46 protein-coding genes (2 of these 46 running past the window's edge) are annotated in these 57,671 nt (G+C 59.5%); 18 read left to right on the plus strand and 28 right to left on the minus strand.

Going from position 1 to position 57,671, the window contains the following annotated elements:
• Nucleotides 1-1,438: the 5' portion of an MDR family MFS transporter gene (locus FHT84_RS22385; RefSeq protein WP_183764025.1), read on the minus strand. The gene continues 62 nt to the left of window position 1, outside the view; 1,438 of the gene's 1,500 nt are visible here — the first part of the coding sequence; it begins with the start codon at nt 1,436-1,438; its stop codon lies off the left edge, out of view.
• A gap of 365 nt (nt 1,439-1,803) precedes the next feature.
• Here FHT84_RS22385 and FHT84_RS22390 point away from each other — a divergent pair, with 365 nt between their 5' ends.
• The 4 genes from FHT84_RS22390 to FHT84_RS22405 all read left to right on the plus strand — a co-directional run bounded on the left by FHT84_RS22390 (nt 1,804) and on the right by FHT84_RS22405 (nt 7,847).
• Nucleotides 1,804-2,937, plus strand: a complete 1,134-nt coding sequence (locus FHT84_RS22390) for an ROK family transcriptional regulator (RefSeq protein ID WP_112342335.1) — start codon at nt 1,804-1,806, stop codon at nt 2,935-2,937.
• Nucleotides 2,938-2,945: 8 nt separating this feature from the next.
• Nucleotides 2,946-4,388, plus strand: a complete 1,443-nt coding sequence (locus tag FHT84_RS22395; protein ID WP_112342336.1) for a M81 family metallopeptidase — start codon at nt 2,946-2,948, stop codon at nt 4,386-4,388.
• A 250-nt stretch (nt 4,389-4,638) separates the two neighbouring features.
• Complete coding sequence (locus FHT84_RS22400) at nt 4,639-5,871, plus strand: HlyD family efflux transporter periplasmic adaptor subunit (protein ID WP_183764149.1); 1,233 nt, start codon at nt 4,639-4,641, stop codon at nt 5,869-5,871.
• The gene (locus FHT84_RS22405) at nt 5,853-7,847 is read left to right on the plus strand and encodes a glycosyltransferase (protein WP_183764022.1); all 1,995 of its coding nucleotides are present in this window, start codon (nt 5,853-5,855) and stop codon (nt 7,845-7,847) included. Before FHT84_RS22400 ends, FHT84_RS22405 begins: the two co-directional genes overlap by 19 nt.
• 137 nt (nt 7,848-7,984) lie before the next feature.
• On the opposite strand, the gene FHT84_RS22410 is transcribed toward FHT84_RS22405, so the two are convergent.
• From FHT84_RS22410 to FHT84_RS22440, 7 genes are all read right to left on the minus strand, one after another.
• A complete protein-coding gene (locus FHT84_RS22410) occupies nt 7,985-8,323 on the minus strand; it encodes a hypothetical protein (protein WP_112342337.1) in 339 nt (112 codons plus the stop codon).
• A gap of 24 nt (nt 8,324-8,347) precedes the next feature.
• On the minus strand, nt 8,348-8,896 hold the full coding sequence (locus FHT84_RS22415; RefSeq protein ID WP_113249715.1) for an ATP-binding protein: 549 nt from the start codon (nt 8,894-8,896) through the stop codon (nt 8,348-8,350).
• 4 nt (nt 8,897-8,900) lie between these two features.
• A complete protein-coding gene (locus tag FHT84_RS22420; RefSeq protein WP_113249716.1) occupies nt 8,901-11,261 on the minus strand; it encodes a SpoIIE family protein phosphatase in 2,361 nt (786 codons plus the stop codon).
• Complete coding sequence (locus FHT84_RS22425; RefSeq protein ID WP_113249717.1) at nt 11,258-12,433, minus strand: class I SAM-dependent methyltransferase; 1,176 nt, start codon at nt 12,431-12,433, stop codon at nt 11,258-11,260. Before FHT84_RS22425 ends, FHT84_RS22420 begins: the two co-directional genes overlap by 4 nt.
• On the minus strand, nt 12,430-12,936 hold the full coding sequence (locus tag FHT84_RS22430; protein ID WP_113249718.1) for a ubiquinone biosynthesis methyltransferase UbiE: 507 nt from the start codon (nt 12,934-12,936) through the stop codon (nt 12,430-12,432). The genes FHT84_RS22425 and FHT84_RS22430 overlap by 4 nt, the downstream gene beginning before the upstream one ends.
• A 42-nt stretch (nt 12,937-12,978) precedes the next feature.
• Nucleotides 12,979-14,682 carry a bifunctional diguanylate cyclase/phosphodiesterase gene (locus FHT84_RS22435; protein ID WP_183764019.1) on the minus strand — a complete coding sequence of 568 codons (1,704 nt, stop codon included), beginning with the start codon at nt 14,680-14,682 and terminating at the stop codon, nt 12,979-12,981.
• A 487-nt stretch (nt 14,683-15,169) separates the two neighbouring features.
• Entirely contained in the window at nt 15,170-16,015 is an 846-nt protein-coding gene (locus tag FHT84_RS22440) for an HD-GYP domain-containing protein (RefSeq protein ID WP_162736955.1), read from the minus strand.
• A 652-nt stretch (nt 16,016-16,667) separates the two neighbouring features.
• Between FHT84_RS22440 and serA the strand changes: the two genes are divergently transcribed.
• From serA to FHT84_RS22455, 3 genes are all read left to right on the plus strand, one after another.
• On the plus strand, nt 16,668-17,906 hold the full coding sequence (gene serA, locus FHT84_RS22445; RefSeq protein WP_112342344.1) for a phosphoglycerate dehydrogenase: 1,239 nt from the start codon (nt 16,668-16,670) through the stop codon (nt 17,904-17,906).
• A 183-nt stretch (nt 17,907-18,089) separates the two neighbouring features.
• The gene (locus FHT84_RS22450) at nt 18,090-18,641 is read left to right on the plus strand and encodes a glutathione peroxidase (RefSeq protein WP_112342345.1); all 552 of its coding nucleotides are present in this window, start codon (nt 18,090-18,092) and stop codon (nt 18,639-18,641) included.
• A 181-nt stretch (nt 18,642-18,822) separates the two neighbouring features.
• Nucleotides 18,823-19,884 (plus strand): class I SAM-dependent methyltransferase, encoded by a 1,062-nt coding sequence (locus tag FHT84_RS22455; protein WP_112342346.1) that lies wholly within the window; start codon nt 18,823-18,825, stop codon nt 19,882-19,884.
• Between the two features lie 41 nt (nt 19,885-19,925).
• Here FHT84_RS22455 and FHT84_RS22460 read toward each other — a convergent pair whose 3' ends face one another.
• The 8 genes from FHT84_RS22460 to FHT84_RS22495 all read right to left on the minus strand — a co-directional run bounded on the left by FHT84_RS22460 (nt 19,926) and on the right by FHT84_RS22495 (nt 29,169).
• Entirely contained in the window at nt 19,926-21,011 is a 1,086-nt protein-coding gene (locus FHT84_RS22460; protein WP_183764016.1) for an ATP-binding cassette domain-containing protein, read from the minus strand.
• Between the two features lie 3 nt (nt 21,012-21,014).
• Nucleotides 21,015-21,923: a carbohydrate ABC transporter permease gene (locus FHT84_RS22465; RefSeq protein WP_183764013.1), complete on the minus strand. Its 909-nt coding sequence runs from the start codon at nt 21,921-21,923 to the stop codon at nt 21,015-21,017.
• On the minus strand, nt 21,923-22,861 hold the full coding sequence (locus tag FHT84_RS22470) for a sugar ABC transporter permease (protein ID WP_183764010.1): 939 nt from the start codon (nt 22,859-22,861) through the stop codon (nt 21,923-21,925). The genes FHT84_RS22465 and FHT84_RS22470 overlap by 1 nt, the downstream gene beginning before the upstream one ends.
• Nucleotides 22,862-22,935: 74 nt before the next feature.
• Nucleotides 22,936-24,183: an ABC transporter substrate-binding protein gene (locus tag FHT84_RS22475; RefSeq protein WP_246698596.1), complete on the minus strand. Its 1,248-nt coding sequence runs from the start codon at nt 24,181-24,183 to the stop codon at nt 22,936-22,938.
• 210 nt (nt 24,184-24,393) lie between these two features.
• A complete protein-coding gene (locus FHT84_RS22480; RefSeq protein ID WP_183764007.1) occupies nt 24,394-25,515 on the minus strand; it encodes a Gfo/Idh/MocA family oxidoreductase in 1,122 nt (373 codons plus the stop codon).
• A 13-nt stretch (nt 25,516-25,528) separates the two neighbouring features.
• The gene (locus FHT84_RS22485) at nt 25,529-26,458 is read right to left on the minus strand and encodes a sugar phosphate isomerase/epimerase (protein ID WP_183764004.1); all 930 of its coding nucleotides are present in this window, start codon (nt 26,456-26,458) and stop codon (nt 25,529-25,531) included.
• Between the two features lie 234 nt (nt 26,459-26,692).
• Nucleotides 26,693-27,739 carry a LacI family transcriptional regulator gene (locus FHT84_RS22490; RefSeq protein WP_183764001.1) on the minus strand — a complete coding sequence of 349 codons (1,047 nt, stop codon included), beginning with the start codon at nt 27,737-27,739 and terminating at the stop codon, nt 26,693-26,695.
• A gap of 635 nt (nt 27,740-28,374) precedes the next feature.
• Nucleotides 28,375-29,169, minus strand: coding sequence for an aldolase/citrate lyase family protein (locus FHT84_RS22495; protein WP_112342353.1), 795 nt, complete (start codon nt 29,167-29,169; stop codon nt 28,375-28,377).
• Between the two features lie 379 nt (nt 29,170-29,548).
• Here FHT84_RS22495 and ggt point away from each other — a divergent pair, with 379 nt between their 5' ends.
• Nucleotides 29,549-31,156: a gamma-glutamyltransferase gene (ggt, locus tag FHT84_RS22500; RefSeq protein ID WP_246713301.1), complete on the plus strand. Its 1,608-nt coding sequence runs from the start codon at nt 29,549-29,551 to the stop codon at nt 31,154-31,156.
• Between the two features lie 58 nt (nt 31,157-31,214).
• On the opposite strand, the gene rhaI is transcribed toward ggt, so the two are convergent.
• Together rhaI and FHT84_RS22510 are read right to left on the minus strand one after the other, a co-directional pair.
• A complete protein-coding gene (gene rhaI, locus FHT84_RS22505; RefSeq protein ID WP_183763998.1) occupies nt 31,215-32,507 on the minus strand; it encodes an L-rhamnose catabolism isomerase in 1,293 nt (430 codons plus the stop codon).
• Nucleotides 32,508-32,730: 223 nt separating this feature from the next.
• Nucleotides 32,731-34,827 carry a bifunctional rhamnulose-1-phosphate aldolase/short-chain dehydrogenase gene (locus tag FHT84_RS22510; protein WP_183763995.1) on the minus strand — a complete coding sequence of 699 codons (2,097 nt, stop codon included), beginning with the start codon at nt 34,825-34,827 and terminating at the stop codon, nt 32,731-32,733.
• Between the two features lie 207 nt (nt 34,828-35,034).
• Between FHT84_RS22510 and FHT84_RS22515 the strand changes: the two genes are divergently transcribed.
• From FHT84_RS22515 to FHT84_RS22550, 8 genes are all read left to right on the plus strand, one after another.
• Nucleotides 35,035-35,847, plus strand: coding sequence for a DeoR/GlpR family DNA-binding transcription regulator (locus tag FHT84_RS22515; protein WP_112342356.1), 813 nt, complete (start codon nt 35,035-35,037; stop codon nt 35,845-35,847).
• Between the two features lie 51 nt (nt 35,848-35,898).
• Nucleotides 35,899-36,894, plus strand: coding sequence for a rhamnose ABC transporter substrate-binding protein (rhaS, locus tag FHT84_RS22520; RefSeq protein ID WP_112342357.1), 996 nt, complete (start codon nt 35,899-35,901; stop codon nt 36,892-36,894).
• 73 nt (nt 36,895-36,967) lie between these two features.
• Nucleotides 36,968-38,503: a sugar ABC transporter ATP-binding protein gene (locus FHT84_RS22525; RefSeq protein WP_183763992.1), complete on the plus strand. Its 1,536-nt coding sequence runs from the start codon at nt 36,968-36,970 to the stop codon at nt 38,501-38,503.
• Nucleotides 38,504-38,512: 9 nt separating this feature from the next.
• Nucleotides 38,513-39,517, plus strand: coding sequence for an ABC transporter permease (locus FHT84_RS22530; protein WP_183763989.1), 1,005 nt, complete (start codon nt 38,513-38,515; stop codon nt 39,515-39,517).
• The gene (locus tag FHT84_RS22535; protein WP_183763986.1) at nt 39,514-40,530 is read left to right on the plus strand and encodes an ABC transporter permease; all 1,017 of its coding nucleotides are present in this window, start codon (nt 39,514-39,516) and stop codon (nt 40,528-40,530) included. Before FHT84_RS22530 ends, FHT84_RS22535 begins: the two co-directional genes overlap by 4 nt.
• Nucleotides 40,527-40,853: an L-rhamnose mutarotase gene (gene rhaM, locus FHT84_RS22540; protein WP_183763983.1), complete on the plus strand. Its 327-nt coding sequence runs from the start codon at nt 40,527-40,529 to the stop codon at nt 40,851-40,853. Before FHT84_RS22535 ends, rhaM begins: the two co-directional genes overlap by 4 nt.
• On the plus strand, nt 40,850-42,232 hold the full coding sequence (locus tag FHT84_RS22545; RefSeq protein WP_183763980.1) for an FGGY-family carbohydrate kinase: 1,383 nt from the start codon (nt 40,850-40,852) through the stop codon (nt 42,230-42,232). Before rhaM ends, FHT84_RS22545 begins: the two co-directional genes overlap by 4 nt.
• A 328-nt stretch (nt 42,233-42,560) precedes the next feature.
• Nucleotides 42,561-43,667: a branched-chain amino acid ABC transporter substrate-binding protein gene (locus FHT84_RS22550; RefSeq protein ID WP_183763977.1), complete on the plus strand. Its 1,107-nt coding sequence runs from the start codon at nt 42,561-42,563 to the stop codon at nt 43,665-43,667.
• Nucleotides 43,668-43,751: 84 nt separating this feature from the next.
• On the opposite strand, the gene FHT84_RS22555 is transcribed toward FHT84_RS22550, so the two are convergent.
• The 4 genes from FHT84_RS22555 to FHT84_RS22570 all read right to left on the minus strand — a co-directional run bounded on the left by FHT84_RS22555 (nt 43,752) and on the right by FHT84_RS22570 (nt 47,899).
• Nucleotides 43,752-44,576, minus strand: coding sequence for a sugar phosphate isomerase/epimerase family protein (locus tag FHT84_RS22555; RefSeq protein WP_113249736.1), 825 nt, complete (start codon nt 44,574-44,576; stop codon nt 43,752-43,754).
• Between the two features lie 28 nt (nt 44,577-44,604).
• Complete coding sequence (locus FHT84_RS22560) at nt 44,605-45,780, minus strand: dihydrodipicolinate synthase family protein (RefSeq protein WP_113249737.1); 1,176 nt, start codon at nt 45,778-45,780, stop codon at nt 44,605-44,607.
• A gap of 12 nt (nt 45,781-45,792) precedes the next feature.
• Nucleotides 45,793-46,950, minus strand: a complete 1,158-nt coding sequence (locus tag FHT84_RS22565) for a Gfo/Idh/MocA family oxidoreductase (RefSeq protein WP_113249738.1) — start codon at nt 46,948-46,950, stop codon at nt 45,793-45,795.
• A 241-nt stretch (nt 46,951-47,191) separates the two neighbouring features.
• The gene (locus FHT84_RS22570) at nt 47,192-47,899 is read right to left on the minus strand and encodes a TetR/AcrR family transcriptional regulator (protein ID WP_113249764.1); all 708 of its coding nucleotides are present in this window, start codon (nt 47,897-47,899) and stop codon (nt 47,192-47,194) included.
• Between the two features lie 268 nt (nt 47,900-48,167).
• On the opposite strand from FHT84_RS22570, the gene FHT84_RS22575 reads away from it, so the two are divergent.
• On the plus strand, nt 48,168-49,379 hold the full coding sequence (locus FHT84_RS22575; RefSeq protein ID WP_183763974.1) for a TIGR03862 family flavoprotein: 1,212 nt from the start codon (nt 48,168-48,170) through the stop codon (nt 49,377-49,379).
• Nucleotides 49,380-49,401: 22 nt separating this feature from the next.
• On the opposite strand, the gene FHT84_RS22580 is transcribed toward FHT84_RS22575, so the two are convergent.
• The 6 genes from FHT84_RS22580 to FHT84_RS22605 all read right to left on the minus strand — a co-directional run bounded on the left by FHT84_RS22580 (nt 49,402) and on the right by FHT84_RS22605 (nt 56,973).
• A complete protein-coding gene (locus tag FHT84_RS22580) occupies nt 49,402-50,355 on the minus strand; it encodes an NAD(P)-dependent oxidoreductase (RefSeq protein WP_113249740.1) in 954 nt (317 codons plus the stop codon).
• 180 nt (nt 50,356-50,535) lie between these two features.
• A complete protein-coding gene (locus FHT84_RS22585; protein ID WP_183763971.1) occupies nt 50,536-52,677 on the minus strand; it encodes a beta-galactosidase in 2,142 nt (713 codons plus the stop codon).
• A gap of 20 nt (nt 52,678-52,697) precedes the next feature.
• Nucleotides 52,698-53,843, minus strand: a complete 1,146-nt coding sequence (locus FHT84_RS22590) for an ABC transporter ATP-binding protein (RefSeq protein ID WP_112342369.1) — start codon at nt 53,841-53,843, stop codon at nt 52,698-52,700.
• Between the two features lie 58 nt (nt 53,844-53,901).
• On the minus strand, nt 53,902-54,753 hold the full coding sequence (locus tag FHT84_RS22595; RefSeq protein ID WP_112342370.1) for a carbohydrate ABC transporter permease: 852 nt from the start codon (nt 54,751-54,753) through the stop codon (nt 53,902-53,904).
• Complete coding sequence (locus tag FHT84_RS22600) at nt 54,753-55,637, minus strand: sugar ABC transporter permease (protein WP_112342371.1); 885 nt, start codon at nt 55,635-55,637, stop codon at nt 54,753-54,755. The genes FHT84_RS22595 and FHT84_RS22600 overlap by 1 nt, the downstream gene beginning before the upstream one ends.
• 64 nt (nt 55,638-55,701) lie before the next feature.
• On the minus strand, nt 55,702-56,973 hold the full coding sequence (locus FHT84_RS22605) for an ABC transporter substrate-binding protein (RefSeq protein ID WP_112342372.1): 1,272 nt from the start codon (nt 56,971-56,973) through the stop codon (nt 55,702-55,704).
• 276 nt (nt 56,974-57,249) lie between these two features.
• On the opposite strand from FHT84_RS22605, the gene FHT84_RS22610 reads away from it, so the two are divergent.
• Nucleotides 57,250-57,671: the beginning of an ROK family transcriptional regulator gene (locus FHT84_RS22610; protein WP_183763968.1), read on the plus strand. 784 nt of this gene lie beyond the right edge of the window; only the first 422 of its 1,206 coding nucleotides appear in the window; its start codon is at nt 57,250-57,252; its stop codon lies off the right edge, out of view.

Raw genomic sequence — 57,671 nt, forward strand, 5'->3', positions numbered from 1 at the left:
GCGTGACCGGGATAAGCCAAATGGTCGCGCAGGTCGTCAAGGCGACGATGACGACGCCCCAGAAACTCCAGTGCAATGCGGCATTGAAGACGCCCCGAATTGCGGGATCGCCGACAAGATCGGAAAGGCCGGTCGGCTGGTTGAGGATATCGTGGAGCTTCGCTGCCAGCTCACCGCTGCCGTAATGCGCGATACCGATATTCATAATCGCACCGAGCGCGGTTGCGCCAAGCGTGTTGCCGAGACTGCGTGAGAAGATGATCGATGCGGTGGCACTGCCGCGCATCGACCATTCGACGCTTTCCTGCACTAACACCACGCTGGTGAGGCTGATAAGGCCCATGCCGAAACCCATCAGGAACGAGCCGATGCCGGCAATCAGCGGACTGCTTTCCGGCATCAGCAACAGCAGGAAGAGCGAGCCGAAGGGAAACATCAGACTGCCGGCGCGCAAGGTCGTGCGGATACCGAAGGTGCGGAAGAAGCGGCTTGCAAGCATGACGGCGAGTGGCCAGCCGACGATCAGCATGGTGAGCGTAAAACCTGCCTCGAGCGGCGAACGGCCGAGCACGCCCTGAACGTAGATCGGCAGGACCGTGGTCAGACCGATGAGCGCCATGCCGGCAAGCAGGGTGGCAGCATTGCTGGTGGCAATCAGCCGCCGGCTCCAGAGAGCGATCGAGATGATCGGCTCAGGCGCGCGCCGCTCCTGCCGCAGGAACAGGACGCCGGAGACGACGAAGGCGATCGCAAGGGGACAAAGAATGGCAAAGCCCGCATCGGTCTCCGTCAGGATCACGAGCAGCGACACGATGGATATCGAAAACAGGATCGTGCCGAGATAGTCGATCTTTGCTTCGCGCGGCGTGACGGACTCATGCAGAAAGATCATGAAACCGGCAATGGCGAGTACGCCAAGCGGCAGGTTGATCCAGAAAATCCAGGCCCAGGAGAGGTTGTCGACAATGATGCCGCCGGCAAGCGGGCCGATGACAGCGGAGATCGCCCAGACGCTGGCAAGCGCACCCTGCACCTTCGCACGCTCTTCCAGCTTGTAGAGATCGCCCACGACCGTCATGGTTACGGGCTGAATGGCACCCGCACCAAGCCCCTGCAGCAGCCTGAAGACGATGAGCGAGGCCATCGACCAGGCAAAGCCTGCAAGCGTCGATCCCAGCAGAAAGATGAGGATGCCGCAGACGAGCATGGGCTTACGGCCGAAAATGTCGGAGAGCTTACCATAGATGACCGTCGTGGTGGACTGCGCCAGGAGAAAGGCGGAAAAGACCCAGCTGTAATAGGTGAAGCCGCCGAGCTGGCCGACGATACGCGGCATGGCAGTCGCGACGATTGTCGCCTCCACAGCGACCATGAAGGTCGCGAGCATGATCGAGACAATGACCAACGGGCGTCTCGAGCGATCGACCGTGCTGGACATGGCATTCCTTTCTGACTGCTGCACCCGATGTCGAAGACGCACAGGCCGCGATTAAGGCCATGATCGAGCGCTTAGCTGTTGGGATCGAAGTCTAGGGACAAGGACGATTGGAGGACGGGGCCCGCGGAATCGTTATAATAAGCTTTGCATATTGATGCCGGTCGATGTCAACTGGCTAAACGCCGGCGCGTTCGCTTCTTGACTGGCGCAGCTGCCTGAAGTCTCGGAACATCGGATCCAACTGCACTACTGCAGCCATTGACGATATCACATAATTGCGCCTTAATGAATTAACTTCTGCAGCTTTGTTCATTTTTTGAACTTATCTGCGGCAGTGCCAACCGAAATTCCAACGGAGCGCGGAATTGCTCACCTCTTCCCAGCAGCAGCTCTTGCGGGTCATCGGCCAGTCAGGTCCTTTGAGCCGCACGGTTTTGGCGGCATCCATGGGCTTGAGCAAAGCCGCCATGAGCGGAATCGCGCGCGATCTGATTTCCCTTGGCGTCCTGCGGGAGACGGAAACCATCTACGGTCAGGGCCGCCCGTCGATCCTTTTGGATCTGCATCCGGAGGGCGCCTTCTTCGTCGGGATTTCGCTGCTGGAAGATCCGGCACCCCTGGTGCTCAGCGATTTCAACGGCAATATCATCGCGCGTCAGACCATGCCATTGTCCCGCGACCCCGATGCCATCGCCGAGATGATCGCCGATACGCTGCCGAAACTGCTCGCAGAACGAGAAGACGCCGACCGCAAGCTTTCCGGTCTCGGCGTGGCACTCTCCGGCTTCGTCGACGAGAAGCAGGCAAATTGCGTCAAATCCACGCTGCTCGGATGGCAGGACGTGCCGCTTGCCGGCATCATCAGGCAGAAGACCGGCATCGACACCTTCATCGAGAACGACGCCAAGGCGGTCGCCGTCAGCGAGAAGCTGTTCGGCAGCGCCCGCGACGTGCAGAATTTCAGCGTCGTTTCCTTCGACGACGGCATTGGCTGCGCCCATTTCGTCGGCGGAAAACTCTATCGCGGCAATCATGGCGGCGCCGGCGAGATTGCCCATTGCACCATAGAACCCAACGGTTCGCCCTGCCGTTGCGGCAAGCGCGGCTGCCTGGACACCGTGGCCTCTCTGAAGGCGATCAAGGAAATGGCGAAGGCGGAGGGTCTTGCCTGCCATTCTCTCAATGATCTCGAGACGGAAGCGTCCATCGGCAATGCTGCGGCGATCCGCATCCTGCATCGGGCCGGCAGCGCGCTTGGACTGGCGATTGCCCATCTGATCCAGTTCAACGACCCCGGCCTTATCTTGATCACCCACGTCGAGGGGCGGTTCGATGGCCTGCTCGGCACCGTCATGCGGCAGGCAGCCGAAGCCAATGTCCTGCCGCGCTATGCCGGCCAGACGCCGATCCGCACGCATCGCGTCGATGGCGATGTCTGGGCGCGGGGTGCTGCCAGCATCGCCGCCCATAATTTCCTGATTGGTCCCACTCCCTATTGAGGTTCCCCATGCGCATCGCCGTCGGAGGCATTCATATCGAATGCAGCACCTACAATCCGGTCCTGAACGAAGAGAAGGACTTTCGCGTCCTGCGCGGCGCGGAGCTGACGGCAGCGCCCTACTTCGCCTTTCTTAGGGATTACGACGGCGAATTCCTGCCGACCATCCATGCCAGAGCCATTGCCGGCGGCCCGGTCGCGCGCCACACCTACGAGGCCTTCAAGGGGGAATTCCTGGAAAGGCTGAAAGCGTTGCTGCCGCTTGATGGGCTCTATCTCGCCATGCACGGCGCCATGTATGTCGAGGGCATGGAAGATGCCGAAGGCGACTGGATCAATGCCGCCCGCGCCGTCGTCGGCGACGATTGCATGGTCTCGGCGAGCTACGACCTGCACGGCAATGTCACCCAGCGCATCATCGACGCGCTCGACATGTATTCCACCTATCGCACGGCGCCGCATATCGATGTCGAGGAAACCATGCGCCGCGCCGTCAAGATGCTGACGGAAAGCCTGAGGACCGGCGTCAAGCCGATCCTGTTGTGGGCACCGATCCCCGTCGTGCTGCCGGGCGAGCGCACCAGCACCGTCGATGAACCTGCCAAGGGCCTTTACGACATGCTGCCCGGTATCGATGCCATCGACGGCGTCTGGGATGCGTCTTTGATGGTCGGCTATGTCTGGGCAGACGAGCCACGCGCGACGGCCGCCGCCATCATGACCGGCACGGATCGCGCCGTTCTCGAGCGCGAGGCAAAGCGCCTAGCGCAGGCCTATTGGGATGTGCGCAAAGATTTCGTTTTCGGCTCGGAGACCGGCTCGATCGAGGAATGTGTCGCAAGAGCGATTGCGAGCACGACCGCGCCCGTGGTTCTGGCGGAATCCGGCGACAATCCGACGGGCGGCGGGGTCGGCGACCGCGCCGACGTGCTGGCGGAGCTGATTGCCAAGGGAGCGCAAGGCGTCATCTTCGCCGGCATTGCCGACAAGGCGGCGACAGAAACCTGCTACGCCGCCGGCCTCGGCGCCACGCTCGATCTTTCTGTCGGCGCATCGCTCGACACGAAGGGCAGCAAGCCGGTGAAAGGCCGCTTCACCGTTAAGTATCTGCTGGAGACGACCGAAGCGAGCGACATGCAAGCCGTGGTTTCCATCGGCGGCATAGACCTCGTCCTGTCGGCCAAGCGCCGTCCCTATCACAATATTGCCGACTTCACCCGTCTTGAGCTCGATCCGTACAAGGCGAAGATCATCGTCGTCAAATCCGGCTACCTCTCGCCGGAACTGGCGCCGATCGCCAATCCGAATCTGATGGCGCTGTCGCCCGGTGTCGTCGACCAGTTCGTCGAGCGCCTGCCGCGCCTGCGCAAGCAGAAGCCGACCTACCCCTTCGACAAGGATTTCGACTTCACACCCGAAACGGCTCTTTCGGCGCGCGCCCTTCGTCGTTGAAAAGCCTAGGGAAGCGCCACGGATCACTCGGAAGACCGGCGCCAAACGGCGGAAGCGGACATCAGCCACAAACCTTCCAACCGGCCCGAAGATCGAGATCGACGGCCATTGCGCCTTTTCGTTAACGCAAGTCGAAGGTTACCTCTTGCCTGCTAAATTTCGCCGCGCTAAATTACGCAAGATTTAGTTGTATTTTGCCGACATCAGCTCGGTGGCCGCTTCCGTTAACCCGATCCTCTTGTATGCTGACATGATTTGGAATCATCGCATAACCCGTGTTGTCGTCGGCCTGCTGCTGTTGGCGCTTGCAATTGTCGTCTCCCTGCCGGCAATCACCGGCTATACAAGTCGTGACGGCACCGTCAATGCTCGGCTGGCTCTCGTCAATGCGCCCATAGATGGCGTGATCTCAGGTGAGCCCGTCAAAGTCGGCACACCCGTCAAAGCCGGTCAAAACCTCGTGGAAATCAGCAACCCGCGCGTGAACCGCGCGGTTCTGGCTTCACTTGAAGCAGAGCGCAACACCGCCCACGACCGTGTGATTGCCCTGAAGAAGGAGCGCGACGACCTCTCGCAGCTTCGCGAACAACTGAGCAATCGCTTGGCGATCTTCAAGCAGGCCACGATTTCGAACCTCGAACGTGAAGTTGAGATCCTCAGAAAGAGAGTGGAGGTTTCACAGGCACAGGATTTCGCGGCACAGGTGGATCTCGACCGCCGCAAAGATCTCGCTTCAAAGGGCATTCTTACCGAAAGGATGGTCGATGCGGCCCGTGCCGCGGGCGCGGCAACCATCGGTGAGGTCGAAGTGAGCAATCTGACCGTCGATCAATTGCAACAACGGCTGAACGCGGTTCGACAGGGAATCTTTGTGTTCGGAGATGGTCAAAATGACGTCCCGTACTCCCAGCAGCGCCAGGACGAGGTCATCGTCCACATCAGCGATTTGAACTCGCGCATAGCCGAAAATGAAACACGAGCCGCAGAGGTCGAAAAGCAGCTGACCGAGGAGGGCATCCGCGTCAGCAGCCTTGAGTCCGAGACGGCGACGGCACCGTTCGACGGTGTCGTTTGGAGCAGAAGCGTCGTCAACGGCTCCAATGTCGTCCTCAACAATGAGCTCATGCGAATACTGGATTGTCGGGAACTATTTGTCGACATTCTCGTGCCCGAAGTGGATTATGACGAGATCTATCCCGGGCTGACCGCACAGGTTCGCCTACTTGGACGCAGCGATGTTTTCAAGGGCACGGTCACTTCCGTGAAAGGCAGTTCGGCAGCTATGGAAACCGACTCGTTTGCAGCCAGCCTGCCGATTTCATCACAACGCAATGCTCGTATTCGAGTTCGCCTAGAACCATCCGTCATGAACGCCGATTTCGAGAATTTCTGCCAAGTAGGACGAACAGTCCAGGTCCGGTTTCCCAAGCGCGGGATCGGTCTTTCGAACTGGGTCAAGAACCTGTGGTTCAGTATCTTCTAGCTCTCGCTCCGACCTTTATCGTAATGGCTTTCTTTCTCCTGGGGCCATTCAATTGGTCACGCCATCATAGTTGGACCAGGACGATCACCTGCGGCTTCGTCGCAGTTGTCGCACTGCGCTACATGCTTTGGCGCTTAACCCAAACCGTCCTTCCCTATCCCAATGACGGGATCAATTTCTTTTGGGTCTGGCTCGTTTTCATCGTTGAGATGTTGGCCTTCACCGACGTTGTGCTCTTCCTTCTGCTCATGAGCCGCTACGTCAACCGAAGCGTCGAGGCGGACGGGCTAGGCGCTATCTTTTTTGCCCGTGAGAAACGCGAACTGCCGACCGTTGACGTTTTCATTCCCACCTACAATGAGCCGCTCGACGTTCTGGAGAGAACAATCGTAGGCGCTTTGTCGCTCGATTACCCCGCTGACAAACTCAAGGTCTATGTCCTCGACGACCAGCGCCGCGATTGGCTGAAAACCTTTTGCGAACAGAAAAACGCCATTCACGTTACGCGCAGCAACAACGCGCATGCCAAAGCCGGCAACATGAACAATGGCCTGCAAGTCAGTTCGGGTGAATTCATTGCCGTGTTCGATGCCGACTTCGTGCCCTACCGGCACTTTCTTCGTCGCACATTGCCCTTCTTTTCCGATGAAACCATTGGGATCGTCCAGACACCTCAGCATTTTTTCAATGCGGACCCGGTGCAGACGAATCTGGGGCTTGAGAACATCTGGCCGGATGAACAGCGCCTGTTCTTCGACGAAATGGCGCCCAGCCGGGATGGGTGGGACGTCAGCTTCTGCTGTGGCTCATGTTCGATCGCACGACGCAGCGCAATCGACGCGATCGGCGGCTTTCCGACGGAGTCCATCACAGAGGATCTGCTGACCACGCTTTCCATGCTCAACAAGGGTTACAAGACGCGCTATTTGAACGAACGTCTGTCCATGGGACTCGCAGCGGAAAATCTGACGGGCTATTTCGTTCAGCGCGAGCGCTGGTGCCAGGGGGGCATTCAGACGCTTTTCCTGCACAATGGCCCTCTGCGCGGCCCGGGACTATCACTCTTCCAACGTATCATGTTCCTGCCGGCTTCTTGGTTGGTGCAGTATCTGGTGCGCTTGATGATTCTGGTCATCCCGATTGCTTATCTATGGTTCGGACTGCTGCCGCTTTATTTCACGGATGTGGCCGACTATGTCTCCTATCAAGTTCCGCTGCTGACTGCCTATTTCCTTCTCATGCTTTGGATAACGCCAACGCGATATTTGCCGATAATCTCAAGCGCCGTCGGGACCTTTGCGACGTTTCGAATGCTGCCGACCGTCGTGTCGAGCCTGATACGGCCATTCGGCAAGCCGTTCAGGGTGACGCCCAAGGGCAGCGGCAACCAGGCAAACCAATTTGATCGGTATACGTTTTCCTGGATTGCAGCCTTGATCACGATCACCGCCCTCGGACTACTGATCGATCTCGTCCCTGAGACCACGCAAACCCAGGCTGAATTTTCGCCGATCGCGGCCTTTTGGGCAGGCATCAATATCGTCGTTTTGCTCATCGCCTCTCTCATTTGCTTCGAGAAGCCCCAGCGACTGTTCCATGCCTTTAAATTGGACGAGCCGGCCGCAGTAGACGACATTTCCGGCCGGCTGGTCAGCCTGGCGCTGGACAAGGCGGTCGTCGCAGTGCCGGAGGACTCGCAATTCGAGTCGAAATCGGTCTTCTTGCACCTTGAAGGCTTTGCGCCTTTCAGGGCGGAGTTGAGGCAGGTCACGCAGCGACGCAGGAGCATGAGCCGTGGCGGCGACAGGCAAGCATACTATCTCCACCTTCACTTTGATCTTCATGGCCCTATTCGAGACAAAATGATCGTGAAGCTCTACACGGGCGACTATTCGCAGGACATTCCCGACATCGACAAGGTCGCCGTGTCGATCAATCTTCTGCTGCGCTCCTTCGGCCGGGTACGCACATCTTAAAGCAGCGTTGCATCCACGAGCTGATTTGAGCGGTGATACGGACCAATATTTTACCCGTCTACATGAATACTCAAAGAATGAGCGAGCTTGCGGTCTTTCGCCATCTCGAGGCGGTCGTGCCGAAATGAGCGGCATTGTTACGTCAAACGCAAATCCACATGAGGGTGGAGCTTCTTGAGATTTGGCAGGGATTTCATCTGCCAGGGGATTTGCGACGAGCCGCATATGGTGAGGTGAATATCCGGATTCTTGCGTGCTTCGATCGTCAGTTTAGCCAGCAGATTGATACCCGATGAATTCAAAAACTGTAGACCAGTCAGATCGAAAGTCGCTTTGCCACTGCCTCCATAAAGAATCTCCCTGGCCAGATCATAGACAGGCGCGTAGGCGTCAGGACCCGCCATGCGCATGGTCCCGTCGAAATACAAGGTACTGCCTTCGGACCAGACGCGGAATGCTTCTTCTTTGATTTCCATAAAGGGCCTCTCGCGGGTTCACGTCTATGAAATCGCCATCGCGGCATAGGTTTGCAGCTTGATCTGCCTGTGCGGACCATGCTCATCAAAATGCCAGGCCAATTGAGCCTGGTAGTCGCTCATCAGTGTCAACAGTCCTAACCCGGACGCATCGCTTCCTGCAAGAACGCTTGCTTCGATCTGTTCTATAAGGAGATCACCGGGATCACCGGCCGTTACCTTCTGCAACAGTTGTTGGAAGCGGGCAGTCGCTTCACGGTCGATCAGGTTCACGATCCGCATCTTGAAATGATGGGTATCCAGCAAGGCCTCGATAAGGATTTCGCCGGAAGCGCGGAACTTGATGGAATTTTCGATGAGCTCGTTGGTCAGGTAACCGATGTCGTGTCGCACCGTCTTGTACTGGCGCTCGGAAGCGCGGAAACCAAGCGCCATCGTCTCCGCGATAAAATCGGACGTGATGGCCGAATGGCGCCACGCCAAATGCAGCGGACCGTCGAACAGACGGATGCGTAGAGCATTGGCGGCGTCGAACGAAAACAGATCTACCCTGCCGAAAGTTGCCGTTGCCATCTCCTCACCTGTGCCGCATCACCACGAGGGTAATATCGTCATGGATCTTGTGGGTCCCGATGTAGGCCATCAAATCGTCGAGTATGCCCTCGACGACTTCTTCCGCAGTCCCGCCATGCAGCCGGCGCGCATCCTCCAAAAGCCTATCGAAGCCGAACAGCTCGCCCTTTGAATTCTCCGCTTCGGTGACGCCGTCGGTATGCAGGATAACCATGTCGCCTTTCTCGAAAGGCACTTGTCTCGTGTCGATAAAGGGAGCTATGTCGAGCTCAAGGCCGACAGGAAGACCGAGATCGCCCGTGTCTATCCGCTCCACCTTGCCGTCTCGGCGAATAATGATCATGTCTTCGTGCTGACCGGATATCGTCAGTTTCTCGCCGTCATAGTCGAGGAACGACAAGGTTAGATGCTTGTCGGTCCGTGTCCGTTCGATGTTCTTGAAGATTGCACGGTTGAGATCCGTCAGGAATTTTGCCGGATCCATCTCGCCTGCCTCCTGCAGGGCGCGAGCGATCGATTGCACCATCAGCATCAGCACGCCGCTCTCCAGCCCGTGGCCGGTCACGTCGCCGATGCCGATCTTCAGGTTGTTTCCATTTTGCAGAACATCATAATAGTCGCCGCCGACTTCGTCGGCCGGGCGCATATAGGCGGCGATCTCCAGATGCTTGTTGGCCGTCAGCTCCTTGGCCCGCGGCAGGACCATAAGCTGGATCTGCCTGGCGACATTGAGCTCCGCAGCCAGCCGCAGGTTTTCGTTCTTCAATTGGCTGTTGAGAGCTGAAATCTCTTCCTTGGCCGCTTCAATCTCCTTGGTTCGCTCCGAAACGAGGTTTTCGAGGTTTTCGGTGTGGAAACTGATATCCTCCGCCATCCGGTTGAATGCGATGCCGGCCTCCGCCACCTCGTCCCTGGTCGAGATATCGACCCTGACCGAATAATCCTTCGCTTGTATGCGCTTGGCGGCGCTCGCCAGCGCGCTGATGCCGCTGGTGACACGCTTCGAGGCAGCAAACACCGCCGCCGTGACGATGATCAGGGACACCAGGACCGCCATGATCTGATAGAGCAGGATGCGGTTGGTCGCCCGCGATATCTCGTCCTTGGCGGCAATGAGCGAGGCATAGATCTCGCGCTCCGGCACCACTATTCCCAGCGACATGACCTCGCGCTGCACGGGTCCGTCCACCCAAAGATTGGTCGGGGGCAATTGCTTGACAACCACGAGATAGGGAACGTCCTCTCCCTGTTCGCGGAGGCTGATGTGCTGGATCACACCATCGGCGTCGAGCGGCAGCTTGGTGATGGCCGTTTGCATGCTGTTGCGCAAGGACCGGTCGAGGCCGGTAACTCCCTTGGCGGCAGCATCGCTGGCGGCGCGCAAGCCGATGACCTTTTCGCCCACCGGGTTGATTGCAACGACGTTTCCGTTCGACATGGCAAGGAAGCCGAAGCCGGTTTGGGCGACTTTGACGTGTTCAACGATTTCGGCAAGTTGCGTGAGCGTGATATCGGCGCCGGCGGCACCGGCCAAACGATGCCGATCCGGGGTCCAGAGCGGATGAAAAAAGCTGACGATCAGCTTGCCGGTGATGGCGTCGGTATAGGGGGCTGTCTGGGTGATGTAATCGGCAACCGGGCGCGATGATGGGTTGGAGGCCCATTGCTGCCAGGATTCATAGAGGCCCGGAAAAAAGAAGGTCCAGAAGTCTGCGCTATTGTGTCCGGGATAAAGTTTGTCGAAGGTCTGTGCCTGCGTCGTATAGGGCGCAGTCCGGAAAATCGGACGCTCCCTCGGGCCGATATAGTACATCTGTAGCTTCGATGCGCCGTTATGCAGCAAGGAAGGGGCAACCAGATCGAGCACCGCGCTCCATTCTATGTCTGCCTGCACCTGGGGCAGAGGATGATGATCCTTGTCGAGCAGATAACCCCAGACGCTGATGACCGAGGGCGTGCCGGGTGGGTTTTGCGACCATTGGCCAACCGGATCGTAGGTCACCGTTACGGCGCCTGGAGAAGCTCTGCTCATGGCGGCACCGACATCGACACTTCTCGCCGGATCGTCGATCTGTCCCTGAAGCACGCCTGCCAACGCCTTCACATCGGAATGGACCTGGTCGATCAGCAGACCGACTTCTGCGGCGGTGGAATCCGCATAGGAGCGAATGTAATCCTGGCTCGCCTTTTCCAGGCCCTGTCCTACCTCGGTCGTGGCGTTGCGCGAAAGGCGCTGCACGTTCCAAAGCGCAAGGCCACCGCTGACCAAGAGGTCGAACAGAACCGCCCCCCCGACGACGAGCAGAAACTTGGCACGAAATGAACGCAGCCCGAGCCGTTGCTTGGCAATTGGCGTGTCTGTCATAGCGGTTTCTGTCCCGATGAAGCCCAGATCGGCCAGCCGGCATAGCCTCTTGGATGGAGCGCGGCAAAAATATGATCGGCGAAACCTTGCTTGAATCGCTCGATGAATGCGGCCGAATCTCCTCTTCTGACCGCCATTTCATCGGCATAAACATTCTGCCACGCCGTGATGATGTCGGCGAAGTCCTGTGGGTCGCCGTCGAGATTGGTAACCATGAAGCTTTCCATCCGCACATCCTTGAAGCCGGCATCCAACAGCATGCGGCGACCCTTGGGACCCATTTCGACATCCATATCGAAATGGGCGAACAGCTTCGCGACCTCGTTATAGGTCCATTGGATGCTGTCGGCTCTGGGTTCGCCAAGACAATGGGAGTTCTTCTCGTTGGTGATGTAGACCCTGCCGCCCGGCTTGCATATGCGATAGAGCTCCCGAAGCAGAACATCCGGGCGGTCGAAGATCTGCAATGAGTGCCTGCAGGTCACGAAATCGAACTGGTCGCTGTCGAACAGCATCTGGGATGCATCGCCATAGGTATATTCGATATCCTGGACGCCGAAGTCGTCCGCCACCTTGCGGGCATATTCCAGGCTGGGCACCGAATGGTCGAGAGCCACGATCCGCGCCGGCTTGAAATCCTTTCGCAGCAGCATGGCGAAATCGCCGATGCCGCAACAGATGTCGGCGATATGCAAGCCTTCGCGAAGGCCGTGCCGCGGCAGTATCTCGCGCTCGTGCCGCCACGTCATTTTCGTCTGCGTGCGGAGGATCGGTATGAAGCTCTGGTCCTCTACGAATGTCTGCCCGGGATAGAAGGCGGAATCATAGATCTCGACGGTGATATTGGGCGACAGATCGCTCAAATGGCGAAACAGTCGCGATGCCCATGCAACGACGCTCGAAGCGATGACCGTCAGTTTGAGATCGGGCCTCGATCGCGTGGCATCGAGGAGGACATGCGTCAGGGCGCGGAACGCCGTGTTGTTCATATGGGTGACACGCTTCAGATTGACATAGCAGACGCCGTTCACCCTCTCGATGCCGTCGCGCAGCAGCGCGAGATCATCGGCAAGCTCCGCAACCGAACGCGGCCTGAGAACCCCTGCCAGGGAGAATTCCTGATTATTGACGTCAAATTGCGCCGTGAAACGTGCAGAGGAGAGATTGCTCAATTGAGTAGCCTCTCAAGCGCGAGATCCACCACGAAAGTCATCATTCCTGTATCCTGAGGGGACAGTTCGATGTCTGCATCGTAGTTGACGGCAAGGCCGAGAAGGATCGCGTGCTCAGCGCGCGCAGCGTCATCGGTGATGACATCGAGATAGTTTGCCAACGCCAGGCCGTTTCCGATGCGCTCGACGATTGTCTCATATGAATTGCGTTGCTCGGCCGAGCAGGGAAAGGTCAATTCGATCCGTTCGATCGTGCCGTTTCGATAGAAACGACAGCGAAGAACACCGTCGCTCTCCCTGGTGTGGAAGGACATCTCGAAGAGCTCGTTCAGAGCTGCCGAAAGCAGATTGGCATGGCGGATGGAATCGTGGCGATCGTGGCTGACCATGCGGGCCAGATAAGCGGCGCATTGATCGCAATGCGACCAGTCCGCCACCAGGGTCGCCATCTCCATTTCCAGTTCAAGCAATGGCTTGAAAGCCGCGTCCACTTGCCTCTCCATGGTACTCTCGAGAAACTCCCGAATGAAATGCGCTTCGGAAATTCACGGGCTGGCGTGAAATTCGCCGAATGTCGCGATGGATTGAGTGCGCGCGCCCTGCCTTATGAAATCATCAAGCTTGTCAGCGCCGAGCGGAGGGCTGATGCCGTAGCCCTGCAGGCGATCGCAGCCCTCCTTCTGGAGCCAGACTGCCTGCTGCTGCGTTTCGACACCCTCTGCGGTCACCTGCATGTCCAGGCCATGAGCGAGGCCGATCACGGAGCGTACAATGGTTTGCCCTTTGGTATCCTGCAGAAGATCCCTGATGAAATAGCGATCGATCTTGATCGTATCGAAGGGAAAATTCTTGAGGTAGCTGAGCGAAGAATATTCCGTGCCGAAATCATCAAGGGAAATCTGAATGCCGAGCACGTTGAGCGTGTTCAGCGTGTCGAGATTGTTGGTCGTCCGCTCGAGAAGCACGCCTTCGGTGATTTCCAGCTCCAGGCGCTCGGCTGGAAATCCGACGATATCGAGCGTTTGAGAGATGCGATCGGTCAGGCCCGGTGTCAGGAACTCCGCCGGAGAAAGATTGACCGCAAGCGTATAGTGCGCGGGCCATGCCAGGGCCTCGCGGCAGGCTTCCTCCAGCATCCACTGACCAATGTCCCGCATGAGGCCATCGGCTTCGGCCATGGGAATGAAAGCCGCCGGGGGAATGACTCCGAGGGTTGGATGCCGCCAGCGCAGCAACGCCTCGAAACCGACCACATTGGACGGAGGCTTCACCAGCGGCTGATATTCGATGAAGAACTCGTCGCGCTGCAGCGCCACGCGCAGGCTGCGCCGCAGCAGCTCCCTTTGCTCGACCACGATCAGCATGGCCGGATCGAAAGTCCGCGCACGCCGGCGTCCCTCTTGCTTGGCGGCATAAAGGGCGACATCGGCAGCCTTCATCAGCTGCTCCCCCTCATTGCCGTCGCGCGGCGCAATTGCGATCCCGACGCTGACCCCGACGAAGACAGAGATGCCGTTGACCGTGAACGGCTTCTTGAACTCCGCAACCAGCGCTTCCGCCAGTTTTTCTGCCTCGAGGGTTCGTTGCGTGCCGGCCTGGATTATGGCGAACTCATCGCCGGCGAGACGGTAGACCGTTCCGCCCCGGCCGAGCGCATCCTTGATTCTTTCGGCGGCGAGTTTCAGCACGATGTCGCCGGCGCCATGGCCAAGCGTGTCGTTGACGGGCTTGAAATCGTCCAGATCGAGCTGCATCAGCACCGGCCCGATCTTGCCGCTCACCGGAAACAGTTGCGCCAGTGCCGAGCTGAATTGACGGCGATTGGGTAATCCGGTCAAGACATCATGCGTTGCCTGATGGATAAGCAGCGCTTTTTCGTCGTCTGCGGATGGCGAAACATCCTTCGTAATTGCGCCGTTGGTTTCGACAATCAGAAGCCCCGCGCGGATAGAGGAGACGAGGACGCTTGCATTTCGCCGCTTCGGATCGTCAAGCCGGATCGTGCGGGGCTCACCGGTATCGATGACCTGACGAATGAGCTCGGCAAACGCCGGTTTTGCAAGCGTCGGGTAAGCTTCCCACAGCGTCATCTCGTTTCGGAAGGCAAGGCCGATATGCTCTTTGAATCTCTTGGAGGAATCGAGCAGTTTGAGATCGAGATCCCAAAGCGAAATCATCGCCTCTGAACCGTTGGCGGATTCGGACCCATATGGAATTCGCTGCGACCGATCCACTCGGTTCTCGGGCATAGGGCCTCGTCCTCCAAGCCGGCCACGCAAAATCCGGCCATTGTCCAGTTTGATCTGGTGTGTCCGCATCGGCCCCTTCGCATCAACAATCGCAGTCTCATCGAACGACCGGGCGTGAGTCGTAACTTACCAGAACGTAGCAACCGCTTTAAGAGAATATATTACGAGATCTTCATATTTAGCAATGACTGCTGGGCCATATACAGATTAAAGGATGGCGCCAGTATCGGCCTGTTTCATTACCGATCACAACATGGTTGTACTATTGCCTGAACGTAGTTCGGGTTGCGTATCTTCTCCGCATCGGATCCTGCGTCCTGTCTCGTATACTTAGCGAAAGTCATCGCCACGACCGCCGATCCGGCTCTGTCTGTCTCTCGGAGGTGGCTCGCGCGCTTTGCGGAGCGAAGAATGGCAGGTGCAAATTTGCCGCAGCTGAACGCAGCCACCGTTCGGCTGCAACGCAGCATGCCTGCGATCCGTTGATCTATTGGGTGACGCCGTCGCTCGTTATCCAAGATACAAACGCGTTCAACAGCACAGGGTCGAACTGTCCGGTCGATCTGAGCATCGCATAGATTGCTTCATAGGGAGACCACGCGGTCTTATATGGCCTCGTGGTCGTAAGAGCATCGTAGACATCGCAGATTGCAGCGATGCGCGCGGCCTCGGGGATATCGGCTCCGACAAGCCCGTATGGATAGCCGGAGCCATCGAACCTCTCGTGATGATAAAGACAAATATCTAAAACGACTTTCGGTATATTCTTGATTTGCCTGAGAATCTCGTGCCCCAACTCCGGATGTGTCCGGATAAGCATGAGCTCGGCGGTATCCAATGGACCAGATGCCTCCAACAGCTTCGTTGGCAAAGCCATTTTTCCGATGTCGTGCAGTAATCCGCCGAAACCGAGAAGGCCAACCGTATCTTCGCTCAATCCCAAACCGCGGCCGAATGCAATCACCAATGCGCTTACGGCCAGCGAATGAAAGAGAGTTCCCTCCCGACCGTCCTTGGGTTTTTCAGCACCGATTAACGCAACAACATCGGCCGGCCGCCGCGACATAAGCTTTCCCACCACTCTCCCGGCAGAATCATATTGGATATCGCGATAACGCCGTGCCCGATTAAAGAGATGTCGAACGTCCGGTATTGCTTCCTTGACCAGCTGTCTGGCCAGCCTGACCTGCTCTGTGCGATGGGGTAATCGGAAGTCGGCATCAATTCCAAGAGCCGTTGACTTCATCGGCTTTAGAACATCTGCGCCACTATCCGCATCTTGCCTCCGGTCGACCCATATTGTCGCCCGCTGCGCCGTCGGCTTGATATCCATGCGAGATTGCCTCGAAATAGTGTCAATCCCGCTGAAAACCTCATCCGCAGGGCGTTCTCGCTTCCCTGCGAAATTTTTCGTATCCAGCTGATGTAATCCGACTTTCTCCATCACCGGAACCGCCTGCCAGTCATAAAAACTCTAAAATGCGCCAGAAAGATCATTCGCAAGAAATAGGTCCGCGATTCCGCTTACTATAACAATAATTATCGACAATGTCGCGTCGTATTTTATGAAATATTATCAGATCTATAAATTCATCGATCGACATTCGAATTCAATCGACAGTTATGTATTTTAATACTATTGGTTTTTGCAATTTTAATGAGATATATCGAATATAAACTCGGAAATATGCCTATAAACTGATAGGTTTTGAAATTAACCGATGGGATTTGTGCAACTTTCTCGGCAATCAGTTTCGGATTTCGCGGAACTCTCTGCTATTTTCCCAAGTCTATCACGGAGCTGAATGAACGGATCGGCCCTCATGCCGGCTACCGATCAGAGCACAGGCCAGTAAGCGGCGATGGACTTGAGTTTGTTCTTGCACTGCCTGTCGGATGGCCGCTAAGTCATGTGACCGTGGGTGTGAGCTCTGGGCGGACGAGTGACGCCCGCCAGATAGAATTCGAGAATCAAAGGTAATTCAATGACCAGACAGCTTTCTCTTCCTCGTGATCGGATTTCGGTACTTCTATTGGAAGGGATCAGCCAGAGCGCGGTGGACTACTTTGTATCCTCGGGCTACGTCAATCTCACTCATCTGCCAAAGGCCCTCGATGATAAGGACCTCAAAAGCCATATAGCCGAAGCGCATATCATCGGAATTCGCTCACGCACGCAGCTCACAGAGGAAATTTTCAGCTCCGCCAAAAAGCTCATGGCCGTCGGCTGTTTTTCCGTGGGAACAAATCAGGTGGATCTGGATGCAGCCCGCCGACGCGGTATCCCTGTGTTCAACGCTCCCTACTCGAATACGCGGTCGGTCGCTGAGCTTGTCATCGGCGAAATCATCATGCTGACAAGGCGGATTTTCCCGCGTTCGGCTTCCGCTCATCAAGGCGGATGGGACAAGTCAGCTGAAGGCAGTCGCGAGATGCGCGGCAAAACGCTTGGCATCGTGGGTTATGGCAACATCGGCTCGCAGCTTAGCGTTCTTGCGGAAAGCATGGGCATGAACGTTCGCTATTTTGATCCTTCAGACAAGCTTCGCCACGGCAACTCGGAATCCATGGCTTCGCTCGGCGAACTCCTCGAAATCTCTGATTTCGTGACGATGCATGTTCCGGAAACCAGTTCGACGCAAAACATGATAACTGAGGCCGAGCTGCGCAGAATGAAAAAGGGAGCCTTTTTCATCAATAATTCCCGCGGTACCGTGGTCGATCTCGAAGCGCTTGCGAAGGTTTTGAAAGAGGGACATCTCGCAGGGGCGGCTGTCGACGTGTTCCCGAAAGAACCCGCGTCAAACAAAGAGCGCTTCGAAACGCCGCTGCAAGGCCTGGATAACGTGATCCTGACCCCGCATATTGGTGGGTCGACCGAAGAAGCCCAGGAGCGCATTGGTAGGGAGGTTTCCCGCAAGCTCGTCGAATATTCCGATGTCGGCTCGACACTGGGTGCGGTCAACTTTCCCCAGGTTCAATTGCCGCCGCGTCCAAACGGTACGCGCTTCATCCATGTCCACGAAAATCGCCCAGGCATCCTAAACAGTTTGAACACGATTTTTTCGTCGCGCGGACTGAACATCGTCGGCGAATTCCTGCAGACGCATGGCGAAACAGGTTACGTGGTTGTCGAAGCCGAAGGCGTTGGCCAGAGAGCGAATGATATACTTGAGGCGCTTCGTCAGATTCCGGGAACGATAAGAGCTCGATTGGTTTACTGACACCGGTTTGACATTGGCATTCTCCACGTGTCCCTACGTCGTTTTATCGCGCAACTGGCAGCGACGCAGGATAATGGCAGCGGCAAATGCGACAATCCGTCGAGGCAAAACATTGATAGTATAGTGTGCTTAGGGTCACAGCTTATTATACGGTAGATCAAAATCATTTTGGAGTTGAATGAAATGACCGACAGCGTGCTCGATATTCCGGTAAAGAGAATCGACGGCAGTGATACGACGCTTGCCGACTTTCACGGCAAGGTCATCCTGGTCGTCAACGTCGCGTCCAAATGCGGCCTGACGGTACAGTATGAAGGATTGGAAAAGCTCTATGAGGAGAAACGCGACGAAGGTCTGGTCATCGCCGGCTTCCCCGCCAATGATTTCAAGGGCCAGGAACCGGGCAGCAACGACGAAATACTGAGCTTCTGCACTCTGACCTACGATGTGCAGTTTCCGATGTTTTCCAAGATTGCCGTCACCGGCGAGGAACGCCATCCGCTCTATAACAGCCTGATCGCCTCCGGTGTCGAGACGATCGGAGACGGCCCCATGCGTGAACGGCTGGCGAAACACGGCCTTGAAACCGGGCAAGATGGCGGCATTGTCTGGAATTTCGAAAAATTCCTCATCGGCCGCGATGGCAAGGTTGCCGCCCGTTTTGCTCCGGATATCACTGCGGATGATCCGCGTTTTATTTCCGTTTTGGAAAAAGAACTGGCGCGTGCCGGCTGAAAAATCGCAACACCCTCAATAAAAAACTTCAATTAATTCAAACAAGTAATCTATATCTTCATCAGCGGGGCAAGTATTACTTTGTCCCGCCATATCATTGCTTACTGTCTCACCCAGGAGTATTTTGAGGCTTCCGAATATATCGGATGGAACGCTACATCAATTCTGGGAGGAGGATGTCATGCGCGAACCTGATATGCAGAAGCTCGATGCCTTGGTTGGGCGCCTGGTCGGCGATGTCGGCGCGGCGGTCTCGGGTGTGCTGGTGACACTCGGAGATCATCTGGGTCTGTTCAAGGCCATGGCGGACGGAACACCGATGACGTCGGCGGAGCTTGCCGACAAGGTTGGCGTGAAGGAGCGCTATGTGCGTGAATGGCTGTCGGCGCAGGCGGCGGCCGATTATGTCAGCTATGACGACGAAACCGAACGCTTCTACCTGACGCCGGAGCAGGCCATGGTGTTTGCGGAGGAAAGCAGCCCCGCCTTCTTCAATGGTGCCTTCGACGTGGTTCAATCCATGTGGCTGGATGAGCCGAAGATCGCCAATGCCTTCAAAACCGGCAGCGGCCTCGGCTGGCATGAGCACAGCGCCTGCCTGTTTCGTGGCACGGAGCGGTTCTTCCGGCCGGGCTACAACAGCCATCTCGTTACGGAATGGATACCGGCGCTGGACGGACTGCATGAAAAGCTTCAGGCCGGCGCCGCGGTTGCCGATGTCGGCTGCGGCCACGGCGCCTCGACCATCCTGATGGCGCAGGCCTATCCGAACTCGACCTTCTTCGGCTTCGATTACCATCTGCCCTCGATCGAACGGGCCCAAGCCGCCGCAAAGGAAGCGGGCGTCGACGGACGCATCACCTTCGAGCAGGCAAGTGCCAAGGATTTCCCGGCTGCCGGATACGATCTCGTGGCGATGTTCGATTGCCTGCATGACATGGGCGATCCGGTCGGCGCCGGCAAACATGTCAAGGAAAGCCTCGCCGACGATGGCACCTGGATGATCGTCGAGCCCTTCGCGCATGATTGCCTGAAGGACAACCTCAACCCTGTCGGCCGCGTCTTCTACGGCGCATCGACGATGATCTGCACACCCGCCTCGCTATCGCAGGAAGTCGGGCTGGGTCTGGGTGCGCAAGCCGGCGAGTTGAAACTGCGCAAGGTTGCCATGGATGCGGGCTATTCGCACTTCCGCAAGGCGACCGAAACGCCGTTCAACATGGTCTTCGAAGTCAGGGCATGACAATCCTGCCGCGCGCTCGGTCGAACGCGCGGCACGGCGACTTACAGGCGCTGGCCGTCTTCTCCGAACAACGACGCGAGCGTCGGCTGAAAATAGACCGGCTGCTCTCGGTCGAGCGCGACCTCCTCGTCGGCGTCGATGCGCACCGACAGCGTCTCGCTGCCGACCTGGCCCCAGATCAGATTGTCCGACCCCATGGGCTCGACGATGGTGAAAATTGCCGGCAGGCTCGCGGCCCGGCTACCCGCGGGCTGGAACTGCATCTGCTCGGGCCGCACGCCGAGCGTCGCCTTGCGACCTTCGCCCGGCGTGCCGGAAAACTCGTAACCGTTGAGATCGATCTTGCGGCCGTCGGGCAAAGCGAAGGCCGGCACGCCGCCATTGCTCGTCACCTGCCCGGACAGGAAGTTCATCGAAGGAGAACCGACGAAGCCTGCCACGAAGCGATTGACCGGGCGCCGGTAGATTTCCTTCGGCGTGGCGAATTGCTGGATGACGCCGCCGCTCATGACGGCGATGCGATCGGCGAGCGTCAGCGCCTCGATCTGGTCGTGCGTCACATAGATCATGGTGGAGCCGAGGCCGCTGTGCAGGCGCTTCAGCTCGACGCGCAGCTCGGTTCTGAGCCTGGCGTCGAGATTGGAGAGCGGCTCGTCGAACAGGAAGACATCAACATCGCGCACGAGCGCGCGACCGATGGCGACACGCTGGCGCTGACCGCCAGACAATTCGCCCGGCCGGCGCTTACGCAAGGGATCGATCTGCAGGATCTGCACGGCGCGGTCGACACGCTGGGCAATCTCGTCTTTCGGCATGCCGGCAATGCGCAGCCCGAAGGAAAGATTCCCCTCCACCGTCATCGTCGGATAGAGCGCGTAGGACTGGAATACCATGCCGATGCCGCGATCCTTCGGCTCCTCCCACGTGACGTTCCTGTCGCCGATCCAGATCTGTCCGTCGGTGATGTCGGTCAGCCCGGCAATCGCATTGAGCAAGGTCGACTTGCCGCAGCCGGACGGGCCGAGCAGCACGATGAACTCGCCTGATTGTATTTCGAGATTGAGCGATTTCAGAACGCTGACGCTGCCGAAATCGATTGCAAGTTCGCGAATGGAAACATTGGCCATGAACTATCCCTTGACTGCGCCGGCGGTGATGCCGCGCACGAACCAGCGGCCCGAGCCGAAATAGACGATCAGCGGCACCAGGGCGGTGAGGATGGTCGCCGCCATGTTGACGTTGTAAAGCTTCTCGCCCTGGGTGGAGTTGACGATGTTGTTGAGCTGCACGGTCATGGGGAAGTTTTCCCGGCCGGCGAAGACGACGCCGAAGAGGAAGTCGTTCCAGATGCCCGTCACCTGCAGGATCGCCGCCACCACCAGGATCGGGATCGACATCGGGATCATCAGCCGGAAGAAGATCTGCCAAAGCCCGGCGCCATCGATGCGGGCCGCCTTGAAGAGCTCCATCGGCAAGCTCGAGTAATAATTGCGGAATAAGAGCGTCAGCACCGGCAGGCCGAAGACCGTGTGGGTGATGATGATGCAGGGCAGCGTCGAATAGATGCCGACATCGCGATAGATCAGCACCAGCGGATAGATGAACACCTGGTAGGGGATGAAAGCGCCGAGCAGCAGGATGGCAAAGAGCACGTTCGCGCCCCTGACCCGCCAGAAGGACAGTGCGTAACCGGTCAGCGACGAGATCAGGATCGACAGGATCATGCTCGGGATCAGGATCTTCACCGAGTTCCAGAAGCCGACGCTGATGCCGCCGCATTCAAGTCCGGTGCAGGCGGTGCTCCACGCCTGTACCCAGGCATCCGCCGTCCACATCTGCGGAAAGGCGAAGATATTGCCCTGGCGGATCTCCGGCATGGATTTGAACGAAGTGACGAGCATCACATAGAGCGGCAGCAGGAAGAACAGGGCCGCGATGACGAGAAAGAGATAGAGGCCGATGCGTCCAGGGGTCAGATGCTGCGGCTTGCGCCCGGTCGGACCCTGCATGGCACCAGTGACGGAAGATGGCGTCGTCATCAGTTCCCCCTCGGCTTTTCACGGAAATATTCATAATAGAGCCAGGGCGCCACCAGGATGACCACCGTGATGAACATCACGGTCGATGCCCCCGTCGCAAGGCCGATATTGCCGCGCCCGAAGAGGTAATCCATGATGAATTTCCCGGGCACTTCGGTCGAGATCCCCGGACCGCCGCCGGTGGTCGCCAGCACGAGTTCGTAGACCCTGACGACAGCAATCGCCAAAAGCACGCTAGCGGTGATGATGGTCGGCCTGAGGATCGGGATGACGATGTGCAGATAGACGCGCCAGCTCGGCACGCCGTCGATACGCGTCGCCTTCCACAATTCGCGGTCGACACCGCGCAGGCCGGCCAGCATGATCGCCATGACGAGGCCGGATGATTGCCAGATGCCGGCAAGCACGATGACGTAAAGGGCAAGATCGCTCTGGACGATCCAGTCGAAGCGGAACCAGGTGAAGCCGATGCTGTCGGCAACCTTCTGCAGGCCGAGCGTCGGATTCATGATCCACTGCCAGACCAGCCCCGTCACGATGAAGGACATGGCGAAGGGATAGAGAAAGATCGTCCGGAAGGTATTTTCGAAACGCACCTTTTGATCGAGCGCGACCGCCAGCAGAAAGCCGAGGATCAGGCAGCCGGCAATGAACAGAATGCCGAAGAGAACGACGTTCTGCAGCGACAGCAGCCAGCGCGCCGTCGAAAACAACCGCTCATACTGCTTCGTCCCGACGAAAATGTTGACCGGCAGCACCTTGCTGTCCGTGAATGATATCCAGATGTTCCAGACGACCGTGACGACATAGGCGAGAAGCACGATGGCGAAAGCCGGGAACAGCGCCACATAGGGCGAAAAATGCATCTTCCTGCGGCTGACGCTCGCAGGCCTGGCGGCCGCTGGTGCGGCGGCGGCACTCGTATCTGGGGTGCTCATGGGCGCGCTCCTCCTCAGCATTCATGGAAGCCGGCGGCAGGGATGCCTGCCGCCGCATGGATGTCGATCGAAGCTTACTTCGCCTGTTCAATCACCTGCGCAAACTGCTCGGCGAACTGGTCGGCCGTCATGCTTGGCGTCGTCCAGTACTGGGCGACCAAATCCTGTTCCGTCTGGACGATATCCTGAGCGGTGAGCACATCCGGCGCGAGGATCTGGCGGCTCGGATCCTTGAGCGCAGTCAGGCCCTTCTGGGCGCAGGCATCGAGCTTCGACGTATCGACGTCGAGGCGCACCGGCACGGAACCCTTCTTGGAATTGAAGGCAAGCTGGCCTTCCTTCGACATGATGACCGTCGCCAGCAACGTCTGAGCGTCGGTGGCGGTCTTGTCCTTCAGGACAGGGAAGACGAAGATGTCGCCGCCCATCATGAAGTTGGATTCACCCGGCCCAAGGATGCAGCCGAAATCCTTGTCGGCCACAAGGCCGGCATGGATGAACTCGCCCTTGGCCCAGTCGCCCATGAACTGAATGCCGGCTTTGCCGTCGATCAGCATGCCGGTCGCGACGTTCCAATCACGGTTCGGGCTGCCAGGATCCTGATAGTTGCGCAGCTTGGCGAAGACCTCCACCACGTGCTTGAACTTGTCGGACTTGACCGCATCCGTATCGAGATCCTTCCAGACCTTGGCGTAGAGATCCTTGCCGCCTTCTCCGAGCAGGATGGCATTGAACATCGACTGCAGCTGCCAGGGCTGGCCGCCGACGGCAATCGGGATCAGGCCGGCCGCCTTGATCTTGTCGAGCGCGGCAAACATTTCGTCCCAGGTTTTCGGCTCTTCCGTCACGCCGGCCTTGGTGAAGACGGCCTTGGAATAAAAGACCCAGTTCTGGCCGTGGTCGTTGATCGGTGCGCCGTAGATATGGTCTTGAAATTGGATGGCCTGATAGAAGGACGGCGTCAGAACCGATTTCCAATCCTGCTCCTTGGCGAGATCGTCGAGCGGGCGCAGAAGGCCTTGCTGGGCCAATTCGTTCATCTGCGTACCGGTATTGAACTGCATGGCCGTCGGTGGGTTACCGCCGATGATGCGGTTGATGCCGATCGGACGGGCGGTCGAGCCTGATCCGGCAATGGCGGTATCCACCCATTCGCCGCCGGCGGCGTTGAAGGCCTTGGCCAGTTCCTTCACGGCTGCAGCCTCACCGCCCGAAGTCCACCAATGCAGGACTTCAGCTTTCTTGCCTTCGGCCAGAGCACCGGTCACGCTCGCCGCAGCCAGCGCCGTGGCGCCGACTAATGTCATCATCAATTTGCGCATGCGTTCCTCCTCCTTTGATAGCGTTCTCCCAACGCCTGTGTTCAGCCGCCGCCGTCCACAGACATCGGGTGCCGAATTCAACGATCCTCCAAAACCGCGCCGCCGGGCCTCCGTTCCCAGCGGCAAGTGGTCAATGCTTCCTCTGGCATTGCCCCTTCGTCAAGCCTGCAACCCGAAAGGACCGCATTTTCCTGAACTCTATAGCGCAGCCTAGGCGAAACGTCCCTCATTAATTGTGCGCGCTATCGGATCCGGGCGGCCGCAACTGCTATGAATTGCAACCACGCCGCGTGATTGGGCAGAGCGTTCGAAAGCCGTCATGACTTCCAATGCGTGGAAGGCCAGTTCCGACGATACCCGATGTGGGCGCCCCGAGCGAAGGGAATCCACCATTTCGGCCGCGCCCAATCCGCGCAGGCCGAGATGGCCGGGCATACCTTCGGTGTAGGGATGATCGACCGGAATCTCCCGCCATGCTTCGTCCCCATCGCGGAATATTTCGACCTTGCCGGTGAAATTGTTCGGATCCGGCGTCACCATGGTGCCTTCGGAGCCGTAAAGCTCGATCTGATTGTGCCTGTGCTTGATAACGTCGAAGCTGGTGGCGATAGTGACGGTCGCACCGCTATGGAATTCCATCACGCCGGTCAGATGCGTCGGCACCAAGACCTTGATCGTCTCGCCGCGATGCGGATCGGCCTTCACCGTACGTTCGATACGAGTGATCTTCGCCGTGCCGAAGACCTCGCGCACCGGGCCGAGCAGTGCGATCAGGTTGGTGACGTAATAGGGGCCGACATCAAGCATCGGACCGCCGCCACGACCATAGAAGAAGGCGGGATTGGGGTGCCAGTGCTCGTGGCCAGGCAAAAGCAGCATTGCCGTTGCCGAGATCGTCTTGCCGATGCGCCCTTCGTCGAGCAGCCGGCGCGTCAGCTGGTGGCCGCCGCCGAGGAAGGTGTCGGGGGCACAGCCAAGCCGCAGATCCCCTGCCCGCGCGATCGCCATCAGGTCCTCCGCTTCGGCCATGGAAATGCCGAGCGGCTTTTCCGAATAGACATGCTTGCCGGCAAGCAGGGCCTTTTTGCTGATGGCATAATGCGAGACCGGCGTCGTCAGGTTGATGATCAGGCCGATTTCCGGGTCGGAGAGCATCGTATCGAGCGCCACGGCTTCGATTCCGAACTGCTCGGCGAGTTTGCGCGCCGATGCGTCGTAGAGATCGTAGACCGATTTCACGCGGATGAAATCGAACATGTGCAGGGTCGCGACATAGGTGGCGCTGATATTGCCGGCGCCGACGATGCCGACTTTCATGGGCTCGTTGCTCATTGGGATTTGCCTCTTACGAAATGGTGATATCAAGCTCTGCGGCAGCGGTGCGCAGATAGTTCATGCCGCGGCGCATCTCGTCGTCGAATTCTGCCGTCGCTTCGCGAAAATGCGTCCAGTGCGAGGCCCCAGGCGCATCTTCCAACTCCAGAGTGATCGGGCCGGAATAGCCGATGGTCCGAAGTGCCGCGAAGATCGCCTTCCAGTCGATCTTGCCGCGTCCAGGCCGCCAATGGGCGTTGGTATGACCCTCATTGTCGGAAAAATGCGTATTGAAGATGCGATCACCGAGTGCCAGCACGACGTAATGCGGCATGTCGCCAGCCGGAAAGAGATGGCTCGGGTCGAAATTCAGGCCGAGATTGGCAGCGCCGGTGCGCTCGATCAGGCGCAGCATGCCCTGACCGGAACTGACCCAGCGATAGGGGTGCGGCTCGATTGCAACCCTGAGATCGGCAGAGGCGGCAATTTCGCAGGCGCTGGCGAAACCTTCGACGACGGCGTCATATTCGCCTGTCCAATCCCATTGCTGCTCGACCGCCGCACTCCATTCCTGCGAAATCGGCCGCTGCAGGATCGGCTTGACCTCGGACTGAAACGGATAGGGCGTCATGCTTGTCACGACCGGCGTGCCGATGGCAGCGGCGACATCCATCCCGCGCTTGTAGCCATCGAGATCGACGGTCGAGAGGGGGGCATTCGCGGCGCGGTTGAACGGCAGATTGAAGAAGAAATTGGTGAGAATCAGCCCCTCCCCGTCAGCGATCGTCTTCAATTCACCAATGGTTTTGGGCGTATAGTAGCTCAGCATGTCCACCGACCATGCCGTCAGCTCGAACCCCTTGCAGCCGGTGCGGGCAAGCCGCCGGAGCGGCGCCTGATAGGGCGGATTCCAATTGAAGGTCCAAATTGGCGATCCGAAAAAAAGCGAGTTTCCGCTCATGTCATCCTCCTCCCCTCGGAATGCGACTACCTGTCAACGGCATGCGGAAATGACTTGCCCGCGAGCCTCCCAGCCCGCGTTCTCGTCATTCGTAACGTTACGATCACGAAAAACGAGACATCTGTCAACCCGATATTTTCTGGCCCATCGCAGCGAATTCTGGAAGAATAGAGGAATTCGTAACGTTACGAATACCTTCCGGAAATTCGCTCATCTTGCGCGCTGCGTCACTGTTTAACCGTGGCGGGCCTGGCTCTGATGATCGACGAAGGCGGCGCGGACGACTTCGCGCAGATCGGCCGGATCTTCGCCGGCGATCGCCCGATGCAGAAAGGCGGCCAAACGCTCGCCTATGGCATGGTTCGAATAGTGGAACGTGCTGAGCGGCGGATTGAAAAAGTCCGGCAGCGCCGTGCCGCCGTAAGTGATCAGAGCGAAGTCCTTGCCGGCCTGTCGTCCGGCGTCGCGCAGGCCGGCGAGGAACCCAAGCGCCGCTTCCTCGCTCGCGACGAAAGCGGCGCTCGCTTCAGGTTTCTGCACGGCTATGCGCTTTGCCATCTCGCGACCATTATCCGGGGTCGCGGTGGTAAAATGAATGCAGTCGTCCGGGACGTTCAGATGGCGCTCGGCAAAGGTCCTGCGCCAGCCGCGAACGAATTGCAGGCTGTAGGTGAATTGATGGCTGGGCGCGATCAGCAGCGGCATATGGTGCCCGGCATCCAGAAGCAGGCGCGCCGCCTCCGCGCCGATCACCTCATGGTCGAGGTCGATGCTCGGATGAACGCTCAAGAGTTCGGTACGGCCGAAAGTGACAAAGGGCATGCCGACCTCGAGCAGATATTTGACGCGGTCGTCCTGCGGGGTCGTATGCGTGATGACGATACCGTCGACCGATCCTTCTTCGACGATATCACGCACCGTCGCCAAGGGATCATCGGCCTGCAGTTGCGGTACGATCGTGGTCCGATAACCGCGCGCCTTCATGTAGCGCGAGGCGCCCTCGATCAGCGAGGCGACGACAATGTTCATCTCACCCTCGCGCCCGAAAGGCAGCACGATGCCGATGGCATGGGTCTTGCCGGTGCGAAGATTGATGCCACCGAGATTGGGACGATAGCCGAGCTCGCTTGCCGCCCGCTTGACCAGTTCGATCGTCTCCCGATTGACCTCGGGGCCTTCCTTCAAGGCGCGGCTGACGGTCGTGACGGACAGGCCGAGAGCGGTCGCAACCGTCCGCAGGGTCACGCGCTGGCCCGCCTCCCGCCGCAAACCGCGTCCCATCGCCAGTTCCTGCACTTTCGGCAAATCATTCCGCTCCGTCATATCGGCGCGAGAATGCCTGCAGCCCGACGAGGATGCAAGCACGGGCTGCGCTCAATGTGGGGGAGGGAAATGCGCGCGTGCACCGTCATTCCGAGACTCGTCACGCACATCGGGATACAACCCTAAGCATCGATATTCAGGTGGCGTTCAGAAAATCAATTTTAAGGTGCGTATGTTTCATCCTTCTATCACCGGGGAATCTCATGGATAAATATACGAGAACTGTTTTGACGATCATTGCCGTATCGCTTGTCGCCATCGCCATCCAAAACACGATCACGCCGGCGAAAGCCCGCGGCAGCTGTGGCGAAGAGTCGTATAATCCCTGCTTCGTAAAGCTCGTAAATTAACGGAGGCTGGAGCAGTTCACCGTTTCACGGAACTGCCAAACCGCTCTATCTCTTTGTTGTCTCGCAATTCCGGACCGAAAGCCGTTTGTGCAGTTCTCCGGAATTGCTTCAACGTTCGCCGCCCAGCATTCTGAATGCCTGGATCCGCCGGCGCCTTGATGGCAGCAGATCCAAAACCATCGTTCAATATCACGGAGTGAGCATCGGCTTATCCGGAACCATCTTGGTCAGGTCTGTAAGGCGTCAGCTCTGGTCCGCGATCTTGCGCGCAGCCTGGATGGCCGTGCGGGCACCTGCCCGCAGCTGCGCCGTTTCCGTACCGGCAATGACCAGATCGAGGCCGAGCTTCAAATATTGCCCGGCGCGATCGCCGTCGCCGCCAAAGGCGCAGACGATCTTGCCATGGGCGCGGCAGCGTGCAAGCGCGGTCGAAAGCGCCTGGTCGATCGCAGCACTCTCGGGCGCAAGCCGGGCACCATTCGAAAGCGCGATGGAAAGATCCGATGGGCCTATGAAGATGCCGTCGATACCATCAACGGCAAGAATCTCGTCGATCGCGTCGAGCGCTGTCCGGGTTTCGACCATCGCGATGGTAACGGTCAGGCTGTTGGCGCTCTGCAGATAGTCTTCCGCGGAAATGGCGAAATGATTGAGAGCAAGCGAGGGGCCCCAGCTGCGCTCGCCGAGCGGCGGATATTTGGTCGCCTTCACCAGGGCGCGTGCGTCATCTGCGGAATTGATCATCGGCGCGATAATGGCGGAGGCCCCGGCGTCCAGAAGCCGCGATGCCGATGCGAAGTCGCCGACCGGAATGCGGGCAATTGCCGGCTTGCCGGCAAGCCGGACATGCGCAATGCCGTTTGCGGCGGAAGCCATATCCCACATGCCGTGCTGCATATCCAGGACGAGCGTATCGAAATCTTCCTGCGCCAGATGGTTGACGAGCATCGCGTCGGGAATACCGACCCAGCCGGAGATCATGCCGCCATTTTCGCGGCGCTTCAGGCGTCCGGCAAAACCGTTAATGTCAATCGTCATCGTCTTTCCTCACCTATCCAGAACAGGCTCTGTCCTTCGAGACATCGGCCGATCACCCAATCATGAATCAACCGCATCGCTGCCCTCGACAATACTCAATTCCCGCTGTCGGACCACTCGAAAGTGATCGCCTGCTGCGCGAGAATCGGAAGAACGGGGCCTTCGCCGCTCCGATCGCACAGTCTAAGTTCGGTCTCCAATGTGTCGGACCGACATGACAAATATCCAGATATCTTCGCCGCTTGGGCACTCAGCGCCACCTCATATGCGGCAGCACGCAACCGAAAATCACCACTCGGCCAGTTCATCTCTTCCATGACCGCCAAAACACCGTAAAACACTAACGACGCCGCATCGCAGACGGATGGGTGCGGGACACATGGAGAGCATCGAAACCATGCAGCAGCGAGATTTTTTCAAGCCAGGCCGATCTGTCGCGATCTCCGACAAAGGCATGGCGGCAACTTCGCATCCACTGGCTACACTTGCCGCCGTCGACATTCTGCGAGCCGGTGGCAATGCCGTGGACGCTGCCGTCGCCTCAGTCGCACTGCAGTCCGTCATCGACCCGCACATGACGGGGATAGGCGGCGATTGCTTCGCGCTTTACAGCGCTGGCGGTGGTACGCCGGTCGGGCTGAACGGCTCGGGCCGTGCACCGAAGAAGGCAAATCTCGACTATTTCCTCGATAAGGGCTTTAGTGCCATCCCGGACGACAGCCCGCATGCCGTTACCATTCCCGGCGCGATCGATGCATGGTGCCGGCTGATAGGCTCCTATGGCCGGCTGGGCATGGATCGCGTTCTGGCCCCTGCAATCGCGGCTGCGGAAGAAGGCTATTGCGTCACGCCGCGCGTTGAACTCGATTGGCGCCGCTACAGCTATCGAGTGGCCAAATATCCGCAAGCGGCTGCCTATTTCCTGCCGAACGGCAAGGCGCCGCGCACCGGCGACCGTATTGCCAACCCGGCGCTTGCCGCCACCCTCAGAGCCGTCGCCAGAGATGGTCGGAACGCATTCTACCGCGGCCCTGTGGCCGAGGAGATCACTGCGCTTCTTCAATCGCTGGGTGGCCTGCACGAGGAAAGCGACTTCGCGGACTACAAGGCTTTCGACACGAAGCCTATTTCCGGCAAGTTCCGTGGCCGGGACCTTTTGGAATGCCCGCCGAACGGCCAGGGCCTGGCGGCGCTGCTGATCACCCGCATTCTCGACGGCTTCGACCTTCGCGATCCCAAGCTTTCCGAAGCCGACCGCATCCACCTGCATGCCGAAGCGACCAAGGCCGGTTACGCCATGCGCGACCAACTGATCTGCGATCCCGACCATCTCACTTTCGACATCGACGAATTGCTGTCCGATCGATCGGTCGCCGCCATGCGGGCGAAGATCAGCCTCGAGCGTGCCGCCGACACCAAGATCTGGGACGGACCGACGCATCGCGACACGGTCTATGTCTCCGTCGTCGATCGGGACGGCAACTCCATTTCCCTCATCAATTCCGTGTTCATGGCTTTCGGCAGCGGCATCTATGCGCCTCGCTCGGGCGTCTTGCTACAGAACCGCGGGGCCGGCTTCGTCGTCAAACCGGGCCATCCGAACGCCATCGGCCCCGGCAAGTTGCCCTTCCATACGATCATTCCGGCAATGCTGATGGAAAATGGCAAGGTGCGCATGAGTTTCGGCGTCATGGGCGGACAATATCAGGCAGCCGGCCATGCCCATATGCTCACCCAGATCCTTGATCGCGATCTCGATCCGCAGCAGGCGAGCGACCAACCGCGCAGCTTCTCCTTCGGCGGCAAGCTCTCGCTCGAGCCGACCATATCGGAGGAAACCCGGCGGGATCTGGAGCGACGCGGCCATGTCGTCGAATGGTCGGATGAACCGATCGGCGGCGCGCAGGCAATCATGATCGATCACGAGCGCGGCATCCTGCTCGGCGCATCCGACCACCGCAAGGATGGCATGGCGCTCGGTTATTGAGCAAAGCACTTTCGGCGGAGGGCATGAGGTCGCCCATCCGCCGGAATTACCGGGGGCGTCAGATGATCCCGCCACCGCCGGCAACGGATGCCGGACGTTCGCTGGCAACCTTGCGGCGATAGCCGCTTGCCCTGTAGGTGGCGACCGGATCGATGGCGCCGCCGGCGCGGCGGCGAGCTTCGGCCAGGATCGGCTCGACATCGGCGCGATAGGCGCGCTTCAGTGTTTCCGACGCCATCAGCGCGTCATTCGCATCCTGATAGCCGTCCAGTGCCTTACGATCGACAATCAGCGCCTGTGCGTAGGCGCGACGAATCTCGTTGGCACTGGAAATCAGGCTTTCGATGGGGTCCGTGACGTTATGCGACTGGTCGATCATATGCGCCGGATTGAAGTCGTTGACCCCGCGCCGCTCGGCATCGACCAGTTCGTTGAAGACGAGGAACAGGCGGTAGGGCTCGATGGCGCCGGCATCGAGATCGTCGTCGCCATACTTGGAATCGTTGAAATGGAAACCGCCGAGCTTGCCGAATTGGATGAGGCGCGCGACGATCATTTCGATATTGGTATTCGGCGCGTGGTGACCGAGATCGACGAGGCACTGCGCCTTGGGGCCGAGGGTCTGCGCGATCAGATAGTTGGTGCCCCAGTCCTGTACGACCGTAGAATAGAAGGCCGGCTCGTACATCTTGTGCTCTGAAAACAGCCGCCAGTCATCCGGCAGCGCCTTGTAGATATCGGCCATGGCGGCGAGATAGCGCTCGAAGGCCTTGGTGAAATTGGTCTGTCCCGGTAAGTTCGAGCCGTCGCCGATCCACACCGTCAGCGCCTTCGAGCCCAGCGCCTTGCCGATTTCGATGCATTCGATGTTGTGCTCGACGGCCTGGGAGCGGGTCGCAGCATCGACGTGGCTCAGCGAACCGAACTTGTAGGAATGCGCCTGACCGGGCGCATCGGAAAAGGTGTTGGAGTTCATAGCGTCGAAGCCGAGGCCGAGTGCATCGCCTTTCGCCTTCAATTCCCTCGCATCGGCCTTGTCCCAAGGAATGTGCAGCGAAACCCTTGGTGTTGCCCGCGTCAGCTGCTGAATGACGGCGCAATCATCGAGCTTGTCGAAGATGCCGCGTGGCTCGCCGGTGCCCGGGAAACGGGCGAAGCGCGTGCCGCCGGTGCCAACGCCCCAGGACGGAACAGCAACGAAGAATTCTGAAACTTTTTTGGTGACGGCTTCGATATCGATACCGCGCCGCGCGAGCGTGGCTCCGAGCGCCTCATAATCGGACTTCAGCGCGGCGGCGCGCTTGTCGTTTTCTGCAGCGACCAGATCGGGCGCAATTCTAAACTCGGCCATTCTTTCCTCCCATGTACGTCACTCAAAAATATCAGCGTCTCGATCAGCCTATTCCCTCTTCTCCCCCGCGGGGAGAAGATGCCCAACGGGCAGATGAGGGGGTAAGGAGCGAAGCGACGACCATCTTGAGCGTAAGCGAAAGATAAAACTGCATTTTCCACAGTCCCCCTCATCCGACCCTTCGGGCCACCTTCCCCCGCGGGGGAGAAGGAAGTGCGGCCAACTACCGCGTAAAGCTCTGCGCGTTGCCGGCGTCGACGTTGATGATATTACCGGTCGACTTGGCGGAAAGATCCGAGGCAAGAAAGTAGATCGCTTCGGCAATGTCCTCGGGGAAAACATTCAGCTTCAGCATCGAGCGCTTGCGATAATGTTCCTCCAGTTCGTCCACCTCGATCTTCGAGGAGGCGGCGCGCTGCTCCCGCCACTCGCCATTCCAGATCTTCGAGCCGCGCAACACGGCGTCGGGATTGACCGTGTTCACGCGGATGCCAGCTTCAGCCCCTTCCAGCGCCAGGCAGCGGGCCAGATGGATTTCGGCGGCTTTTGCCGTGCAGTAAGCGGCGGCATTCGGCGAGGAGGCCAAACCGTTCTTCGAGGCGACGAAGACGACATTGCCGCCGAGATTCTGGCGGCGGAACAGCCGGAAGGCCTCGCGCGAAACGAGGAAATAGCCAGTCGTAAGGATATCAATATTGCGGTTCCACATCGAAAGCTCGGTGCTCTCGATCGGCGCGGAAGACGCGATCCCGGCGTTTGAGACCAGAATATCGACGCCGCCAAATTCGACGCAAGCCTCGGCAAAGGAGGAGATGACGGCATCTTCCTTCGTCACGTCGAGCTTGACGCTGCGCACCGCATCCGCACCATATCGCTTGGCGAAATCGGCCTGTGTGCTCTCCAGCGCCGCCTGGTCGATGTCAGCCAGAACCACACAAGCGCCCTCGCCCACCAGGCGCGCGGCCGTGGCGCGGCCGATGCCGCCCGCGCCGCCGGTCACGAAAGCGACACGGCCGGCAAGGCTCTTCGGCTTCGGCATGCGCTGCAGCTTCGCCTCTTCCAGCAGCCAATATTCGATATCGAAGGCTTCCTGCTCCGGCAGGCCCTGATATTCGGAAACCGTGGAGGCGCCACGCATGACGTTGATGGCGTTGACATAGAACTCGCCGGCGATACGGGCAGTCGCCTTGTCGCGGGCAAAGGACAGCATGCCGACGCCGGGCACGAGGAAGATCACCGGGTTCGGGTCGCGCATGGCAGGCGAATTGTCGTGCTTGCAATCATTGTAGTAGCGCGCGTAGTCGGCACGATAATCTTCCAGCGCCTTGTCGAGGCCGGCGATGACCGCATCGACATCGGGCTTGGCCGGGTCGAAATCAACGATCAGTGGCCGGATCTTGGTGCGCAGGAAGTGATCCGGGCAGCTGGTGCCGAGCGCGCCGAGCGGGCGAAGGTTCTTCGAATTGACGAATTCGAGCACGGCATCCTGATCGTCGAAATCGCCGAGCTTACGCTCCGCCTTGCCGATGCGGCCGCGGATTTCAGGCATCAACCGGGCGGCGATCGCACGACGCTCCGCCTGCGGCAGGCTCTGGGTGATGGCACCGTCGAAAATCGTCTTGCCTTCCGTCTTGACTGCGAACCATTCGATCGCCTTGTTGATGATCGCGAGCGTCAGCTCGTAGCAGGCTTTGGCATCATCGGCCCAGGTGAAGAGACCATGGCTTTCGAGCACGACGCCCTTGGCATTCGGATGCGCCTTGACGAAGGCTTCGAGATCGAGGCCGAGCTGGAAGCCGGGACGGCGCCAGGGTAGCCAGCCGATATCGTCGCCGAAGATCTCGCGTGTCAGTTCGCGTGAATTCTTCGAGGCGGCGATGGCGATGATGGCATCCGGGTGCATGTGGTCGACATGGGTGAACGGCACGAAGCCATGCAGCGGCGTATCGATCGAAGCGGCGCGGGCGTTGAGGTTGAAAGTGCAATGCGGCAGGAAGCCGACCATGCGGTCCTCGTCGGCAACGCCCTGATAGATGTTCTTCAGGCTGTCGAGCTTGTCCTGATAAAGCGTGGCGAAACCGTCGAGCTTGATGGTGCCGACATCGCCGCCGGAGCCTTTGACCCAGAGCACCTTGACCATTTCGCCGGAGAGCGGATCGGTTTCCATGACCTTGGCCGACGTGTTGCCGCCGCCGTAGTTGGTGATACGCTTGTCGGCACCGAGCAGATTCGACCGATAGAGCAGCTTGCCCGGCTCATCGAGCCCATCAGCATATGCATCGTCCCAACGGTTTTCCAGAAGCTGAACGCCAGCCGCCATGTCATCCTCCCTTGAAATCAAGTCTTTCGGGCGGACCGGATTATGATGGCACCGCCCTTTGTGAGCAGGGTATCGCTCACGTATAGTCGCCTTGTCAATCGAAAACGATCAAATTCGATAATGTTGCGCTGCAATATGAAAGTTTATGATCGTTTGTGATTGACACATTATCGTATTTGCGAAATAACCGCCATCAAGGAGGAGCCGATGCACGAACGTGAACGCCATCGCATTATTCTGAGCGCCGTACAGGAAAAGTCCGTCGTCACGATTCAGGATATTTCCGAGCTGACCGAGGCTTCGGAAGCGACGATACGCCGTGATATCGCTGCCCTGCATGTACAGGGAAAGATCCGGCGCGTGCGCGGCGGCGCGGAATCCATCCATCCTCCCCAGCTTGGGAATCTGGCGGCACGGCCTTTTCGTGTATCCGAAGCCGTCAACATCGATAGGAAGCGCGCAATTGCGCGCAAGGCGGCCGAACTCTGTAATCCCGGTGACGCCATCATCATCAATGGCGGCACGACCACGTTTCAGCTGGTCCACTATATCTCGGCCTTCCGGCTGCAGGTGATGACCAATTCCTTCGCGATCGCCGAACACCTGGTCAAGCATTCGAAGAACAACGTGACGGTACCGGGCGGCGCGATCTATCGCGAACAAAGCCTGATCCTCTCGCCCTTCGACAACGATACGATCCGGAATTTCTACGCTCAGCGCATGTTCATCGGCGCGCAGGGCGTCGGCCCGCTCGGCATCATGGAAGCCGACGCGCTGGTCATCCAGAGCGAGCAGAAGCTCATGCGCCAGGCCGACGAGCTTGTCGTCATGGTCGATTCGAGCAAGTTCCGCCAGCGCTCCAGTCTGATCCTTTGCCCGCTCGAGCAGGTCTCGACCATCATCACCGACGACGGCATCACCGCCGAGACGGTGCGCATGATCGAGGATGCGGGCATCTCGCTCATCATTGCAAATGTTTCGGCTGAGGCCGAGGAGGAGGATTCCCCGTCGGTCGCATGAGACGCGGCTCAGGCGGGGTGAGCATGCCTATTAACTTTGGGAGGAAGTGACATGAATATTGCAAAGAAACTGGCGATCGGCGTCGCGCTCGCCGCAACGCTTTTCGCCGGCGCGGCCAGTGCAAAAGACGTCAAGATCGGTCTCGTGGTGAAGTCGCTGGGCAACGGCTTCTTTGAAGCCGCCAACAAGGGCGCACAGGAAGCCGCAAAGGATCTGGGCGGCGTGCAGGTGATCTATACCGGCCCGACTTCGACCACGGCCGAAGGTCAGATTGAAGTCATCAACTCGCTGATCGCGCAGGGCGTCGATGCCATCGCGATTTCGGCGAACGATCCTGATGCCGTCGTCCCGGCTCTCAAGAAGGCCACCCAGCGCGGCATCAAGGTGATCTCCTGGGATTCCGGTGTCGCCAAGGCCGGCCGTATCCTGCAGCTGAACCCCTCGTCCAACGAGCTGATCGGCAAGATGTGCCTGACGCTCGCCAAGGATCACCTCGACGGTGGCAAGGGCAATTTCGCCATCCTGTCGGCCACGACGACGTCGACGAACCAGAACATCTGGATCGGCGAGATGAAGAAGCAGCTGAAGGATTTCCCGGGCCTCAACCTGGTGACAACAGTCTATGGTGACGACCTCTCCGACAAGAGCTATCGTGAAGCCCAGGGCCTGTTGACCTCGCATCCGGAAGTCAAGGTCATCGTCGCTCCGACGACGGTCGGCGTGCTGGCCGCTTCGCAGGCCGTCAAGGATGCCGGCAAGATCGGCCAGGTCTACGTGACCGGTCTCGGCCTGCCGTCCGAAATGGCCGGCGCAATCAAGTCTGGGGCGACGAAGGAATTTGCGATCTGGAACCCGATCGATCTCGGCTATTCCGCGACGCAGATCGCCTATCGCCTGGTCAAGGGCGAGACCGACGGCAAGCCGGGCAGCGAGATCAATGCCGGCCGCATGGGCAAGATCAAGGTTGGCGAAAATGGCGAAGCCGCCATGGCCGATCCGTTCGTCTACAACGCCTCGAACATCGATCAGTTCTCCAAGGTTTTCTGATCGATACCAGCATTCGCAGCACTCCGGCGGCGTCAGCCGCCGGACCTGGTTTAACTGATCCGGTACATTGCTGATGACCACAGTCCTTCAACGCTCCATCGCGGACGCACCAGCCGCGAACAATCAGGCCATTCTGGAAATGCGCGGCATTTCCCAGATCTTTCCCGGCGTCAAGGCGCTGGATGGCGTCAGCATTTCGCTTTATCCCGGCAAGGTGACCGCGCTGATCGGCGAGAACGGCGCGGGCAAATCGACCCTCGTGAAGATTTTGACCGGCATCTATCGTCCGAATGAAGGCGAGATCCTCGTTGATGGCAAGCCGACAGCTTTCGCCAATGCACAAGCCGCGATCGATGCCGGCGTCACGGCTATTCATCAGGAAACCGTACTCTTCGACGAGCTGACTGTTGCCGAAAACATCTTCCTCGGCCATGCGCCGCGCACATCCTGGCGCACCATCGACTGGAAGAGCATGAACAACCGCTCGAGGGAACTTCTCCAATCGCTGGAAAGCGCCATCGATCCGACAACCCGACTAAAAGACCTCTCCATTGCGCAGCGGCATCTCGTGGCAATTGCACGCGCCTTGTCGATCGAGGCCCGCATCGTCATCATGGACGAGCCCACCGCCGCCCTTTCCCGCAAGGAGATCGACGATCTCTTCCGTATCGTCGAAGGCTTGAAGGTGAAGGGCAAGGCCATCCTCTTCATCAGCCATAAGTTCGACGAACTCTATGAGATCGCCGACAATTTCGTCGTCTTCCGCGACGGCCGCGCCGTGGGCCATGGCGAATTGAAGTCGACGCCGCAGGACGAGATCGTCCGCATGATGGTCGGACGCGACGTCAAGGACGCTTTCCCGAAAGTGCCCGTGACGATCGGCGACGCCGTTCTCGAAGTCGACAAATACTGTCACCGCACCGAATTCCGCGATATTTCCTTCAAGCTCAGGCGCGGCGAGATCCTTGGTGTCTACGGCCTGATCGGTGCCGGGCGATCCGAGCTTTGCCAATCGCTCTTCGGCATCACCAAACCGCTGTCCGGACGCCTGACGCTCGACGGACAGGAAATCCAAGTGCGATCGCCGCAGGATGCCATTGCCGCCGGCATCGTCTATGTGCCGGAAGAGCGTGGCCGCCACGGCCTGGCGCTGCCGATGCCGATCTATCAGAACATGTCGCTGCCCTCGCTCGGACGCACCTCGCGCAAGGGCTTCCTGAAGGCGGCCAACGAATTCGCTCTCGCCCGCAAATACGCCGAACGGCTGGATTTGCGCGCGGCCGCGCTTTCCGTGCCTGTGGGAACGCTCTCCGGCGGCAACCAGCAGAAGGTGGTCATCGGCAAGTGGCTCGCGACGCAGCCGAAGATCATCATTCTGGATGAGCCCACCAAGGGGATCGATATCGGCTCGAAGGCCGCCGTCCACGGCTTCATCAGCGAGTTGGCGGCCGAGGGCCTCAGCATCATCATGATCTCCTCCGAACTGCCCGAGATCCTCGGCATGTCGGATCGTGTGCTGGTCATGAAGGAGGGTCTGTCCGCAGGCCTGTTCGAGCGCGAGGGACTGACGCCGGAAACGCTGGTGCGCGCCGCCACGGGTAATGCATAGGAGGACGGGATGCCACGCATCCTCAAAAAGCGCGAAACTCTGCTCGCCATCATCATCGTCGTGATGATCGCCGGTTTCGCAACGCGTGCGGCCGGCTTTGCCGAGCCCGCCAATCTCGCCAATATCTTCAACGACACATCGATCCTCATCATCCTGGCCCTTGCCCAAATGACGGTGATCCTGACGAAGTCGATCGATCTGTCCGTCGCCGCCAATCTGGCGCTGACAGGCATGGCGGTTGCGATGCTGAATGCGGCCTATCCCGATATTCCGCTGATCGCCCTCGTTATTACCGCGATCCTGATGGGTGCGGTTCTCGGCGCCATCAACGGTTATCTCGTCTGGGCGCTCGAAATCCCGCCGATCGTCGTAACGCTCGGCACCCTCACGATCTATCGCGGCATGGCTTTCGTGCTGTCGGGCGGCGCCTGGGTCAATGCGCATCAGTTCACGCCGATTTTCCTGAACGTGCCGCGCACGCAGCTTCTCGGCCTGCCGGTGCTTGCCTGGATCGGCATCGCCATCGTGCTGATGATGTATCTGGTGCTGCGCTATACGCCGTTCGGCCGCTCGGCCTATGCGAGCGGCGGCAATCCGGTTGCCGCCGTCTATGCCGGCATCGACGTCGGCTGGACGCGCTTCCTCGCCTTCGTCCTCTCCGGCGCGCTCGCGGGGCTAAGCGGCTATCTCTGGGTGTCGCGCTATGCGGTTGCCTATGTCGATATCGCCAATGGTTTCGAACTCGATAGCGTGGCGGCCTGCGTCATCGGCGGCATTTCGATTGCCGGCGGCGTAGGCTCGGTTGCCGGCGCTGTCCTGGGCGCCCTCTTCCTCGGCGTCATCAAGAACGCGCTTCCGGTCATCGGCATCTCGCCGTTCACGCAGATGGCGATATCAGGCACCGTCATCATTCTTGCCGTCGTCTTCAACGCCCGGCGCGAACGCAACCGCGGCCGCATCATCCTGCGGGATCAGGCCGCAAAGGACACCGCCAGCCAGGGAGCACACGCATGAGCAACGGTTCGCAAGCGGCAGCCGCGGAAAAGCGCGTCATTCCGGATCGCCTCGGCACGCCTTTCAAGCGAATCATGGCGAGCTGGGAAACGCTGCTTTTCGGCGTCGCGGTCGCGATCTTCATCTTCAATTCGCTGGCTTCGCCCTATTTCCTCGATCCCTTCAATCTCTCGGACGCGACCTTCAATTTTACCGAAAAGGCGATGATCGCCTTCGCCATGGCGCTGCTGGTGATTGCTGGCGAAATCGACCTCTCGGTCGCGGCCATCATCGCGCTGGCGTCAACAGCGATGGGCGCCGCCGCGCAACTGGGCGTCGACACGCCCGGCCTCGTCGCGATCGGCATCGGCGTCGGCCTCGTCTGCGGCATCTTCAACGGCTTCCTGGTTTCGGTGCTGAAGCTGCCGTCGATCGTCGTCACCATCGGCACGATGAGCCTGTTTCGCGGCATTTCCTATATCGTGCTGGGCGACCAGGCCTATGGCAATTATCCGGATAGTTTCGCCTATTTTGGCCAGGGTTATGTCGTCTGGGTCTTCTCCTTCGAATTCGTGCTCTTCATCGTGCTTGCGATCGCCTTCGCGATCCTGCTGCATGCGACGAATTTCGGCCGGCAGGTCTATACGATCGGCAATAATGATTTCGCGGCGCGTTTCTCCGGCATTCCGGTCGAGCGGATCAAATTCATCCTGTTCCTCCTGACGGGCATCATGAGCGGCATTGCCGCCGTCTGCCTCACTTCGCGCCTCGGCTCGACACGCCCTTCGATCGCGCTCGGCTGGGAACTGGAGGTGGTGACCATGGTCGTGCTCGGCGGCGTGTCGATCCTCGGCGGTTCAGGCACGATCGGCGGCGTTGTCATCGCCGCCTTCGTCATGGGCCTCGTCACCTTCGGCCTCGGCCTGCTCAATGTTCCCGGCATCGTCATGTCGATCTTCATCGGCCTCCTCCTCATCATCACCATCGCGCTGCCGATCATTGCCCGGCGCATCAGGACCATGAGCTCCAAATGACTGTTGTTCTCGAACGCCACGCCGTCAAAATGACGCTCAATCCTGGCATGGAAGCTGAATACCGGAAGCGGCATGATGAAATCTGGCCCGAGCTGGTCGATCTGCTGCATCAGACCGGCGTCAGCGACTATTCGATCCATCTAGACCGCGAGACGAACACGCTCTTCGGCGTGCTGACACGACCGAAGGATCACGCCATGGCGAGCCTGCCAGAGCATCCGGTCATGAAGAAGTGGTGGGCGCATATGGCCGACATCATGGCAACCAATTCTGACAATTCGCCTGTTCAGAGCGACCTGATCACGGTTTTTCATCTGCCATGAGCACGACCCGATCCTATCGCCATATCGCGGTCATCGATATCGGCAAGACCAACGCCAAGGTCGTCGTGCTCGATGCAGAAACAGGTGCCGAGATTGCCGCCGTCAAGACTGCGAACAGCGTTTTGAAATCGGGCTCCTACCCGCACTACGATATCGAAGGGCTGTGGGATTTTATCGTCTCGGCCCTCAAGGGTTTTGCCGCCACACCGGAATTCGATGTCATATCGATCACCACGCACGGCGCATCCGCTGTAATGCTGGCGGCGGATGGCAGCCTTGCCATGCCGGTTCTCGACTACGAGCACGGCTATCCTCAAGCCGTTCAGGATGCCTATGCGCAATTGCGGCCGGACTTCAGCGAGACGTTTTCGCCCGGGCTGTCGGCCGGACTGAATGTCGGTGCGCAGATTCATTATCTGAAAAAGACCTTCCCGGCGGATTTCGCCCGCGTCGCGACGATCCTGACCTATCCGCAATATTGGGCGTTTCGCCTGACCGGCGTTACTGCTAACGAGGTGACCTCGCTCGGCTGCCATACCGATCTCTGGAATCCGACGACGCAAAGCTACTCCTCCCTCGTCGACACGCTTGGCATCCGCGCTTTGATGGCGCCCGTCCGCTCGGCTTTCGACGCGCTCGGGCCGGTCTTGCCGCCGCTTGCCGCCGAAATGGGGCTGGCAAAGGCGGTGCTTGTCTATTGCGGCATCCATGACTCCAACGCCTCGCTTCTGCCGCATCTGGTGGAAAACGAAGCCCCCTTTGCGGTCGTCTCGACGGGAACCTGGGTCATCAGCTTCGGCGTCGGCGGCGATCTCGACCATCTCGATACCAAGCGCGACGCGCTTGCCAATGTCGATGCCTATGGGCGCGCCGTGCCGTCGGCGCGGTTCATGGGCGGCCGTGAGTTCGAGATCCTCCTGGCCGATATCGGTCCTGCGCCGGCCGATGCCGTCGAAAGCGCCCTTGAAACGGTGATCGAGAAAGGCCTCATGCTGTTGCCCAATGTGGTCGAGGGCTCCGGTCCGTTTCCGGGCAGGAAAATGCGATGGATCGGCAACGCGACTGACTCCGTCGAACGGCTCGCAGCCGTCAGCCTCTATCTCGCCATGATGACGGAAGCCTGCCTTGATCTGATCGGCGCCAAGGGGCCGATCTTCGTCGAAGGGCCGTTTGCTTTCAATCGTGCCTATCTCGTCGCACTGGCGGCGGTAACCGGCAAGAACGTCATTGCCTTGCCGGGTTCGACCGGGACAAGCCAGGGCGCGGCGCTGCTGACGGGAATTCGCCCACCTTCCGCCACGGAAAACGTGCCGATCTGCGCGGATTTGCGCGGATTACGACACTACAGGCACGCTTGGCAGAAAGCTCTGGAAGATTAGTTTCGGCTGAATGAAGTCCGGCGGCAAATTGCAGGCCACGCCTCGACCCTTGATTGCGGAAATATAGCAACCAGCCGACGATGAGGAATCGCGAAAAATCGTCAAAATTGTCTTTGCGACGGTTATTTTCTTGCGGAATCGTCGCAACATTCCTACACAAAATAGCCTCATGAGCGTTTTCGAGATCAAAAAATGTCCGAAGGCGGTCATCGGCTTCGATATCAGCTTTGTCTCTTTAAAAGAACGCCTCACGGCAGGTTGCGCGTCGAGACAGGCGATTGCGGGCGGTTTCAAAAGGCGCTGCCGCGTCCATCCAAGGAGAGCTAACATGAGTCTGAAGACATTGACGGCCGCGACCTTCGTCGCTTCGCTGGCCTTCGCACCTCTCGCGCATGCGGACATCACCATCGGCCTCATCGCACCGCTGACCGGCCCGGTCGCGGCCTATGGCGAGCAGGTCAAGAATGGCGCACAGACTGCCGTCGACGAAATCAACAAGAGCGGCGGCGTTCTCGGCCAGAAGCTCGTCCTGAAGCTCGGCGATGATGCCGGCGATCCGAAGCAGGGCGTCTCCGTCGCCAACGGCTTCGTCGGCGGGAGCGTCCGCTTCGTCGTCGGCCCGGTTACGTCAGGCGTTGCCATTCCGGTTTCCGACGCGCTGGCCGAAAACGGCATTCTGATGGTCACGCCGACTGCGACTGCCCCGGGCCTGACCAACCGCGGCCTGACCAATGTCCTGCGTACCTGCGGCCGAGATGACCAGCAGGCCATCGTTGCCGGCGAATATGTCGTGAAGAACTTCAAGGACAAGAAGATCGCGATCCTCAACGACAAGGGTGCCTACGGCAAGGGCCTGGCGGACGCCTTCAAGGCAGCGATCAACAAGGGCGGCGTCACCGAAGTCGTCAACGACTCGCTGACCCCCGGCGAGAAGGACTACAGCGCTCTGACGACAAAGCTGAAGCAGGCCGGCGTCGAAGTGATCTACTTCGGCGGCTATCATCCGGAGGCAGGTCTGCTGGCCCGCCAGCTGCACGACATCTCCGTCAAGGCTCAGATCATCGGCGGCGACGGCCTGTCCAACACCGAATATTGGGCAATCGCCAACGATTCGGCTGCCGGCACGCTCTTCACCAACGCGTCTGACGCGCTGAAGAACCCGGCTTCGCAGAGCGCCGTTGCCGCCCTGAAGGCGCGTAACATTCCGGCCGAAGCCTTCACGCTGAACGCCTATGCTGCCGTCGAAGTGCTGAAGGCCGGCATCGAGAAGGCCGGCAAGGCAGATGATGCCGAAGCCGTCGGTACCGCTCTGAAGAAGGGCGAGCCGGTCGACACCGCCATCGGCAAGGTCACCTATGGCGAAACCGGCGACCTGACCTCGCAGAGCTTCTCGCTCTACAAGTGGGAAGGCGGCAAGATCGTTTCGGCCGAATAAGCCGTCACTTCATCGCTTTGAAAGAGAGCCGGGCCATTTCTTGGCCCGGTTTTTTATTGGCGATGCTGCCTCGGCCACCGCAGCTCAGCAAACGGCGCGGAAGCGTTCGATGCAGGTGGAAAGAACCTCTTCACCCAGCCGTTTCCACCAATTGTTCTGAGAGAAGATCTCGACCTCCTGCAGGCCGAAAAAACCGGCTTTCTCGATCTCGGCGCGAATACGCTTCAGGTCGATGACGCCGTCCCCCATCATGCCGCGATCGAGCAGCAGGTCCGTGGTCGGTACCAGCCAGTCGCAGATGTGATGTGCCAGAATACGCCCGCCTGCGCCGGCGCGGGCGATCTGCTCATGAAGCTTGGGGTCCCACCAGACATGGTAGACGTCGATCGCGACACCGATGCCATCGCCCAGAAGATCACAGATGTCGAGCGCCTGCTCCAGCGTGTTCACGCAGGCGCGGTCGGCCGCATACATCGGGTGCAGCGGCTCGATCGCGATCGGAATGCCGGCACTGCGGGCATGCGGCAGGATCGCCGCGATACCGTCCGCCACCATCTGGCGGGCATGGGCGATATCTCTCGATCCCTCCGGCAAGCCGCCGACAACGAGAACGAGGCAATCGGCATTCAGCGCCGCCGCTTCGTCGATCGCCCGCTTGTTGTCATCGATCGCGGCTGCCCTGCCCTCGGCATCTGTGGCAGGAAACATGCCGCCGCGGCAAAGGCCGGTCACCTTGAGCCTGTTGTCGGCAACGATGCGAGCGGCTTCGGAAAGTCCGATCTTGTGGACCTGATCACGCCACGGCGCGATGGCGACGATATCCTGCTTCAGGCAGGCTTCCACCGCCTGGCGCATGTCATATTGCTGGCGCACCGTCGCCAGATTGATGGACAGACCCTCTATGGCCATCGTGATGATCCTCCCCCGATCTTACCCGCTAATCGATGCCGACGGTGGCAAGGATTGCCTTCATCCGATAGACGGCCAGATCGGGATCACGCAGGACCCGCGCCGTATCGGCCAGCCGGAACAGCTCCGAGAGATGCTGGATCGAACGGGCACTCTGCTGGCCGCCGAGCATCTGGAAATGGTCCTGGAAGCCATTGAGATAAGCGAGGAAGACGACACCGGTCTTGTAGAAGCGCGTCGGTGCCTTGAAGATATGGCGCGATAGCGGAACGGTCGGCGCCAGGATCGCATGGAAGGCGTCGAGGTCGTTCTGAGCGAGCTTTGCGAGAGCCGCGCTCGCCGCCGGCGCGATGGCATCGAAGATGCCGAGCAGGGCATGCGAATAGCCCTGCTCGTCACCGGCGATCAGTTCGGCATAGTTGAAATCGTCACCGGTATACATCTTGACCGACGGATCGAGCCGGCGGCGCATGACGATTTCCTTCTCCGCCGACAGCAGCGAAATCTTCACGCCATCGACCTTGGCCGCATTCTGATTGATGATCGCTGTCGCCGTCTCCATGGCGCGCATATCGTCGGGCGATCCCCAATAGCCCGCCAGGGCCGGATCGAACATCGAGCCGAGCCAGTGAATGATGACGGGCTCTTTGACCTGCCCGAGAATGCGATCATAGACCCTTATATAATCGTCCGGGCTCTTGGCGGCTGCGACAAGCGCCCGGCTCGCCATGAGAATGACGCGGCCGCCCTGCCCTTCCACATAGGCAATCTGCTCCTCATAAGCACGGATGACGTCATCGATCGTGACGCCGGCAGCGGGCTGCAGGTGATCGGTGCCTGCACCATAGGCGATCACCGCATCCGACCGGCCGCGGGCGGCCGACTGCGCATGGGCAATCAGCTCTTTCGCACCGGCCCAGTTGAGCCCCATGCCGCGTTGCGCGGTATCCATCGCTTCCGCCACACCGAGACCAAGACCCCAGAGATATTCGCGAAAGGCAATCGTGCGTTCCCAGTCGATGTTACGGTCGAGCCAGGGATCATTGTCGGCAAGCGCGTCGACCACGACATGCGCGGCGGCATAGGCGACGCGATTGAAATGATGACCGCGAGCCGGCTTCACAGGCGCGATCAAAGGCTCGTTGGTGGGCGTGAAGGCGGCGATGGAGCCGTCCGTCGTCGGCAAGCGCAGGCTTTTCGTCATCAGACCAGCCTCCTAGCGGGTCGAAAGCGAGGGCACGTCGACCCAGCGACGTTCCGCCCAGCTCTTCTGTGCCAGTTCCGCCAGTTGCACACCCTTGGCGCCCTCGCGAAGCGTGAACTTCCACGGCGCGTCCTCGGCGACATGGCATAGGAACTGCTCCCATTGCGCCTTGAAACCATTGTCGAAGGCCTGCGTGTCCGGCACCTCTTCCCAGGTGTCGAAGAAATTGAGCGGCTGCGGCTGATCGGGATTCCAGACCGGTTTCGGCGTATTGACGCGATGCTGCGTCCAGCAGCGCATCAGGCCGCAGACGGCCGAGCCATGCGTGCCGTCGACCTGGAAGGTGACGAGATCGTCGCGGCGAACTCTGACCGCCCAGGAGGAGTTGATATGGGCGATGACGCCGCCTTCGAGCTCGAAGGTTGCATAGGCGGCATCGTCGGCATCGGCAACATAGGTGTTGCCATTCTCGTCGACGCGGCTTGGAATATGCGTAGCGCCGAGGCAGCTGACCGACTTGACCTCGCCAAACAGATTATCGAGCACATAGCGCCAATGCGGCAGCATATCGAGGATCATGCCACCGCCGTCCTTCTTGCGGTAGTTCCACGACGGACGTTGCGCCTTCACGCCCCAGTCACCCTCGAACACCCAATAGCCGAACTCGCCGCGCACCGAGAGGATCTTGCCGAAGAAGCCGCTGTCGCGCAGCATGGCGATCTTGCGCAGACCCGGCAGGAACAGCTTGTCCTGGACGACACCATTCTTGACGCCGCGGCGCTCTGCCGAAGCCGCAACCGACAGCGCCTCCTCCAGGGTCTCGGAGATCGGCTTTTCGCAATAGACATGCTTGCCGGCGGCAATCGCCTTTTCGAGAAGCTCGACGCGCATCTGCGTCGAACCGGCATCGAAGAAGATCGTGTTGTCGGGATCGGCAAGAGCGGCGTCAAGATCGGTCGTGGTCTTCGATAGTCTATGCTTGCGGGCGATGGCCTCGATCTTTTCGGCGTTGCGGCCGACAAGCACCGGTTCGGGCATCAGCCTGTCGCCGTTCGACAGCAGTACGCCGCCCTGTTCGCGGATCGCCAGGATGGAGCGCACGAGGTGCTGATTGTAGCCCATGCGGCCGGTGATGCCGTGCATGATGATGCCGATCGGCTTCGTTGCCATAAGTCATTCCTCCCGTAAATAACTATATAGTTACATAACTGGCATGAGGAAGTCATGCTGTCAACGGCCATCGTCAGTGACCGCGGCAACAGGGATCCATGATCATCCGCTTATCGGGATGGAGTGCCTGGAGCAGGAAGCTGAAAACGGGTACCCGGTTTTCGGACGGCATCAGGCTCTACTTATTTGATTCCAGCGCAGATTCGGTTTCCAGGCCGGTTCGTCCTGAAATCATCCGGCGCTAGGGGCGCAGATAGGCGAAAATGACGTCGACGATATGCTCGCCCCACCCCTCGATTTCGGACTTTTCGGAAAGGTTGCGGCGGAAGATCGTCGAGAGCGTCCAGCGGTTCGTCAGGAAGAACGAGCCGAGTGCCGCAATGCTCATATAGATTTTCACCGGATCGCAGCCGGCGCGGAAGACACCGGCTGCAGCACCCCGGTCGAGCAAGCCGGAAATTTCGGCGACGAGCGGCGAATGCAGCTCGAAAATACGCGCCGAACGCTTCAGGAAGCGCGCCTTGTGCATGTTTTCCGTGCTGAGAATCCCGAGGAATTCGGGATGATCCAGAAAATACCGCCAGGTGAAGACGACGAGATCCCGCATGCCGTCCTCGGGCGAGCGATGCGAGAGATCGAGCCGTGCTTCCGCCGAGCGGATGGCTATATAGCTGCCCTCCAGAACGGCGACATAGAGCGCATCCTTGCCGCCGAAATAGTGATAGAGCATCCGCTTGTTGATCTTGGCGCGTTCGGCAATGGCATCAACGCGCGCGCCGCCATAGCCACGCTCGGCAAATTCCTTGGTTGCGGCTGCGAGGATCGCCTTGCTGGTGCGTTCCGCATCCCTGAGGCGAGGCCGTTCCGGAGCTGCGCGCGCGGTCGTTTTCTTTTCATTTTCAGAGTCTGCGCTCTTTGCGCTGCGCTTTACAATTTTGGCTTCCGACATCATGGCTCCCGGCGGCATTTCATAGGGCTTATGCGGTCTTTCCTCGCGCCGATAAGTAACCGATCATCGCATAAGTTGACAGTCCCTGGCGAATCGAGAGCAATAGTAACCATATGGTTATATCGGTTTAAATGGGAGTATGGCGGCAAAAGCGTCCGAAAACGAGGAGTTCGCGCTTTTGCCGAAACCGGCCGGAGAAACCGCAACGATCTTGCTTTCGGCCCCGGTGCGGCTTTAGAGAGCAATAGGCAAGCGGCAGCGGACGAGCATGACTGAGAAGCAAATCGCAATCATAGGCGGTGGACCTGCGGGGCTGATGGCGGCGGAGACCTTATCCCTGCTCGGTCATCGCGTCGTGGTCTACGACAGCATGCCGACGGTCGCGCGCAAGTTCCTGCTGGCGGGGAAATCGGGTCTCAACATCACCCATTCGGAAGATTACGGCCTTTTCGCCGACCGGTTCGGCGCGGCTTCGACCCGATTGCGCGCCGCGCTCGACGGCTTCACACCCGACGATGTCAGGGCCTGGGCGCAGGGCCTGGGAACCGAAACCTTTATTGGCTCATCCGGGCGCGTCTTCCCGAAAGTCATGAAGGCATCGCCGCTGCTGCGCGCCTGGCTGGCGCGGCTGGAGGCGCGAGGCGTCAGTATCCTGACACGGCATCGTTGGTGTGGCTTCGACGACGGCTGCCTGCTGTTCGAAACGCCGCGGGGAGGCGAGGCCGTTCGACATGATGCCGTTCTGCTCGCGCTCGGCGGTGCAAGCTATGCCCGGCTGGGTTCGGACGCGGCATGGGTCAGCTGGCTTCGCGATAAGGGGATCGATATCGCCGCCTTCCAGCCGGCCAATTGCGGCTTCGACGTGACCTGGAGCGCGCCGTTCAGCGAACGCTTTGCCGGCGAACCCCTCAAGGCCGTCACCGCGACATCGGATGCCGGAACTTTCCCCGGCGAATTCGTCATCTCGAAAACCGGGATCGAGGGCAGCCTCGTCTATGCGCATGCCACCGCGCTGCGCGATCGCCTGACGAAGAAGGAGTACGCATCGCTTGTTGTCGATCTGGCACCCGGACGCAACGAGGAGCGTTTGACACGCGACCTGGCACGGCAGGATCCCAAAGCCAGTTTCTCCAACCGGTTGCGCAAGGGTGCCGGCATCGAGGGCGTCAAGGCGGGCCTGCTGCGCGAGCTTGCCGATCCGGCTGCACTGTCTCATCCGGAAAGTCTTGCCCACCTGATCAAGGCGCTGCCGATTCCGCTGCTGAGGCCAAGGCCGATCGCCGAAGCCATTTCGTCGGCCGGCGGCGTGCGTTGGGCGGAACTCGACAGTGGATACATGCTAAAAAAACTCCCCGGCATGTTCGTTGCCGGCGAGATGATCGATTGGGAGGCGCCGACGGGAGGCTACCTGCTCACGGCCTGCTTTGCGACCGGGCGTGCGGCAGCCAAGGGCATGGATGCCTGGCTCAAGAGCCGCTGACCGAAGCCCGAACGGCTGACCTTCAGCCGAGCCGCCCTTTCTCCATCAGCCAGGCGACCGATTCCTGAACGGCTTGCAGCGACGTATAGCGCGGCCTGTAACCAAGCAGCCGCTCCGCCTTGGCAATCGAGCAATTCGGACTGCGGGCAATATGCTCCCAGGTCGCCTGCGCATCCTCCGGCGCCTGGCCTTCCGCCCATTTCTCATAGGGTAGGAACTCCAGCTTCGGCTCATGTCCGAACCAGCGCGACATGGCTTCGGCATAGCCTCGTAGCGTCAGCGCGCCGCCTGAAACCGCATGAAAGGCCTCCCCCGTCGAGACGCGCCAATTGGCGATCGCGCCCATGAACATCTGCGCGACGTCATCGGCATGGACATGATGGACCGTCTCCAGGCCGAAATTCGGAAGTGCCAGTGTTTCGCCGCGCGCCAATGTCGAGAATGCCGACGGATTGAAATGCCCGGCCGGATTGAGGGGTGCCCAGCCCGGACCGACAATATGGCCGGGATGGATCAGGGTCGCGGGAAATCCCCGGCGGCGCGCCTCTTCCAGCAAATATGCCTCGATGGCGGCCTTCTGTGTGCCATAGTCACCGAACGGCCGCTTCGGCGCCTCCTCCGGCGTCGGAACGATGGTCGAAAAGCCATGCGTCCAGATCGTGCCCGTGTGCAGGAAATGGCCGACATGGCCGACAAGCGTTTCCGCCAGATGCCTTGCGCTATCGAGCGTGAAGCAGATCATGTCGATGACGATATCCGGCTTCAATGCGCGGATGGCCGGACCGAAGCTGCCATCCTTTTCCATGACAGCACGATCCATCACCAATGTCTCGGCCTCGTTCCAAGCCTTGTTCGGTGAATAGGGCTTGGCCTGTCCGCGGCTGATCGCCACCACTTTATGCCCTGCCTCGACCAGTCGCGGCACGAGATAGGTGCCGACATGGCCGGTGGCGCCGATAATCACCGTGCGCGTCATGATATCCTCCCAGTCGTCAAGATCGAAATCGGCTGCTACCGAAGTTCAAGATATGATCAGCGTATGAGAATAGGCGCGAACGCCGCTTTGTCACCCTCCCGCTGGAGAAAGTCGTATTTTTCCCGCGACTGCATCGCAACGATCGGTACCCGCTCAAACAAACGGGTACCGAGATCGTGCCTAGCAAAGCTCTATGATGGCGCAGCCATAGGCGTCGAGCGACAGAGTGCCGGATATCGCCTTGCCGTTGTCAAGCAGATCGATCCCGGCCGGGACGTCGCGCAGTTCGGCGCGCTGGTCGAGATAGTTCTGCAGAAAAAGCAGGCGTCGCTCGTCGTTCTGGCGCATCGTCACTTCGACGCCATCGGGCAGATTGCCGACAAGAGGCGCGATTCCCGCTTCCGCAAAGGTTCGATCGGCCAAAGCATCCGTCAGCTCCGGTGTCAGATAGGTGCCGAGATAAAGCACGCGGCCCTTGCCGACCCGGCGCAGGCTTGCCATCGGCATACCTTCGGCATAGCGGTTCGACCATGTCGCAATCACCTCGACATCATCCGTCACCGTCAGGTTCTCGTAGAAATATGCGGCCTCGATCTCACGGTTGCCGAAAGTGAAGCGGCGAGCGCGACGATGGGATTCCGCCGGACGATTTGGGGGAATGACAAGCCCGCCCGATCGCGACATGACGTCGAATAGACCCTTGGCGTCGGGGGCTGCTAGGCGACCGAAATCCTCGACCTTGACGCCCGTCAACCGCGTCAGCGACGCGCCCGGCGCGGCCTCGCGGATGACATGATTGTTTTCATCACGCGTGCCGGTGCGCGCGCCGATGACGACGGTGCCGCCGTCCCGGGCGAAGGCCTCAAGCCTCTCGGTCCAACCGTCCTTCCACATCACCCAATGCGGCACATAAAGCAATTTCAGCCGCGACAGATCGTCTTCCGGATGGATGAAGCCGCAGGCAATGCCGCGATCGTAGCAATATTGATGCAGCTGAACGGCATCGTCCTGCGGGCTCGGCAGCCCGATCGAATAGGTCTTGTGCGCCTCCTGATTGTCGAAATCCGAGCCGGCGATGCCGACATCCATGCGCACATAAGTACCAAGGATCTTATCCTTGAGCGTCGTCATCTCGGTCGCGAAGCGCTTGGCTTCGTCGTAACGATGACGGGGCACATCGTCATGATCGATGATGCCCATCCAGTAGATTTCCGCGCCGAAATGCGCCGGGCGCCAGCGGAAGAACATGAGGCCGTCGGCGCCGCGCGCAACGGACGACATGGCCATGCGCCGCATTTCGCCCGGCTCCGGCGTCAGCGTACAGAAGCCCGGCTGGCTGCCGAACCCGGACTGCTGCTCGGGCACGATATAGTTTCCTGAGAACCCGCGGCAGATGTCGAGGTGAAGCGCCTGTACCTTGGCGTGATTGCCGATGCGCTGGAATTCGTCATAGAGCATCGGATAGATGTCGTAGCCGACGAAATCGAGATCGGTGGAAAACTGTCCGCGAAAATCGATGTCGCGAAGGCCGCCGAGATTGTGAAAGATGAACCACTCGGGCTTCGTCGCCCGCAGGATTTCCACCTGATCGTGCTGGAAGCGGGCCGTCGCGAAGGCGAGGAAGCGATGGTAGTCCTGGACATGGCCGGGGCTTGGGAAGGTGGGACCGAATTCGATCGGAAGCACGACCTGGTCGAAATCGTCATAGGCGGTTGCCCAGAAATCGCCGCCCCAGGCGAAATTGAGCTTGTCGATGGTCCCGTACTTTTCCGCCAGAAACGCCTGGAACTCCGAAAGCGTCGCCGCAGAGAAGGATTCCGGCATGCTGGTGTTGAGCTCATTGTCCGTCTGCCAGCCGATGACATGGGGATGATCGCGATAGTGCTCGGCCATCGCCTTCGTGATGCGCTTGCTGTGCTCGCGGAAAACCGGGCTTGCCGTATCGGCATGCTGGCGCGAACCGTGGCTCATTATCCGGCCATTGCCATCGACACGAAGGATTTCGGGATGCGCCGCCGTCAGCCAGCGTGGTGGGGTCGCCGTCGGCGTGCACATGATGGTATCGATGCCGTGGCGCGCCAGAACCTCGATGGCACGGTCGAAGAGATCGAAAGCGAACATGCCGAGCTTCGGCTCGAAAAGATGCCACGCAAATTCGCCGAGACGCACGACATTGAAGCCGGCTTCGGCCATGCGCTTGGCGTCCCGCTCCCAATAGCCCTCATCGACATGTTCCGGATAATGCGGCGCTCCCACAAGAAACCTGTCGGTCTTGATGGTCCGCCATACGGAAAGGTCGGCCTTGCTGCTACTCACTGACATGATATCAGGCTCCTGAACTATTATTTATCGAGAACTGGCTTGCGGACGGTGATGGTTCGTTCGTCCTGGCCGGAGAAAAGGTAGATTTCCTTGGGATCGATGCTGAGACCGATCGGCGCGTCGTTGGCAATGCCGGCGACATGGCCGATCTGTACGGTGATGTTGCCGGTGCCGCTTTCGGAACCGATGCATTGCAGCGCGCCTGCATCGACATAAAGAATGGTCTCGCGCCCGAGATGCTCGACGAGACGGACTTGGCCGGAAATCGGAGCCCCCGTGGATTGTCCCTCGGCGATAGCGATGTTCTCGGGCCGGATGCCGAAGGTTAGCTTTTCTCCCTGCCGAACCGCACAGCCGGGCGCGAGTTCGACAGCCACCGGCGCAAGGCCGGGCGCGGAGACGATCACGCCGTGTCCGGAAACCTGATCGACCGTCACCGTGAAGAAATTCATCCTCGGCGCACCGAGGAATCCGGCCACAAAGAGATTTTCCGGATTGCGATAGAGCTCCAGCGGCGAGCCCACCTGCTCGATGATGCCGCGGTTGAGAACCACGATCCGGCTCGCCATCGTCATGGCTTCGATCTGGTCATGCGTGACATAGACCATGGTCGCGCCAAGCTCGGCATGCAGGCCACTCAATTCGACACGCATCTGCGTGCGCAACGCCGCATCGAGATTGGATAGCGGCTCGTCGAACAGGAAAACATCCGGGGAGCGGGTAATGGCGCGGCCGATCGCGACGCGCTGGCGCTGCCCGCCGGACAGTTGCTTCGGCCTCTTGTCGAGCTGATCGGTAATCCTCAGGATCTTGGCGGCACGCGCCACCGCCGCATCGATCTCCGCCTTCTGCCGCTTGGCCATGCGCAGGCCGAAGCCCATGTTCTCGGCGACGGTCATATGCGGATAGAGCGCGTAGGACTGGAACACCATGGCAATGCCGCGCTCGCCCGGCTCGGCCGTGGTGACATCGCGGCCGTTGATCAGGATTTGGCCGGAAGAGATCGTCTCCAGCCCGGCAATCGACTTCAGCAATGTCGACTTGCCGCAGCCGGAGGGGCCGACCATGACAATGAATTCGCCCTGCTCGACGGAAAGATCGATACCGCGCAGCGCATGATAGGCGCCGTAGTTCTTATTGATGTGGCGTAGTTCGAGACTGGTCATGCTTGTAGGCTCGCAAGGAAGGGAGTGACACGGAGGGCGGATGTGGCGGAAGGAATACTCATCCCTTCACCGCGCCCATAGTGAGCCCGGCAATGAAATGCCGCTGCATCAGGAAGAACATGACGACCGGCGGCACCGCGACGACGATGGTGCCGGCGGAGATCAGGTTCCAGGCCGAAACCCACTCGCCGCGCAGATTGGCAAGTCCGGCCGTGACGGGCTTCACCGTATCGCTGATGGTCAGCACCACCGCCCAGAAATAATCGTTCCATACGAAGGTGAAGATGAGGATCGCGAGCGCCGCCAGTGCCGGGCGCACCAGCGGCACGACGACATGAACCAGTGTCTGGAAAGGCGTCGCCCCCTCCGCTCTTGCGGCCTGAAACAGCTCGTCCGGCAGAGCGGCGATGAAGTTGCGCATGAAAAGCGTCGCAAAACCAGTCTGGAAGGCAATGTGGAAGATGATCAGCGCTACAGGCGTGTCGTAGAGGCCGATGCGCACCATCAGATCGCGCACCGGGATCATCATGATCTGATAGGGCAGGAAATTGCCGCCGACGAACAGGGCAAATACCAGCATGTTGCCACGGAAGCGATAACGCGCCAGCACGAAGCCCGCGAGCGTGCTCAGGATCAGCACGCCGAGGACAGCCGGCAGGGTGATCATCAGGCTGTTGAGGAAATAGCGCGCCATCGGCGTCTGGGTGAAGACGGACGTATAGTTCTCCACCAGGCCAAACTGCGTCGGCCAGCCCCAGAGATTGCCGCCCATGACATCCTGCGTCGAGCGGAACGACGTCAGGATGATGGCAAACAGCGGGCAGAGCCAGAGGATCAGGATTGCGAGCACGGCAATGAAATAGAAGCGACGCCGCCAGATGGCATCTTCGGCAATTGGGCGCGGATACATCAGGCCCCTCTTTCTTCGATGCGAATGATGCGCGTGAGATACCAGGCGATGAATACCGCCATGATCACGAACAGGACCGAGGCGATCGCGGCGCCGTAGCCGAAGCGATAGGAGAAGATCGACTGCTCGAACATCTGGTAGGCAAGCACTTCGGACGAGCCGAAAGGACCGCCCTGCGTCATGACCGAGACCATGTCGAACGAGCGCAGCGCACCGACGACGGTGACGGCGATCGCGATGAAGGTGACCTGCGTCAGCTGCGGCAGGACGATGTGGCGCAGCATGTTCCAGCCCCTTGCTCCATCGACGCGACCGGCGCCGATCAGTTCCTCGCTGAGATTGTTGAGCCCGGCGAGGTAGAGCACCATGCAAAAGGCGATCTGCGGCCAGAGCGCTGCAATCACGATCGCGAAGGTGACGAAATGCTCGTCCGACAGGACGGCGGGTGCGGTCGCGCCGAAAAAGCCGAAGATCAGCGCCAGCAGGCCGAGTTGCGGCGTATAGACCCAGGTAAAGACGACGCCGACGGCAACCGAAGCCAGTACCAGCGGAATGAAGAAGAGCGACTTCATGAGCCGCATGCCGCGAATCTTCTGATTGACCAAGAGGGCGATCGCCAGTCCGAGCGGCGGCGCTGCCATGAACATGACCAGCCAGATGATGTTGTTCTTCAGCGAGACATAGAATTGCGGGTCGTTGAACAGCTCGGCATAATTGCCGAAGCCGATCCAGACCATCGGACTGAAGCCATCCCATTCGTGCAGGCTGATCCAGAGGCTTTCTATCGCCGACCACAGGATCACGATCGAAAAGAGAACGGCCGCAGGCAATATCAGCAAAGTCGGGGTGAGCCACCAGCGATGGCGGCGCCAAAATGTCATCATCTTATCCTCTTTCGGTATGGGCAGGCGGAGCGGCAGCCCCGCCTGCCGGTCGCTGGGAGGAAGGTCAGATCTTGTAGATGCGCTTGCGCGTACCTTCGAGCCGCTTCAGGATCGCATCGCGCCGCTCGGGCTTCGCCATGAACTCCTGGAAGCCGACGAGGCCGGCCTGGGCCATGTCGGGATCGCTATCGCGGTCGTAATATTGCGAGGTACCCTGCACTGTCTTCAGCGTTTCGACTGCAGCGTTGACGAGCGGGTCCTTGCTCGGCGGCAGATCGTTGCGGGGCGGCACGTTGCCGCCAGGCTCCAGATAAGGGCCGAGATTTTCCGGCCGGTAGAAATAGGCGAGGAATTCGCGCGCGCCCTGCTTGTTCTTGGCATTGGCCGGGATATGAACCGAGTTCAGCGAAAACTCCTCGAAACGGCCGATCTTCGGATCGATCGTCGGGAAGGGAGCGAAAGCAAGCTGGTCGAGCTCTTCCTTCGGGAAAGTAGAGCGGACAAAGGCGCCGAGGTTCATCATGCCGGCCTTCTTCTGCGACAACAGCGCGCCCGCCTCCTGCCAGCCGAAAGATGTGTTGTTCGGCGTAAAGAAACCTTGCTTGATCAGGGTTTCCCACATGTCGAACACCGGCTTCAGCGCCGGATCGAGATAGCTCATCTCGCCGTTCATCAACGCCATATGCTTGTCGAGACCGTTTATGCGCAGGTTCATCTGATCGAACCACCCGGCGGCAGGCCACAATTCCTTCGTGCCCATCGCGATCGGCGTCAGATTGGCGCTCTTGCATTTCGCGCCATAGGCCAGGAAATCATCCCAACTTGCCGGTACGGCAGTGCCGAGCTGGGCGAAGACATCCTTGCGATAGAACATACCCCAGAGCGTGCCGCCCGTCGGCAGACCGTATTGCTTGCCGTCGACCGTGACCGAACCGGCCGCCGCGCCAAGAACATCCTTATACTTCTCTTTTTCGAAGAGATCGGAAATGTCGTCGAACAGGCCGCGCTTGACGAAGGCGCGCATGCGGTTTCCCGAGAACCAAAAGCAGATATCGGGCGCACCGGCGACCAGATAGTTGCGGATCGCGGTTTTGTGCGCCTCATGATCCATATTGTTGATCACGACCTTAACGCCGGCCTGCTTGCCGAAATCGTCTGCCATCTTGCGCAGGATCGCCAGTGCATCGGCGTTGTTCTCGTCGGAAATGATGTTGATGTCTTGCGCCTGTGCAATGGCGGGCATGGGAAAACCGGTGAAGGCGGCGGCGGAAACCGCTCCCGCACCCTTCAAAAAGGCACGCCGGCTTGCCGGCCTTCCAAGCAAATTGAAAGTCATTTGGACTCCTCCCGTTGTGGTATCTATCCTCATCCTTAATCAGCAGACCGGACGGAATGCGCGGCGGCCGCCCCCTCCTGCCGCCTGCGCAATGGTCGCAAAAAACCTGCCGCCGCAATGCATTTGCACTGCCCGGAACCCTCGGTTCGAGAAACCTTGTCCTATTGCTGACTTCTTCGTGCTTGCGCACGTGCCGGATGTTGATCGACAAGTGAAGTTATGCATAAGTCTGAAGCGGACGCAATAATTAATTTACAAAATTAAGAAAGAGAAATCGTGAGCCTGAAAGGCGACCAGAGCACTTCGCGAGCCCTCAACCGGCGGCTCATCCTGAACCTTCTGCGGCAGGAAGGGCCGAAAAGCCGCGCCGAAATCGCAACGATCACCGGCCTCAGTCCAGCGGCCGTCACCTTCGTCATTGCCGACTTGATCGAGGAGGGCCACGTCACCGAAGGCAAGGCCGTGGCCGGGCTTTCGGGCCGGCGTCCCATACCCGTCGAGATCAATTATGCCAATGGGTTGGCGATCGGGTTCAAGCTGATGGTCGGCTCCGCCGAATGCGTCGTCACCGATCTTGCAACCAACCCGCTCGCGTCCTGCCGCCTATCGCTTGGCGACAACAAGCCGGAAAATGTTGCAACGACGCTGGCCCAAGCCGTGCCCCAGCTTGTCAAGGCTGCAGGGCGCCCCCATGCGCG

It is taken from the genome of Rhizobium sp. BK289 (genome assembly GCF_014193575.1).
In the GTDB taxonomy this organism is placed as follows: domain Bacteria; phylum Pseudomonadota; class Alphaproteobacteria; order Rhizobiales; family Rhizobiaceae; genus Rhizobium; species Rhizobium tropici_C.

Coding starts and splice junctions, on each gene's coding strand:
- serA (WP_112342344.1), top strand. CDS start 16,668: ATGACCAGACAGCTTTCTCTTCCTCGTGATCGGATTTCGGTACTTCTA.
- FHT84_RS22605 (WP_112342372.1), bottom strand. CDS start 56,973: ATGACTTTCAATTTGCTTGGAAGGCCGGCAAGCCGGCGTGCCTTTTTG.
- FHT84_RS22465 (WP_183764013.1), bottom strand. CDS start 21,923: ATGACGACGCCATCTTCCGTCACTGGTGCCATGCAGGGTCCGACCGGG.
- FHT84_RS22430 (WP_113249718.1), bottom strand. CDS start 12,936: ATGGAGAGGCAAGTGGACGCGGCTTTCAAGCCATTGCTTGAACTGGAA.
- FHT84_RS22550 (WP_183763977.1), top strand. CDS start 42,561: ATGAGTCTGAAGACATTGACGGCCGCGACCTTCGTCGCTTCGCTGGCC.
- FHT84_RS22435 (WP_183764019.1), bottom strand. CDS start 14,682: ATGCCCGAGAACCGAGTGGATCGGTCGCAGCGAATTCCATATGGGTCC.
- FHT84_RS22535 (WP_183763986.1), top strand. CDS start 39,514: ATGAGCAACGGTTCGCAAGCGGCAGCCGCGGAAAAGCGCGTCATTCCG.
- FHT84_RS22410 (WP_112342337.1), bottom strand. CDS start 8,323: ATGGAAATCAAAGAAGAAGCATTCCGCGTCTGGTCCGAAGGCAGTACC.
- FHT84_RS22485 (WP_183764004.1), bottom strand. CDS start 26,458: ATGAGCGGAAACTCGCTTTTTTTCGGATCGCCAATTTGGACCTTCAAT.
- ggt (WP_246713301.1), top strand. CDS start 29,549: ATGGAGAGCATCGAAACCATGCAGCAGCGAGATTTTTTCAAGCCAGGC.
- FHT84_RS22460 (WP_183764016.1), bottom strand. CDS start 21,011: ATGGCCAATGTTTCCATTCGCGAACTTGCAATCGATTTCGGCAGCGTC.
- FHT84_RS22440 (WP_162736955.1), bottom strand. CDS start 16,015: ATGGATATCAAGCCGACGGCGCAGCGGGCGACAATATGGGTCGACCGG.
- FHT84_RS22555 (WP_113249736.1), bottom strand. CDS start 44,576: ATGGCCATAGAGGGTCTGTCCATCAATCTGGCGACGGTGCGCCAGCAA.
- rhaI (WP_183763998.1), bottom strand. CDS start 32,507: ATGGCCGAGTTTAGAATTGCGCCCGATCTGGTCGCTGCAGAAAACGAC.
- FHT84_RS22600 (WP_112342371.1), bottom strand. CDS start 55,637: ATGATGACATTTTGGCGCCGCCATCGCTGGTGGCTCACCCCGACTTTG.
- FHT84_RS22525 (WP_183763992.1), top strand. CDS start 36,968: ATGACCACAGTCCTTCAACGCTCCATCGCGGACGCACCAGCCGCGAAC.
- rhaS (WP_112342357.1), top strand. CDS start 35,899: ATGAATATTGCAAAGAAACTGGCGATCGGCGTCGCGCTCGCCGCAACG.
- FHT84_RS22455 (WP_112342346.1), top strand. CDS start 18,823: ATGCGCGAACCTGATATGCAGAAGCTCGATGCCTTGGTTGGGCGCCTG.
- rhaM (WP_183763983.1), top strand. CDS start 40,527: ATGACTGTTGTTCTCGAACGCCACGCCGTCAAAATGACGCTCAATCCT.
- FHT84_RS22470 (WP_183764010.1), bottom strand. CDS start 22,861: ATGAGCACCCCAGATACGAGTGCCGCCGCCGCACCAGCGGCCGCCAGG.
- FHT84_RS22420 (WP_113249716.1), bottom strand. CDS start 11,261: ATGACAGACACGCCAATTGCCAAGCAACGGCTCGGGCTGCGTTCATTT.
- FHT84_RS22480 (WP_183764007.1), bottom strand. CDS start 25,515: ATGAGCAACGAGCCCATGAAAGTCGGCATCGTCGGCGCCGGCAATATC.
- FHT84_RS22400 (WP_183764149.1), top strand. CDS start 4,639: ATGATTTGGAATCATCGCATAACCCGTGTTGTCGTCGGCCTGCTGCTG.
- FHT84_RS22495 (WP_112342353.1), bottom strand. CDS start 29,169: ATGACGATTGACATTAACGGTTTTGCCGGACGCCTGAAGCGCCGCGAA.
- FHT84_RS22565 (WP_113249738.1), bottom strand. CDS start 46,950: ATGGCAACGAAGCCGATCGGCATCATCATGCACGGCATCACCGGCCGC.
- FHT84_RS22515 (WP_112342356.1), top strand. CDS start 35,035: ATGCACGAACGTGAACGCCATCGCATTATTCTGAGCGCCGTACAGGAA.
- FHT84_RS22560 (WP_113249737.1), bottom strand. CDS start 45,780: ATGACGAAAAGCCTGCGCTTGCCGACGACGGACGGCTCCATCGCCGCC.
- FHT84_RS22585 (WP_183763971.1), bottom strand. CDS start 52,677: ATGTCAGTGAGTAGCAGCAAGGCCGACCTTTCCGTATGGCGGACCATC.
- FHT84_RS22590 (WP_112342369.1), bottom strand. CDS start 53,843: ATGACCAGTCTCGAACTACGCCACATCAATAAGAACTACGGCGCCTAT.
- FHT84_RS22395 (WP_112342336.1), top strand. CDS start 2,946: ATGCGCATCGCCGTCGGAGGCATTCATATCGAATGCAGCACCTACAAT.
- FHT84_RS22415 (WP_113249715.1), bottom strand. CDS start 8,896: ATGGCAACGGCAACTTTCGGCAGGGTAGATCTGTTTTCGTTCGACGCC.
- FHT84_RS22510 (WP_183763995.1), bottom strand. CDS start 34,827: ATGGCGGCTGGCGTTCAGCTTCTGGAAAACCGTTGGGACGATGCATAT.
- FHT84_RS22545 (WP_183763980.1), top strand. CDS start 40,850: ATGAGCACGACCCGATCCTATCGCCATATCGCGGTCATCGATATCGGC.
- FHT84_RS22530 (WP_183763989.1), top strand. CDS start 38,513: ATGCCACGCATCCTCAAAAAGCGCGAAACTCTGCTCGCCATCATCATC.
- FHT84_RS22475 (WP_246698596.1), bottom strand. CDS start 24,183: ATGCGCAAATTGATGATGACATTAGTCGGCGCCACGGCGCTGGCTGCG.
- FHT84_RS22595 (WP_112342370.1), bottom strand. CDS start 54,753: ATGTATCCGCGCCCAATTGCCGAAGATGCCATCTGGCGGCGTCGCTTC.
- FHT84_RS22580 (WP_113249740.1), bottom strand. CDS start 50,355: ATGACGCGCACGGTGATTATCGGCGCCACCGGCCATGTCGGCACCTAT.
- FHT84_RS22570 (WP_113249764.1), bottom strand. CDS start 47,899: ATGTCGGAAGCCAAAATTGTAAAGCGCAGCGCAAAGAGCGCAGACTCT.
- FHT84_RS22575 (WP_183763974.1), top strand. CDS start 48,168: ATGACTGAGAAGCAAATCGCAATCATAGGCGGTGGACCTGCGGGGCTG.
- FHT84_RS22450 (WP_112342345.1), top strand. CDS start 18,090: ATGACCGACAGCGTGCTCGATATTCCGGTAAAGAGAATCGACGGCAGT.
- FHT84_RS22490 (WP_183764001.1), bottom strand. CDS start 27,739: ATGGGACGCGGTTTGCGGCGGGAGGCGGGCCAGCGCGTGACCCTGCGG.